This window comes from Stenotrophomonas sp. YJH_SMC_101-4, assembly GCF_059370395.1.
On sequence record NZ_JCAFTP010000004.1, the window covers coordinates 284,296 to 340,403 of the forward strand.

General features: G+C 66.2%; 51 protein-coding genes, 1 pseudogene and 1 riboswitch (2 of these 53 only partly in view). Of the genes and pseudogenes, 27 read left to right on the plus strand and 25 right to left on the minus strand.

The window, feature by feature from the left end:
• A protein-coding gene (locus AC5P8D_RS15550; protein WP_109814764.1) for a chemotaxis protein CheB crosses the window boundary here: on the plus strand, window positions 1-94 show its 3' end. It extends 1,247 nt beyond the left edge of the window; the window shows 94 of its 1,341 coding nt (coding positions 1,248-1,341); its start codon lies off the left edge, out of view; its stop codon occupies window positions 92-94.
• The gene (locus tag AC5P8D_RS15555; protein WP_010482710.1) at window positions 91-555 is read left to right on the plus strand and encodes a chemotaxis protein CheW; all 465 of its coding nucleotides are present in this window, start codon (window positions 91-93) and stop codon (window positions 553-555) included. Before AC5P8D_RS15550 ends, AC5P8D_RS15555 begins: the two co-directional genes overlap by 4 nt.
• Window positions 556-659: 104 nt before the next feature.
• Here AC5P8D_RS15555 and AC5P8D_RS15560 read toward each other — a convergent pair whose 3' ends face one another.
• Entirely contained in the window at window positions 660-1,397 is a 738-nt protein-coding gene (locus AC5P8D_RS15560; protein WP_043399181.1) for a 16S rRNA (uracil(1498)-N(3))-methyltransferase, read from the minus strand.
• Complete coding sequence (bioA, locus tag AC5P8D_RS15565) at window positions 1,388-2,779, minus strand: adenosylmethionine--8-amino-7-oxononanoate transaminase (protein ID WP_221928382.1); 1,392 nt, start codon at window positions 2,777-2,779, stop codon at window positions 1,388-1,390. Before bioA ends, AC5P8D_RS15560 begins: the two co-directional genes overlap by 10 nt.
• 77 nt (window positions 2,780-2,856) lie before the next feature.
• On the opposite strand from bioA, the gene nudE reads away from it, so the two are divergent.
• The 9 genes and pseudogenes from nudE to gcvH all read left to right on the plus strand — a co-directional run bounded on the left by nudE (window position 2,857) and on the right by gcvH (window position 9,080).
• Window positions 2,857-3,420, plus strand: a complete 564-nt coding sequence (gene nudE, locus AC5P8D_RS15570; RefSeq protein ID WP_495203466.1) for an ADP compounds hydrolase NudE — start codon at window positions 2,857-2,859, stop codon at window positions 3,418-3,420.
• On the plus strand, window positions 3,417-4,220 hold the full coding sequence (cysQ, locus tag AC5P8D_RS15575) for a 3'(2'),5'-bisphosphate nucleotidase CysQ (RefSeq protein WP_495203467.1): 804 nt from the start codon (window positions 3,417-3,419) through the stop codon (window positions 4,218-4,220). Before nudE ends, cysQ begins: the two co-directional genes overlap by 4 nt.
• A gap of 13 nt (window positions 4,221-4,233) precedes the next feature.
• Window positions 4,234-5,073 carry a nucleoside triphosphate pyrophosphohydrolase gene (gene mazG, locus AC5P8D_RS15580; RefSeq protein WP_495203468.1) on the plus strand — a complete coding sequence of 280 codons (840 nt, stop codon included), beginning with the start codon at window positions 4,234-4,236 and terminating at the stop codon, window positions 5,071-5,073.
• Window positions 5,070-5,399: a YnfA family protein gene (locus tag AC5P8D_RS15585; RefSeq protein ID WP_010482716.1), complete on the plus strand. Its 330-nt coding sequence runs from the start codon at window positions 5,070-5,072 to the stop codon at window positions 5,397-5,399. Before mazG ends, AC5P8D_RS15585 begins: the two co-directional genes overlap by 4 nt.
• Before the next feature lie 160 nt (window positions 5,400-5,559).
• Window positions 5,560-5,862 carry an Mpo1-like protein gene (locus AC5P8D_RS15590; protein WP_010482717.1) on the plus strand — a complete coding sequence of 101 codons (303 nt, stop codon included), beginning with the start codon at window positions 5,560-5,562 and terminating at the stop codon, window positions 5,860-5,862.
• Between the two features lie 66 nt (window positions 5,863-5,928).
• Window positions 5,929-6,888: an SPFH domain-containing protein gene (locus AC5P8D_RS15595; protein ID WP_043399173.1), complete on the plus strand. Its 960-nt coding sequence runs from the start codon at window positions 5,929-5,931 to the stop codon at window positions 6,886-6,888.
• Window position 6,889: 1 nt separating this feature from the next.
• Window positions 6,890-7,334: pseudogene (locus AC5P8D_RS15600) on the plus strand (NfeD family protein).
• Window positions 7,335-7,478: 144 nt separating this feature from the next.
• On the plus strand, window positions 7,479-8,591 hold the full coding sequence (gcvT, locus tag AC5P8D_RS15605; RefSeq protein WP_010482722.1) for a glycine cleavage system aminomethyltransferase GcvT: 1,113 nt from the start codon (window positions 7,479-7,481) through the stop codon (window positions 8,589-8,591).
• Window positions 8,592-8,684: 93 nt separating this feature from the next.
• A complete protein-coding gene (gcvH, locus tag AC5P8D_RS15610) occupies window positions 8,685-9,080 on the plus strand; it encodes a glycine cleavage system protein GcvH (RefSeq protein ID WP_010482723.1) in 396 nt (131 codons plus the stop codon).
• 292 nt (window positions 9,081-9,372) lie between these two features.
• On the opposite strand, the gene AC5P8D_RS15615 is transcribed toward gcvH, so the two are convergent.
• Entirely contained in the window at window positions 9,373-9,672 is a 300-nt protein-coding gene (locus AC5P8D_RS15615; protein WP_125438507.1) for a hypothetical protein, read from the minus strand.
• Window positions 9,673-9,855: 183 nt separating this feature from the next.
• Between AC5P8D_RS15615 and AC5P8D_RS15620 the strand changes: the two genes are divergently transcribed.
• Window positions 9,856-10,374, plus strand: a complete 519-nt coding sequence (locus AC5P8D_RS15620; protein WP_019338693.1) for a hypothetical protein — start codon at window positions 9,856-9,858, stop codon at window positions 10,372-10,374.
• Between the two features lie 120 nt (window positions 10,375-10,494).
• Here AC5P8D_RS15620 and AC5P8D_RS15625 read toward each other — a convergent pair whose 3' ends face one another.
• A complete protein-coding gene (locus AC5P8D_RS15625) occupies window positions 10,495-11,388 on the minus strand; it encodes a LysR family transcriptional regulator (RefSeq protein ID WP_049481824.1) in 894 nt (297 codons plus the stop codon).
• 114 nt (window positions 11,389-11,502) lie between these two features.
• Between AC5P8D_RS15625 and AC5P8D_RS15630 the strand changes: the two genes are divergently transcribed.
• A complete protein-coding gene (locus AC5P8D_RS15630; RefSeq protein WP_159360480.1) occupies window positions 11,503-12,261 on the plus strand; it encodes an SDR family NAD(P)-dependent oxidoreductase in 759 nt (252 codons plus the stop codon).
• Between the two features lie 141 nt (window positions 12,262-12,402).
• Here the strand turns inward: AC5P8D_RS15630 and AC5P8D_RS15635 are convergent, their stop codons facing one another.
• On the minus strand, window positions 12,403-13,800 hold the full coding sequence (locus tag AC5P8D_RS15635) for a serine hydrolase domain-containing protein (protein WP_010482727.1): 1,398 nt from the start codon (window positions 13,798-13,800) through the stop codon (window positions 12,403-12,405).
• 286 nt (window positions 13,801-14,086) lie between these two features.
• On the opposite strand from AC5P8D_RS15635, the gene AC5P8D_RS15640 reads away from it, so the two are divergent.
• On the plus strand, window positions 14,087-15,415 hold the full coding sequence (locus tag AC5P8D_RS15640; RefSeq protein ID WP_159360479.1) for an NTP/NDP exchange transporter: 1,329 nt from the start codon (window positions 14,087-14,089) through the stop codon (window positions 15,413-15,415).
• A gap of 30 nt (window positions 15,416-15,445) precedes the next feature.
• Window positions 15,446-15,793 (plus strand): DUF1304 domain-containing protein, encoded by a 348-nt coding sequence (locus tag AC5P8D_RS15645; RefSeq protein ID WP_329759813.1) that lies wholly within the window; start codon window positions 15,446-15,448, stop codon window positions 15,791-15,793.
• A gap of 29 nt (window positions 15,794-15,822) precedes the next feature.
• Here AC5P8D_RS15645 and AC5P8D_RS15650 read toward each other — a convergent pair whose 3' ends face one another.
• The 4 genes from AC5P8D_RS15650 to AC5P8D_RS15665 form a co-directional block, all read right to left on the minus strand.
• A complete protein-coding gene (locus AC5P8D_RS15650; protein ID WP_414614655.1) occupies window positions 15,823-16,227 on the minus strand; it encodes a hypothetical protein in 405 nt (134 codons plus the stop codon).
• 6 nt (window positions 16,228-16,233) lie between these two features.
• The gene (locus tag AC5P8D_RS15655; RefSeq protein ID WP_329759816.1) at window positions 16,234-16,713 is read right to left on the minus strand and encodes a hotdog fold domain-containing protein; all 480 of its coding nucleotides are present in this window, start codon (window positions 16,711-16,713) and stop codon (window positions 16,234-16,236) included.
• Between the two features lie 74 nt (window positions 16,714-16,787).
• A complete protein-coding gene (locus AC5P8D_RS15660; protein WP_159360478.1) occupies window positions 16,788-19,265 on the minus strand; it encodes an acyl-CoA dehydrogenase in 2,478 nt (825 codons plus the stop codon).
• Window positions 19,262-20,179, minus strand: coding sequence for an alpha/beta fold hydrolase (locus AC5P8D_RS15665; protein ID WP_010482732.1), 918 nt, complete (start codon window positions 20,177-20,179; stop codon window positions 19,262-19,264). Before AC5P8D_RS15665 ends, AC5P8D_RS15660 begins: the two co-directional genes overlap by 4 nt.
• 141 nt (window positions 20,180-20,320) lie before the next feature.
• Here AC5P8D_RS15665 and AC5P8D_RS15670 point away from each other — a divergent pair, with 141 nt between their 5' ends.
• The 3 genes from AC5P8D_RS15670 to AC5P8D_RS15680 all read left to right on the plus strand — a co-directional run bounded on the left by AC5P8D_RS15670 (window position 20,321) and on the right by AC5P8D_RS15680 (window position 23,019).
• Entirely contained in the window at window positions 20,321-20,923 is a 603-nt protein-coding gene (locus AC5P8D_RS15670) for a TetR/AcrR family transcriptional regulator (protein ID WP_006464233.1), read from the plus strand.
• A gap of 103 nt (window positions 20,924-21,026) precedes the next feature.
• Window positions 21,027-22,346 carry a hypothetical protein gene (locus AC5P8D_RS15675; RefSeq protein ID WP_159360476.1) on the plus strand — a complete coding sequence of 440 codons (1,320 nt, stop codon included), beginning with the start codon at window positions 21,027-21,029 and terminating at the stop codon, window positions 22,344-22,346.
• 34 nt (window positions 22,347-22,380) lie between these two features.
• Entirely contained in the window at window positions 22,381-23,019 is a 639-nt protein-coding gene (locus AC5P8D_RS15680) for a 2OG-Fe(II) oxygenase family protein (RefSeq protein WP_049481843.1), read from the plus strand.
• Between the two features lie 37 nt (window positions 23,020-23,056).
• Here the strand turns inward: AC5P8D_RS15680 and AC5P8D_RS15685 are convergent, their stop codons facing one another.
• The 7 genes from AC5P8D_RS15685 to hslO form a co-directional block, all read right to left on the minus strand.
• Window positions 23,057-23,596 (minus strand): GNAT family N-acetyltransferase, encoded by a 540-nt coding sequence (locus tag AC5P8D_RS15685; RefSeq protein WP_053092030.1) that lies wholly within the window; start codon window positions 23,594-23,596, stop codon window positions 23,057-23,059.
• A 32-nt stretch (window positions 23,597-23,628) separates the two neighbouring features.
• Window positions 23,629-24,918 carry a putative 2OG-Fe(II) oxygenase gene (locus AC5P8D_RS15690; RefSeq protein WP_159360475.1) on the minus strand — a complete coding sequence of 430 codons (1,290 nt, stop codon included), beginning with the start codon at window positions 24,916-24,918 and terminating at the stop codon, window positions 23,629-23,631.
• 6 nt (window positions 24,919-24,924) lie between these two features.
• Complete coding sequence (locus tag AC5P8D_RS15695; protein ID WP_159360474.1) at window positions 24,925-26,826, minus strand: O-linked N-acetylglucosamine transferase, SPINDLY family protein; 1,902 nt, start codon at window positions 26,824-26,826, stop codon at window positions 24,925-24,927.
• Window positions 26,819-27,793, minus strand: a complete 975-nt coding sequence (locus AC5P8D_RS15700; protein WP_159360473.1) for a class I SAM-dependent methyltransferase — start codon at window positions 27,791-27,793, stop codon at window positions 26,819-26,821. The genes AC5P8D_RS15695 and AC5P8D_RS15700 overlap by 8 nt, the downstream gene beginning before the upstream one ends.
• 139 nt (window positions 27,794-27,932) lie before the next feature.
• Window positions 27,933-30,584, minus strand: coding sequence for a TonB-dependent receptor plug domain-containing protein (locus AC5P8D_RS15705; RefSeq protein WP_049481850.1), 2,652 nt, complete (start codon window positions 30,582-30,584; stop codon window positions 27,933-27,935).
• 282 nt (window positions 30,585-30,866) lie between these two features.
• Entirely contained in the window at window positions 30,867-31,715 is an 849-nt protein-coding gene (locus tag AC5P8D_RS15710; RefSeq protein WP_010482736.1) for an XOO1806 family protein, read from the minus strand.
• Between the two features lie 116 nt (window positions 31,716-31,831).
• Window positions 31,832-32,725: an Hsp33 family molecular chaperone HslO gene (gene hslO, locus AC5P8D_RS15715; protein WP_159360472.1), complete on the minus strand. Its 894-nt coding sequence runs from the start codon at window positions 32,723-32,725 to the stop codon at window positions 31,832-31,834.
• Between the two features lie 77 nt (window positions 32,726-32,802).
• On the opposite strand from hslO, the gene mtgA reads away from it, so the two are divergent.
• From mtgA to AC5P8D_RS15730, 3 genes are read left to right on the plus strand one after another with little or no spacing between them, the layout of a single operon-like run.
• A complete protein-coding gene (gene mtgA / locus AC5P8D_RS15720) occupies window positions 32,803-33,552 on the plus strand; it encodes a monofunctional biosynthetic peptidoglycan transglycosylase (RefSeq protein WP_159360471.1) in 750 nt (249 codons plus the stop codon).
• 57 nt (window positions 33,553-33,609) lie between these two features.
• On the plus strand, window positions 33,610-34,629 hold the full coding sequence (locus AC5P8D_RS15725) for a glycosyltransferase family 2 protein (RefSeq protein ID WP_495203469.1): 1,020 nt from the start codon (window positions 33,610-33,612) through the stop codon (window positions 34,627-34,629).
• Window positions 34,589-35,020, plus strand: coding sequence for a CBS domain-containing protein (locus AC5P8D_RS15730; RefSeq protein WP_019336409.1), 432 nt, complete (start codon window positions 34,589-34,591; stop codon window positions 35,018-35,020). Before AC5P8D_RS15725 ends, AC5P8D_RS15730 begins: the two co-directional genes overlap by 41 nt.
• Before the next feature lie 509 nt (window positions 35,021-35,529).
• Here AC5P8D_RS15730 and AC5P8D_RS15735 read toward each other — a convergent pair.
• From AC5P8D_RS15735 to AC5P8D_RS15750, 4 genes are all read right to left on the minus strand, one after another.
• Entirely contained in the window at window positions 35,530-37,503 is a 1,974-nt protein-coding gene (locus tag AC5P8D_RS15735; RefSeq protein ID WP_495203470.1) for an AsmA family protein, read from the minus strand.
• A 73-nt stretch (window positions 37,504-37,576) separates the two neighbouring features.
• Window positions 37,577-38,215 carry a PAQR family membrane homeostasis protein TrhA gene (trhA, locus tag AC5P8D_RS15740; RefSeq protein WP_049409061.1) on the minus strand — a complete coding sequence of 213 codons (639 nt, stop codon included), beginning with the start codon at window positions 38,213-38,215 and terminating at the stop codon, window positions 37,577-37,579.
• 204 nt (window positions 38,216-38,419) lie between these two features.
• A complete protein-coding gene (locus AC5P8D_RS15745; RefSeq protein WP_014038155.1) occupies window positions 38,420-40,024 on the minus strand; it encodes a peptide chain release factor 3 in 1,605 nt (534 codons plus the stop codon).
• A 66-nt stretch (window positions 40,025-40,090) separates the two neighbouring features.
• The gene (locus AC5P8D_RS15750) at window positions 40,091-40,975 is read right to left on the minus strand and encodes a M23 family metallopeptidase (protein ID WP_159360468.1); all 885 of its coding nucleotides are present in this window, start codon (window positions 40,973-40,975) and stop codon (window positions 40,091-40,093) included.
• Window positions 40,976-41,124: 149 nt separating this feature from the next.
• A riboswitch (SAM riboswitch) is annotated at window positions 41,125-41,243 on the plus strand.
• Window positions 41,244-41,320: 77 nt separating this feature from the next.
• Between AC5P8D_RS15750 and metX the strand changes: the two genes are divergently transcribed.
• Genes metX through AC5P8D_RS15765 form a run of 3 tightly spaced genes read left to right on the plus strand, consistent with a single transcriptional unit; the run spans window position 41,321 to window position 44,648 of the window.
• Window positions 41,321-42,352, plus strand: a complete 1,032-nt coding sequence (metX, locus tag AC5P8D_RS15755; protein ID WP_495203471.1) for a homoserine O-succinyltransferase MetX — start codon at window positions 41,321-41,323, stop codon at window positions 42,350-42,352.
• Entirely contained in the window at window positions 42,349-43,584 is a 1,236-nt protein-coding gene (locus AC5P8D_RS15760; RefSeq protein ID WP_108756919.1) for an O-succinylhomoserine (thiol)-lyase, read from the plus strand. The genes metX and AC5P8D_RS15760 overlap by 4 nt, the downstream gene beginning before the upstream one ends.
• On the plus strand, window positions 43,581-44,648 hold the full coding sequence (locus AC5P8D_RS15765; RefSeq protein WP_495203472.1) for a homoserine dehydrogenase family protein: 1,068 nt from the start codon (window positions 43,581-43,583) through the stop codon (window positions 44,646-44,648). The genes AC5P8D_RS15760 and AC5P8D_RS15765 overlap by 4 nt, the downstream gene beginning before the upstream one ends.
• 74 nt (window positions 44,649-44,722) lie before the next feature.
• Here AC5P8D_RS15765 and AC5P8D_RS15770 read toward each other — a convergent pair whose 3' ends face one another.
• Entirely contained in the window at window positions 44,723-45,724 is a 1,002-nt protein-coding gene (locus AC5P8D_RS15770; protein WP_495203473.1) for an alpha/beta fold hydrolase, read from the minus strand.
• Window positions 45,725-45,939: 215 nt separating this feature from the next.
• Window positions 45,940-47,322, minus strand: coding sequence for an L-serine ammonia-lyase (locus AC5P8D_RS15775; RefSeq protein ID WP_108750776.1), 1,383 nt, complete (start codon window positions 47,320-47,322; stop codon window positions 45,940-45,942).
• 100 nt (window positions 47,323-47,422) lie between these two features.
• Here AC5P8D_RS15775 and AC5P8D_RS15780 point away from each other — a divergent pair, with 100 nt between their 5' ends.
• Entirely contained in the window at window positions 47,423-47,656 is a 234-nt protein-coding gene (locus AC5P8D_RS15780) for a glutaredoxin family protein (protein ID WP_019338792.1), read from the plus strand.
• 102 nt (window positions 47,657-47,758) lie between these two features.
• Here the strand turns inward: AC5P8D_RS15780 and AC5P8D_RS15785 are convergent, their stop codons facing one another.
• From AC5P8D_RS15785 to AC5P8D_RS15795, 3 genes are read right to left on the minus strand one after another with little or no spacing between them, the layout of a single operon-like run.
• Window positions 47,759-48,331 carry a YceI family protein gene (locus AC5P8D_RS15785; protein WP_019336389.1) on the minus strand — a complete coding sequence of 191 codons (573 nt, stop codon included), beginning with the start codon at window positions 48,329-48,331 and terminating at the stop codon, window positions 47,759-47,761.
• A 3-nt stretch (window positions 48,332-48,334) separates the two neighbouring features.
• Window positions 48,335-48,907, minus strand: coding sequence for a cytochrome b (locus tag AC5P8D_RS15790; protein WP_010482755.1), 573 nt, complete (start codon window positions 48,905-48,907; stop codon window positions 48,335-48,337).
• A gap of 10 nt (window positions 48,908-48,917) precedes the next feature.
• Complete coding sequence (locus AC5P8D_RS15795) at window positions 48,918-49,550, minus strand: YceI family protein (protein ID WP_010482756.1); 633 nt, start codon at window positions 49,548-49,550, stop codon at window positions 48,918-48,920.
• A 166-nt stretch (window positions 49,551-49,716) separates the two neighbouring features.
• On the opposite strand from AC5P8D_RS15795, the gene AC5P8D_RS15800 reads away from it, so the two are divergent.
• Together AC5P8D_RS15800 and AC5P8D_RS15805 are read left to right on the plus strand one after the other, a co-directional pair.
• Window positions 49,717-53,262 (plus strand): hybrid sensor histidine kinase/response regulator, encoded by a 3,546-nt coding sequence (locus AC5P8D_RS15800; protein ID WP_312393026.1) that lies wholly within the window; start codon window positions 49,717-49,719, stop codon window positions 53,260-53,262.
• Between the two features lie 96 nt (window positions 53,263-53,358).
• Window positions 53,359-56,108, plus strand: partial view of a hybrid sensor histidine kinase/response regulator gene (locus AC5P8D_RS15805; protein WP_010482758.1) — the 5' portion only. The gene runs 778 nt beyond the window's last position; the window shows 2,750 of its 3,528 coding nt (coding positions 1-2,750); it begins with the start codon at window positions 53,359-53,361; its stop codon lies beyond the right edge, outside the window.

The following is a 56,108-nucleotide window of genomic DNA, read 5'->3' on the forward strand; positions in this document are numbered from 1 at the left end:
CGCCGCTGGCATGGTGGCGGGTGAGCCACAGGAACTGGCGCAGGCCATCGCCTCGCGCTGGGGCTCGGAAGACGATAACGGAGAGGCACCATGAGCTATGCCAGCAATGACGAAATCCGCGGCGTCCTGATCCAGGCCGGCAACGAGCGCGTGCTGCTGCCCAATGCCACCGTGGCCGAAATGATGTCGCGCGTGCCGGTGCAGCCGGTCTCCGACGCCCCGCGCTGGCTGGTCGGCGAAATCGGCTGGCACGGCTGGCAGGTGCCGCTGGTGTCGTTCGCACGCCTTTCGGGGCTGGGCGAAGAGGCGGTGGCCGGTCACAACAAAGTGGTGGTGCTGAAGGCCCTGAGCGGCAACGCGCAGCGTCCCTACTATGCGCTGCTGACGCAGAATTTCCCGCAGCTGATCTCGGTGCCGCGCGATGGCCTGCTGGCCGATGCGTCCGAGGAAACCCTGCCGCAGATCGTGCACATGCGCGTGCTGCTGGGTGAGCAGAGCGCGCTGCTGCCAAACCTGGATGCACTGGAAGCCGCGCTGGATTCACTGGCGGCCTGATGGGGAATCCGCCGGGCATGGCCCGGCGCTACCACAGGTGACCCGGATTCCCGGGGTAGCGCCGGGCCATGCCCGGCGAGCGCCGCGGTCACCGGACCTGCTCCTTATCCCAGATCGCCCAACCGCGCTTGCAGTGCCGCGATCGCGGCCAGGCCGGCGGTTTCCGTGCGCAGGATGCGCGGGCCCAGCTGCAGGCCCTGGAAGCCTGCAGCCGCCAGCTGATCCCGGTCGCGCGGCGACCAGCCGCCTTCCGGGCCGATCGCGATCACGATGCCGCCTGCCGGAGCGGCCGCCAGCGTCGACAGGCGATGTGCGCCCTGCGGGTCCAGCGTCAACCGCAGCGTATCCACTGGCAGTGCCGCCGCGGCCTGCGCCAGCGACAGTGGCGAGCCCACCTGCGGAATGCGCGCGCGCCCGGATTGGCCGCAGGCCGAGGTCACCACGTTGTTCCAGTGCGCCACGCGCTTCTCCGCTCGAGCTGCATCAAGCTTCACCTCAGTGCGCTCGGCGTTGACCGGAATGATCGCCGCCACGCCCAGTTCGGTGGCCTTCTGCAGGATCAGGTCCATCTTCTCGCCGCGCGCGATGCCCTGCAGCAGGGTGATCGCCAGTGGCGATTCATTCTTGATGGCCTGCACGGCGTCGATGCGTACCTGCACCTCGCGTTTGCCGGCCACCGTCAGCGTCGCGCTGTAGTCGTGGCCATCGCCGTTGAACAGGACGCAGGTATCGCCTTCGCGCAGGCGCATCACCCGCACCAGGTGGTTGGCCGTCTCTTCCGGCAGGGTCACGGTCTGGCCGCTGTGCAGCGCCAGGTCGATGGGGCAGCGGGTCACGCGCATGCAATCGCCTCGTCAATCGCTGCCAGTGTGGTATGTGCCAGCAGCTCCAGTTGTTCGTCGTCCACGCAGTAGGGTGGCATCCAGTACAGCACGTCGCCCAGCGGGCGCAGCACCACGCCGCGCTTCAAGGCGGCCTTGTAGGCGTGCAGGCCCAGCCGCATGGCCGGGTCGAACGGCGTGCGCTTGTTACCGTCGCGCGACAGCTCGAAGGCCACCACCATGCCGGCCTGGCGCACGTCGGCCACGTGCGGATGGTCGTTGAACGGTGCCGCCAGCGTACCCATCACGGAAGCGATGCTGCGGTTGCGGGCGATCACATCGTCGTCGCGGAAGATGTCCAGCGTCGCCAGCGCGGCCGCGCAGGCCAGCGGGTTGCCGGTGTAGCTGTGCGAGTGCAGGAACGCGCGCTCGCGCGAGTCGTCAAGGAAGGCGTCGTACAGCGCCTGCGTGGCCAGCACCGCGGCCAGCGGCAGGAAGCCGCCGGTCAGGCCCTTGGACAGGCACATCAGGTCCGGCATCACCCCGGCCTGTTCGCATGCGAACAGGGTGCCGGTGCGGCCGAAGCCGGTGGCGATCTCGTCGGCGATCATGAACGCGCCATGCGCATCACACAGTTCGCGCACGCGCTGCAGGTACACCGGATCGTGCATGCGCATGCCGCCGGCACACTGCAGGCGCGGTTCCAGGATCACCGCGCAGATCTCGCCCGGATGCTGGTCGAACAGGGTGGCCAGGCCATCGGCGGCCTGGCGTGCGCGATCTGCTGCACTCTGGCCGGGCTCGGCCAGGTAAGCGTCGGGCGAGGGCGCGAACAGCCCTTCGGCCAGCAGCGGCGCGTAGACACGGCGATACAGCGGGATGTCACCCAGCGCCAGCGCGCCCAGGGTCTCGCCGTGGTAGCCGTTCTCCAGTGCGATGAAACGCGTGCGCCGCGATTCCCCACGGTTCTGGAAATACTGGAAGGCCATCTTCAGGGCCACTTCCACGCCGGCCGAGCCGTTGTCGGCGTAGAACACCTTGGCCAACGGCTCGCGGCCGGGCTGGCGTGGCGCCAGCGCCAGCAGGCGTTCGGCCAGGGTAATGGCCGGCTCATGGCCGAAGCCGGCCAGCATCACCTGTTCCAGCTGCGTCGCCTGGGCGGCGATGGCGCCACCGATGCGCGGTTCGGCATGGCCGAACAGGTTGGTCCACCAGCTGCTGACCGCATCCAGATAGCGATTGCCATCGTGGTCGATCAGCCAGGCACCTTCGCCACGGGCGATCGGCACCAGCGGCAGGGTGTCCGGATGCTCGCGCATCTGCGTGCAGGGGTGCCACAGCACCTGCAGGTCGCGCTGCCGCCAATGGTGGGCCAGCGGGGAGGGGGTTGGGTCTGCTAGCATTTCGGGCTCATGAACATGTTGCTGCCTGCACATTCTATCGGCCCCGGCGCAGGCGCCGGCCGCCGCGGAGATTCCGTATGAACGATGACCGTGCCGGCCGTCGCTTGCCGATCATCCATCGGATCACCGATGAGGAGAACGGTCCCTTCCAGCGCCAGCACCTGGACCTGGAGTTCTCCAACGGCGAACGCCGCCGCTTCGAGCGCCTGGTCAGCCGTGGCCATGGTGCGGTGGTGGTGGTGCCGATGCTCGACGACGAGACCGTGCTGCTGGTACGTGAATACGCCGCAGGCATGCACCGCTACGAACTGGGCCTGGTCAAGGGCCGGATCGATGCCGGCGAGACTCCCGAGCAGGCTGCGGACCGCGAACTGAAGGAAGAGGCCGGTTACGGTGCGTGCCGGGTCGACGTGCTGCGCGCAATGACCCTTGCCCCGACCTATATGAGCCACCAGTCGTGGCTGGTGGTGGCGCGCGACCTGTACCCGGAAAAGCTGGCCGGCGACGAGCCGGAAGAACTGGAAGTTGTCCCGTGGAAGCTGGCCGAGCTGGACCAGCTGATGCTGCGTGAGGACTTCTCCGAGGGACGCTCGCTGGCGGCGCTGTTCATCGCCCGCCAGTGGCTGCAGGGATTGCGATGATCAAACTGACCACGGACCTGCGCGAGACCGCCATCGCCATCGCCCAGGAAGCCGGACAGGCCATCATGCAGGTCTATGCCGATGGCTTCGAGGTGCAGATCAAGGACGACAACAGCCCGGTCACCAGTGCCGACCTGGCGGCCAACCAGGTCATTGAACAGGGCCTGCAGCAGCTGACCCCGGACCTGCCGATCCTGTCCGAGGAATCGGCGCAGGTGGGCTGGGAGCAGCGCCGCCACTGGGGGGCCTACTGGCTGGTCGACCCGCTCGACGGCACCCGCGAGTTCGTCAAGCGCAACGGCGAGTTCAGCGTCAACATCGCGTTGATCTACCAGGGCGCACCGGCTTTCGGCGTGGTGCTGGCCCCGGTCACCGGCATCGTCTGGCATGCCATGCGCGGCGAGTTGGCCTATCGCCGGCAGGGCCTGCACGACACCGTGCTGCGCACCCGTACACCGGCCATCGCACCGTTGCGCGTTGCCGCCAGCCGTTCGCACCGCTCAGCGGAGACCGAGGCGCTGCTGGCGAGGATGGGCCGCATCGAGACCATCGCGCAGGGCTCGTCGCTGAAATTCTGCCGGATCGCCGAAGGTGGCCTGGATGTCTATCCGCGGCTGGGCCCGACCTCCGAATGGGATACCGCTGCCGGCCAGTGCGTGCTGCACGCCGCCGGTGGTGCGGTACTGTCGGCCGCGACCGGCAAGCCGTTCCGTTACAACCGCCGCGAAACCCTGTTGAACGGCGATTTCATTGCCCTTGGTGATACCAGCCTGCCGTGGCGCGACTGGTTGTCCGATTGACCCTGGAGGCCGCATGAGCGCGGATGACACCCCCACCGCCGGCAGTGCAGCCAGCAACGAACTGGAGCGCCTGCTCGCGATCATGGCGCGCCTGCGCGACCCGCAGGGCGGCTGCCCGTGGGACCTGGAGCAGAACTTCGCGACCATCGCGCCGTACACCATCGAGGAAGCCTACGAGGTGGCCGATGCGATCGACCGCGGCGACCTCGACGACCTGTGCGACGAGCTGGGCGACCTGTTGCTGCAGGTGGTGTTCCATGCGCGCATGGCCGAAGAGCAGGGCAGCTTCGCCTTCGCAGACGTGGCCCGCGCGATCAGCGACAAGATGCAGCGCCGCCACCCGCACGTGTTCGCCGAGGTCAGCGTCGATGATGCCGATGGGGTGATGCGCAACTGGGAGGCGATCAAGCGGGCCGAGCGCGCCGCCAAGGGCGAACAGGACACCTCCGCGCTGGCCGGCATCTCGCGCGGCCTGCCGGAATGGCAGCGGGCAGTGAAGCTGCAGTCGCGCGCGGCCAAGGTCGGCTTCGACTGGCCGGGCCCGTTGCCGGTGCTGGACAAGGCGGCCGAGGAACTGCAGGAGCTGCGCGAGGAGTTCGAGCGCGGCGATATCGCCGGCAACAAGGCGCGCCTGCAGGAAGAACTGGGCGACCTGCTGTTCGTCTGCGCGAACCTGGCGCGCCACGCCGATATCGATCTGGGTGCGGCGCTGCGCGGGGCCAACCACAAGTTCGAACGTCGCTTCCGTGCGATGGAAGCGCAGGCCGATGCGCAGGGTGGGGCGCTGGCTGCGATGGACCTGGAGGCGCAGGAAGCCCTCTGGCAGCACGCCAAGGCGGCGGAGAAGGCGTGAAGACACTCGGCCTGTTTCTGCTGACCGCGCTGGCCGAGATCGTCGGCTGCTACCTGCCGTGGCTGTGGCTGCGCAAGGGCGGCAGCATCTGGCTGCTGCTGCCGGCGGCCGCCAGCCTGGCCCTGTTCGCCTGGCTGTTGACCCTGCATCCGACCGCCAGTGGTCGGGTCTATGCCGCCTACGGTGGCGTCTACATCGGCACCGCGCTGTTCTGGCTGTGGCTGGTCGATGGCATCCGTCCCAGCCGCTGGGACCTGTTCGGCGCCGCGCTGTGCCTGGCCGGCATGGCGGTGATCATGTTCGGGCCGCGCACCTCATCGGTGTAGGTCCGGGCAAGGCGGTTCTGTAGAGCCGAGCCCACGCTCGGCTGCTCTTCTTTCCGACCGCGCTGGCACGCGCAAGCCGAGCATGGTTCGGTGCTGCAAGGCAGCGCAGCGCCCCCCGAAAGGCGCATGATGGGCCTGACCATGGCCCCGGAGCATGCGCATGTCCCGCTTCGCCAGCTTCCGCGAGTTCTATCCGTTCTACCTCAGCGAGCACCGCCATCCGGTGTCGCGCCGGCTGCACTTCGTCGGCAGCTGCGGGGTGCTGCTGCTGGTTGCGGCGGCGATCCTGCGCGGCCAACCCATCCTTGTGCTGGCCGCCCTGTTCTGCGGTTACAGCTTCGCCTGGGTCGGCCATTTCTTTTTCGAGAAGAACCGCCCGGCCACCTTCCAGCACCCGCTGTACTCGTTCATGGGCGACTGGGTGATGTTCGCCGACATCCTGCGCGGGCGCGTGCCCTGGTAGCTCCGCTGTGAATGCGGCCTTCACGCGCTATGCTGGGGCCTGGACGTCATCGATAAGGAAAGCAAGATGTTCCCGACCATGTTCTTTACCGTGGTACTGGCCTTCGTGGCCGTGGTGATCCTGTTCAAGGCCGTACGGATGGTGCCCCAGGGCTACGAGTGGACCGTCGAGCGCTTCGGGCGCTACACGCACACCATGACCCCCGGCCTGCATTTCCTGATCCCGATCGTGTACGGGGTGGGGCGCAAGGTGAACATGATGGAGCAGGTGCTGGATGTGCCCAGCCAGGAAGTGATCACCAAGGACAACGCCGCCGTGCGCGTGGACGGCGTGGTGTTCTTCCAGGTACTGGATGCTGCCAAGGCCGCCTATGAGGTGGCCAACCTGGAAGTGGCGATGATCGCCCTGGTGCAGACCAACATCCGTACCGTGATCGGTTCGATGGACCTGGACGAATCGCTCAGCCAGCGCGAGGTGATCAATGCCCAGCTGCTGAGCGTGGTCGACCATGCCACCAATCCCTGGGGCGTGAAGGTCAACCGCATCGAGATCCGCGACATCCAGCCGCCGCGGGATCTGCTGGACGCGATGGCGCGGCAGATGAAGGCCGAGCGCGAAAAGCGCGCGCAGATTCTGGAAGCCGAAGGCTCGCGGCAGTCGGAGATCCTGCGTGCCGATGGCGAGAAGCAGGCCACCGTGCTCGAGGCCGAAGGCCGGCGCGAGGCTGCGTTCCGCGACGCCGAGGCGCGTGAGCGCCTGGCCGAGGCCGAAGCGAAGGCAACCCAGATGGTGTCGGCGGCGATTGCCGAAGGCGACGTGCAGGCGATCAACTACTTCGTTGCCCAGAAATACGTGGAAGCGTTCAAGGAGCTGGCCAGCTCGCCGAACCAGAAGCTGGTGCTGATGCCGATGGAGGCCAGCGGTGTGATCGGTTCGATCGCCGGCGTGGCCGAGCTGGCCAAGCAGGCACTGGGCGACCAGAACACCAAGGCCGCGGGCAAGCGGCCGCCGCCGATCGGAGGCTGACATGCGCTGGGAAGTCGTGGGCTGGGGCGCGTTGGCGTTGCTGCTGTTCGCGGCCGAAGCGCTGGCGCCGGGTGCGTTCATGCTGTGGATCGGCATTGGCGCGGCGGCGGTGTTCGTACTGGTTGCGGTGTTCAGTGACATTCCGCTGTTGTGGCAGGTGATCGCTTTCGTCCTGCTGAGTGTGGTCTCGATCCAGTGCTACCGGCGCTGGGGGCGGCCGCGGGCACGGCCCAGCGATGCGCCGTTGCTCAACCGCCGCGCCGAGCAGCTCGGTCGGCCGGGAGGTGGTACTGCAGCAGGGCATCGTCGGTGGCCAGGGACGGGTCAGCATTGACGATGCGTCCTGGCAGGTGAGCGGTCCGGAGCTGCCTGCGGGCACGTGGGTGCGGGTGCGCAGCGTGCAGGGCACGGTGCTGGTGGTCGAGGACGCAGGCCGCCCCCTGTAGAGCCGAGCCCACGCTCGGCTCCCACACGAAGAGCAGCCGGGCATGGGCTCGGCTCTACAGCTCCGGCGCTGCGCTGCGGCACGCCTGCGGGCGACCGATCTGGGATAATGGGGATTCTTGTTTCCTCTGCTGCCGGACCCGGTCATGACCCAGAAGACGCTGCTCAACGATACCCACCGCGCCCTTGGCGCCAAGATGGTCGATTTCGGGGGTTGGGACATGCCCATCCACTACGGCTCGCAGCTGGACGAGCACCACCAGGTGCGTCGCGAGTCCGGTGTGTTCGACGTCAGCCACATGACGGTGGTCGACCTGCGCGGTGAGCAGGTCAAGCCGTTCCTGCGCCGCCTGCTGGCCAACTCGGTCGACAAGCTGAAGGTGACCGGCAAGGCGCTGTACTCGTGCATGCTGAACCCGCGCGGCGGCGTCATCGACGACCTGATCGTCTACTACCTGGGCGACGATTTCTTCCGCATGGTGGTCAATGCCTCCACCCGCGAGAAGGACCTGGCCTGGCTGCGCGAGCAGGCTGCGCCGTTCGGCGTCACCGTCGAGCAGCGCCCGGACCTGGCCATCCTGGCCGTGCAGGGACCGCAGGCGCGCGACATCGTGATCGGCCTGGCGCGTGATGCGGACCGTCAGGCGCTGACCAAGCTGGGCCGTTTCGCCGCCCTGCAGGTGCAGTCCGATGACGGCGTCGAACTGTTCGTCGCCCGTACCGGTTACACCGGCGAAGACGGTTTCGAGATCCTGCTGCCGCAGGACGCCGTGGTCGCGTTCTGGAACCGCCTGCTGGCGGCGGGCGTGAAGCCGGCTGGCCTCGGCGCACGCGACACGCTGCGCCTGGAAGCCGGCATGAACCTGTACGGCCAGGACATGGACGAAGAGATCAGCCCGTACGAAGCGGCGCTGGCCTGGACCGTGTCGCTGGACGAAGGCCGCGACTTCATCGGCCGCGACGTGCTGGAAGCGCAGAAGGCCGCCGGCACCGCACGCCAGATGATCGGCCTGGTGATGGACGAGAAGGGCGTGCTGCGCCACGGCCAGGCGGTGACCACCGCGGGCGGCCAGGGCGAGATCCTGTCCGGCACCTTCTCGCCGACCCTGGCCAAGGGCATCGCCTTCGCCCGCGTACCGGCCGGTGAACTCGGCGAGGTCACCGTCGACATCCGCGGCCGGCAGGTACCGGTACGCGTGGTCAAGTTCCCGTTCGTGCGCGAAGGCCAGGCCCAGCCCGGCGTGCTCGCCGACGCCTGATCCGAAACTGCCGATCGTCACTGACAGCAGTGGCGGCCGGTTGGTTACACTAGCCCCGTTTTTTCCACCCCTGCATATCTCTGGAGCAGTCCCATGAGCGAGATCCCCGGCGACCTCAAGTTCCTCAAGTCCCATGAGTGGGCCCGTGTCGAAGGCAATGGCCGTGTCACCGTCGGTATTTCCGACCACGCCCAGGGCCTGCTGGGTGACCTGGTCTACGTCGAACTGCCGGAAGTCGGTGCCGACGCAAAGGCTGGCGAGCAGATCGCCGTTGTCGAGTCGGTGAAGGCCGCCTCGGACGTCTACAGCCCGATCAGCGGCAAGGTCGTCGAGGTCAACTCGGCGCTGTCCGACAAGCCGGAAACCATCAATGAAGATGCCTACGGCGAAGGCTGGATGTTCGTGGTCGAACTGACCAACGCCGAAGAGCTCAACGAACTGCTGGATCCGGACGCGTATGCCGAAGCCCTGGAAAACGACGACCACTGAGTCGTCACTTCCGGGTTCTGGAACGGCCACCTTCGGGTGGCCGTTTTTGTTTTGGCGAGTGCGTCGGACTCATGACGGCGGGTTCGCTCTGCACCCTCGGCGTGGCATCAGCCGACAGACGAACGGTGCCGATCGGCGTGCGCAGTTTTGCGCAAATCCGCGTTTCCGCCCTGCGCCGAAGCGATCAGATGTGAAAACTTTTCGCCCCCCGTTGCGGCCCCGTTGTGCTGGCGTTGGCGACGGTGCCGGTGACCATCGGCGATGCACGTGCGCTGTTGTCCAGAACATGTGCCTATCTGCGCAGAGTGCTTATTTCAAGTGTTTTTTGTTCAGAGAGCGCATCGACGTCGTCGCATGCGACGCGCGTGCGCGCCGCTTCAATGGTCGTTGCAGGGCGCGCACGGCGGTGGCGCGGGCGGCGTCCGGGCTGGCGCGGATGTGAAAATTTTTCGCGGGGGTTGTTGACAGTAAAAAAAACCGTGATTAGGTTTCGCCTCAGCAGACCTTGCCTGCCCAACCGAGTGCGCAGAATCAATCGTCCGATGCGAAGCAGCCCCTTCAAGACCACCGCGACCCTGATGACGGTGGACATGGCCCCGCTTCCCCCGGAGAAATGCAAGGCAACTCCCGTTCCGATGTCCGCTCCGCCGATCGAGGCGGGCATTGCCGCATCCGTAACGGCGCGCCTGACGCGCCGGCGGTCCCCGCACGCAGCATCCGCGGGTTTGATCCAACTGGGCGTTTCAACTCCCTATCACTGACGAGGAGCCATCCCATGGCAACCAAGAAAGCTGCGAAGAAGAAGCCCGCCGCCAAGAAAGCGGTGAAGAAGGTCGCGAAGAAGGCTGCTGCCAAGAAGGCAGTGAAGAAGGTCGCGAAGAAGGCGACCGCCAAGAAGGCAGTGAAGAAGGCTGCGAAGAAGGTCGCCAAGAAGGCCACTGCGAAGAAGGCAGTGAAGAAGGCGGCGAAGAAGGTAGCCAAGAAGTCCACTGCCAAGAAGGCCGTCAAGAAGACCGCCAAGAAGGCCGTCAAGAAGGTAGCCAAGAAGGCCACCAAGAAGACTGCCAAGAAGGCAACGGCCCGCAAGCCGGCCAAGAAGGTCGCGAAGAAGGCGACTGCCAAGAAGGCCGTCAAGAAGACCGCCAAGAAGGCAGTAAAGAAGACCGCGAAGAAGGCCACCAAGAAGGCTGCCCCGAAGAAGGCAGCGAAGAAGGTTGCCAAGCGCAAGCCGGCCGCCCGCAAGAAGAAGGCCGCTCCGGTCGCTCTGCCGGCAACCCCGGCGCCGCTGATCTAAGTACTTCCCGATAGCCGCATCCTGAAACCCCCTTCCCTGGCTGCCCAGCGGGGAGGGGGTTTTTTTATGGAGCGGTTTGTAGCGTCGGGCCATGCCCGACGGCTTTTCTGACGGTCGACGCTAGCGGTGCGGCGCCGGTGGAAAGCGCTCCACCAGGAAGTCCAGGAAGCTGCGCAGGCGGGTCGAGTGGTAGCGATCGTGGGCGTAGACCACGTGCATCGGCCGACCGGTCTGGCCATGCTCCGGGAACAGCTGCACCAGGCGTCCGGCGTCGACGTCGGCAGCCAGCAGCAGTGCCGACTGCAGCACGATGCCCAGCCCATGCAGCGCCGCCGTGCGCAGTGCTTCGCCGTTGTTGATCTGCAGCCGGCCGTCGGGCACACGCTCAAGCCCGCCAGCATCGACCTGCAGCCACTGCGCCAGTGCGCTGGGTTCGAAGGACAGGCATTGGTGCCGGGCAAGCGCCTGCAGGTCGGAGGGCGTACCGTGCCGGGCGAGGTATCCGGGCGATGCGCACATCATCAAGCGATACGGTGCCAGCGCACGCGCCACCAGCATGCTGCTGTCGGCCAGCGTGCCGATGCGCAGCGCCGCTTCGAAACCCTCCTCGGCGAGGTCGACCACACGGTCGGTCAGCGTGGCTTCGACCCGGACCTCCGGATGGCGCGCCATGTACTCGGCCAGTGCCGGTACCAGCGCATGCGTGCCGAAGATCACCGGCGCACTGATGCGCAGCGTACCCGCCGGTGCCAGCTGCTGGTGCTGCGCCTGCGCGTCGGTTTCTTCCACCAGCCGCAGGATCTCCCGGCAGCGGGTGTAGTAGTCCTCGCCGAAGGGCGTCATATGCTGGCGCCGGGTGGTACGGCTCAACAACTGCATGCCCAACCGTGCCTCCAATGCGCGCAGATGCTTGCCGGCCATCGTCGCGGAGATATCCATCGCCGCCGCCGCTGCGCTGAGGCTGCCCTTGTCCACGATCAGCACGTAGACCTGCATGCTTTCCAGCAGGTTCATCTGACACTCCGGGTGTTGAATGCTGAAACCTGCGCGGAGTTTATCAATCAGGGGTGATCAAACAGCATGTCGTGCAAGGGCTGGATTGGCCGGCCACGTGGACAGGAGAACACCATGGACTTGAATCTTGCAGGCCGTACCGCATTGGTGACGGGCGCGGCCAGCGGCATCGGTGCCGCCGTCGCCAGGCAGCTGGCAGCCCAGGGCGTGCGCGTCGCCATCACGTCGCGGCAGCGCGACCCCCTGCAGGCGCTGGCAGCGCGGATCGAAACCGAAGGCGGCGCGGCACCGGTCATCGTGGTCGGCGATGTCACCGTCGCCGGCGACGTCCGGTCCATCGCGGAAGCATCCCGGGAGGCATTGCAGCACGTGGACATCCTGGTCAATGCCGCAGGGGGCTCCCGGCCGACCACGGTGGATGCCGATGACGAGGTCTGGGAGGAAGCGATCGCCCTGAACTTCTCCGCCGCACGACGGCTGACCCAGGCGCTGTTGCCCGGCATGCAGGCGCAGGCATGGGGGCGGGTGATCAATTTCAGCGGTTCGATGGAGCCACGTTCGGTGAATGCCGCCACCGCGGCGAAGGCGGCGCTGCATCTGTGGAGCAAGGGGTTGTCGTCGGAGGTGGCCGGGCAGGGCATTACGGTCAATGCGATTGCACCGGGGCGCATCAACAGCCCGCAGGTTCTTGATCGCCTGCATCCCACCGAGGAAAGCCGGCGCGCGTTCATTGCACGCAACATTCCGATCGGGCGCTTCGGCGAGCCGGACGAAGTGGCGCCGCTGGTGGCCTTCCTGGCTTCGCCGCTGGCCGGCTACATCACCGGCGCGGTGATTCCGGTGGATGGCGGCATGCACTACTTCGCGCATTAGCGCTGCGGAGCTGTAGAGCCGAGCCCATGCTCGGCTGCCTCGCGCCAGAATTCCGCTCAGCCGAACACGGCTCGGCGCTACACAACAACAAAAAGGGCAGCCCTCAGGCCGCCCTTCATGTTTACGGTCGAGCCCGCCTGATCAGCGCGGGGACGCCACCGCGCGGTTGCTCGAGGCACCCTTGCCCTTGCGCTTGTCCTGCTGCGCCGGGCTTGCGCCCTCGGCCATCAGGTTGTCGCTGCCGAAGTCGGTGTCCACATCCAGCCAGCGCTGCGCAGGCAGGCCGAGCGCGGAATCGAGCACGGTCGGCAGCAGGCCGCTGGGCAGGCTGCTTTCGCCATTCCACATGATGGCGATGCCCAGATCGCGTTCCGGCACCAGCGCGACCAGGCCGCGATAGCCCTGCACGGCACCGGCATGGAACACCACGTCGTGGCCGGCGTAGTCGAAGGTGCGCCAGCCCAGGGCGTAGCCGGCCGAGTGCAGGCGCTCGCGGCGCCAGCCCGAACGCATCTCGCCGGGGGTGCTGATCAGGCTCGAATGCAGGGTGGCCAGCAGCGGTGCCGGCAGCACGTCCGGGCGGTGGCCGGTGTGGGCGAGCAGCCACTGCGCCATGTCGCTGGCGCTGGCATTGACGCCGGCCGCCGGGGCGACGCGGTAGTAGGTCGGCTTCGGAGTCAGCGACACCCAGCCATTGCGGCTGCGCACGTGCGGACGCGCCCAGCGCGAGCTGGCCTGGATGCCGGCCAGGCCAAGGCTGGCATCGTTCATGCCCAGCGGCTTGAAGATGCGGCGCTCGACCGACTGCTCGTAGAAGCTGCCGGAGGCCGCGTAGACGACGTCGCCGATCAGGCTGAAGGCCACGTTCTGGTAGGCGTAGCAGTCGCCCGGCAGGCACTTCAGGCTGGTGTTGGCCAGCTTCTGGGTCAGCGAGTAGTACTCGGCGTTGCCTTCGATGTCGCGGTCGTAGGCGTTGTAGGGCAGGCCGACGCGATGACTGAGCACGTCGGCCACGGTCAGGCGATCGGTCGCTTCCGGCGAGTTCAGGCGGAAGCCCGGCACATAGTCGGTGACCTTGCTGTCCCAGCGCAGCGTGCCGTCGTTGACCAGCAGGCCGGCCATGGTGCCGGCGAAGGCCTTGGACAGCGAGGCCAGGCGGAACACGGTGTGGGCGTCGACCGGCAGCGGGTTGTTGACGTCGGTGACGCCATAGCCACGCGCGCTGAGCACACGGCCACCCTGCACGATCGCCACCGCCATGCCGGGCACGCGCTCGCCATAGGTGAGCTGCTGCGCCATCGACTCGATGTTGGCCACGTTGAAGCCGGCCGCCGGCAGCTGCACCTGCGGCACCAGGCCGGTGCGGTAGGCGGCGGGCTGGGTGTGGGCGACGGCGGTGGCGGCGGATTCGATGTTGGCCGGCATCGGCGGCAATGGCGGCGGGGTCTGCGCGGTGGTGGACAAGGCAACGGGCATCAACATGCCCAGCAAACCGGTGGCCGCCGAACGGATCGGACGACGCAGGCTGTTCTTTTTCATCGTGGAGACCCGTGCGCGACTGCTGATGGCGATTCTAGCGCCGCTTTTCCCTTGTGCACAAACAAAGCGAAGATGAATGCGCATCTCGTTGAAAAAGTTGGAATTTTGACGCCCCGAAAGCATGTATCGGAACGTGTCGTACGGGTGGGGCCGTGACACTGCGTTGCAGGTTTCTGCGTGGCTGCTGCTGGCGATGTTGCAGTGCATTGGCTAACGTACGCGCTTCACCGCCCCCGGAGCCTGCCATGCCGCTGTCCAACCGCCGTCTTCTGGCGAGGGACGCCGCGTGAGCGCGGTGAAGGGCAAGGGGCCGCTGCGCGGGCTGACGGCGGCACTGCGTGAGTCACCGGCGCTGTGGTGGTCGTTCCTGTACTTCTTCTGCCTGCTCAGTGGCTACTACGTGCTGCGCCCGGTGCGTGAGGCGATGGCTGCCTCGGCCGACCTGGAGACCGTGTTTCCGCCGATGCTGATCGCCTGGTTCGCCAGCCATGGCATCGCGCTGAAGGACTTCGTCCTGCAGTTCCTGTTCTCCTGTGTGTTCGTGATCATGCTGGTACTGCAGCCGGTGTACGGCTGGCTGGTCAGCCGCTTCCCGCGGCGGGTGTTCCTGCCGGCGGTGTATGGGTTCTTCATCGTCACTCTGCTGGGCTTCTACGTACTGTTCGATAGCGGTGTGCCGGGCCGCGGCATGGCGTTCTTTTTCTGGATCACCGTCTTCAACCTGTTCGCGGTGGCGGTGTTCTGGAGCTTCATGGCCGATGTGTTTTCCAACGCGCAGGCACGTGCTTTCTACGGTTACATCGGCGCGGCTGGCACCATCGGTGCCTTCCTCGGTCCGATCATCACCAGTGCGCTGGTGCAGCGCGTGGGTATCGCCAACCTGATGCTTGTCTCGGCTGGTTTTCTCGTCATCTGCCTGTTGAGCATCTGGCGGCTGCGGCACTGGGCGGTTCTGCGCGAGCGCGAACAGCAACTGGTCGACGGTGAACAGCCGATGGGCGGCAGCGTGCTGGACGGCCTGAAACTGATCGTGCGTGAGCCGTTGCTGCGCTGGCTGGCGATCATGGTGGTGTTCGGTGTGGGCGTGGGCACCCTGCTGTACAACCAGCAGGCCAGCATCGTGCGTGCGGCGTTCAACGATGCAGGCGCTGCCACGGCCTTCTTCTCGCGCATCGACCTGGCGGTGAACGCACTGGCGCTGCTGATGCAGCTGGGCCTGACCCGCTGGCTGCTGTCGCGCCACGGCATCGCGCCGGCCCTGTTGATCCCTGGCTTTGCGATCCTGATCGGCTTCTCGGTGCTTGCCGCTTCACCCATGCCGTTGATGGTGGCCGTGGTGCAGGTGATGACCCGCGCCAGCGAGTTCGCATTGGCCAAGCCGGCACGTGAAACCATCTATACCCGCGTGGACCGGCAGTGGCGTTACAAGGCCGGCGCGGCCATCGATACGGTGGTGTACCGCGGCGCGGACCTGAGCTTTGCGTGGGTGCACAAGGGCTTGTCGCTGTTTGGTTCACATGTGGTGTTCATCGGTGGCGTGGTGGTTGCCGCGTGCATGACCGCCGCCGCGTTTGGTGTACTGCGCGAAGAAAAAAAGCTGCCACGCGACCGCTGATCCCGGCCAGTCATTTCGAGGAGAGAAACCATGTCGCTGATCGCGCTGCTGCTGACCGTGCTGGTCGCGGTACTGCACCTGTACTTCCTGGTGCTGGAGATGTTCCTGTGGACCCGTCCGCTGGGCTTGAAGACGTTCCGCAACACGCCGGAGAAGGCGGAGACCACGCGCGTGCTGGCGGCCAACCAGGGCCTGTACAACGGCTTCCTGGCGGCAGGCATCCTGGTGGGGCTGGTGATGGCGCAACCGGTGCTGGTGACGTTCTCGTTGGGCTGCGTGGTGGTGGCGGGGGCCTATGGCGCATGGAGCGTAAGCCCGCGCATATTCATGATCCAGGCCGTACCGGCGATCCTGGCACTGGTGTTGCGAGTGCTCTGAAGTGGGCGCGTGCTGGCAAGCGCCATCGCTCAGCGGCTGATGGCGCGCATGAAGCCCAGCCACATTGGCACGGCATGCAGCGCCGCACCCAGCACGAACAGGCCGGTCAGCAGGTGTACGCGCCAGTCGTTGATACGCAGGAAGACGAATTGTTCAAGCGTGCGGCCTACCCAGAACACCGCCATGAAGCCCAGCAGGACCACCCCCAGACGAGTGTCGACCAGGTCCGGGGCAAAGATCAGCGCGATCAGCCCCATTCCCAGGAACACATAGATCACGCGCAGATTCAGGATCTGCATGATCGCGCGATTGGCCGTGCCGAGCCGGGCGAGCTCGCGTTTCCAGCCGAACAGCCGCCAGAACGCCAGATGGAAGGTGGCAAACCCCAAGCTGTGAATGCCTGCCAGGCGCACCAGCAGTTCAGGGGTCGTCATGGTTGATCAGCCTGTGCGCGGAGGGCGTGGCGATACCCACATCGCGATGGTCGCATGGAACACCTCGGTCCCTGCCGCATCGGTCACGCTGACCTTCACCGGCAGGTCGTAGCCGTCCGCAGCACTGACGATGGACAACACTGGCGTCGCCAAGGCCTTCAACGTGCCCAAGGCCTTGGCCTTGTATTTCACGTCCATGCCCTTGGGGATCCAGCGCATGTCTGCCGGCAGGCTGGCGTCGACCATCAGCCCGGCGGTCAGCTCCGCCAGGTTGCACATCGCGATCGCATGCACCGTGCCGATGTGGTTGCGCACCTTGCGGCGATCGGCCAGCGTGCCTTCGCAGCGGCCGTGTTCCAGGCGGGTGATGCGCGGTGCGATGCTGGCGAAGTATGGCGCCTTGAAGCAGACCGCGCGCGAGAACAGCCAGGTGCCGGCGGGCCAGCGCTGCAGGCGGTGGTAGAGCGAAAGCAGGGGCGTGGACATGAGCGGTTTCCGGTCGGCGGATAGAACGACGGCGGGCCGAGGCCCGCCGTCGAGGCAACGCGTGTCGCGGGCGATCAGGCCGCCTGCGAATGCGGATCCTTCTGCTGGCGGTCGTAGTAGCTGGCCGCGCGCAGTTCGTGGGTGTCGAAGTCGTCCACGGTGATGGTGTCCAGGGTCAGCGTACGCAGTTCTTCCAGCAGGCTGCGCTCGTCCTGGGTGATCACGCCTTCGGCCACGGCCTCGTCCAGCTGGCTCTTGAAGTCCAGCGCTTCGATGCCCTTGCTCTTCAGCGCCTTGAGGAACTTGCGCTCCACCGGCTCGGCCATGATCGCCTTGCTCAGGTAGCTGTTGATGCGGCCGCCCGGGTTGTTCTCGCACGGGGTCAGGAACACGCCGCTGGCGAGGCGGTCACGGGCTTCGTTCGGGGCCATCAGCAGGGCGGCGACGCGACGGCTCAGGCGGTCGCCCGGGGCCTCGGCACGACGGCCCAGCGGGAAGATCAGCGCCCACATCAGCCAGCCGATCGGACGGATCGGGAAGTTGCGCAGCGCGGCCGACAGCGATTCCTCGATCTTGTGCACGCTGTCATGGAAGGCCCAGGCCAGCAGCGGCTGGTCGGCCTGCGGTGCGCCTTCGTCGTGGTAGCGCTTGAGCATGGCGCTGGTCATGTAGACGTGGCTCAGCACATCGCCCAGGCGGCCTGACAGCGATTCCTTGAACTTCAGCTTGCCGCCGAGGGTCATCATCGAGATGTCGGCCATCAGCGCCAGGTTGGCCGAGTAACGGTCCAGCTTGCGGAAGTAGCGGCGGGTATAGGCGTCGCCCGGGGCGGCACCGAAGCGCGCGCCGGTCAGGCCGAACCAGAACGAACGCACGGCATTGGAGAGGCCGAAGCGGATGTGGCCGAACAGGCTGCGGTCGAAGTCCTGCAGGCCGGCGCGGGTATCCGGATCCTGCGCGGCCTTCATTTCCTTCAGCACCCACGGATGGCAGAGGATCGCACCCTGGCCGAAGATCAGCAGGCTGCGGGTCATGATGTTGGCGCCTTCCACGGTGATCGCGATCGGTGCGGCCTGCCAGCTGCGGCCGGCGAAGTTGCGCGGCCCCAGGATGATGCCCTTGCCGCCGATCACGTCCATCATGTCCGAGATCACTTCGCGGCTCATGTTGGTGCAGTGGTACTTGGCGATCGCCGACGGCACCGACGGCACGTCGCCACGGTCGACCGCAGCCGCAGTGGCCTGCGACAGCGCGCTGATCTTGTAGGCCTTGCCGCCGATGCGGGCCAGCGCTTCTTCCACGCCCTCGAAGCGGCCGACCGACAGGCCGAACTGCTTGCGGATGCGTGCATAGGCACCGGTCACCGCAGCACCGGCCTTGGCGCCGCCGCTGGCGGTGGACGGCAGCGTGATCGAGCGGCCCACGGCCAGGCACTCGTTGAGCATGTTCCAACCCTTGCCGGCCATGGCTGCGCCACCGATCAGCTGGGTCAGCGGAATGAACACGTCCTTGCCGCGGATCGGACCGTTCTGGAAGGTCGAGTTCAGCGGGAAGTGGCGACGGCCGATTTCAACACCGGCGGTGTCGCGCGGCAGCAGGCCCAGGGTGATGCCGATGTCGCGGGTATCGCCGATCAGGCCATCCGGGTCGTACATGCGGAAGGCCAGGCCGATCAGCGATGCGACCGGCGCCAGGGTGATGTAGCGCTTGTCGAAGGTCAGCTTGACGCCGAGCACCTGCTCGCCGTTCCACTCGCCCTTGCAGACGATGCCGTAGTCCGGAATGGAGGTGGCGTCGGAACCGGCGAACGGACCGGTCAGGCCGAAGCAGGGCACCTCGCGACCATCGGCCAGGCGCGGCAGGTACTGGTCCTTCTGTTCCTGGGTGCCGTAATGCACCAGCAGTTCACCCGGGCCCAGCGAGTTCGGCACGCCGACGGTGGAGCTGACCACCGAAGACACCGAGGCCAGCTTCTGGATCACCTTGTGGTGGGCCAGTGCGGAGAAGCCCAGGCCGCCGTATTCCTTCGGGATGATCATGCCGAAGAACTTGTTCTTCTTGATGAAGGCCCACAGCTCCGGCGGCAGATCGGCATGGACGTGGGTGATTTCCCAGTCGTTGACCATGGTGCACAGCTCTTCCACCGGGCCATCGAGGAAGGCCTGTTCTTCGGCGGTCAGCTGCGGCTTGGGATAGTTGAGCAGGATGTTCCAGTCCGGATCACCGGTGAACAGTTCGCCCTCGAAGCCGACCGAGCCGGTTTCCAGCGCGATGCGCTCGGTCTGCGACAGCGGCGGCAGCACCTTGCGGAACACCTTCATCATCGGGCCGGTCAGCAGCGGCTTGCGGATGAACGGCAGCAGCAGCGGCACGGCGATGACGGCAAGCACGGCGGCCGCGACGATCGTGGCGGTCTGGTTGACGTAGGGAATGAACCAGCAGGCGGCCAGCAGGGCCACGCTGATCAGCGTCCAGGTAACCAGCCGCATGCGGTGGTAGGCGACGAACGCGCCTGCCAGCAGCAGGGCGAGGAAGGGAAGAACGATGCTCATGAGCGTGCTCCGGTGACGTGCTCGTTTGTGGCGGACGAAGCCGCAGCGTCTGCTGCGGGCAACACGTCCAGATAGTCCAACACAGTAGCGGTAAAGGCGTCGTTGTCATCGCCGGCGACCATGTGCGTGGCCTGCGGCAGCTGTACATGGCGCGCGTGCGGCGCCAACGCCAGGAATTCGGCCACGGTCTGCGGCGTGACCAGGTCGCTGCGGCCGCCGCTGACCAGCAGCAGCGGGCACTTCACCTGCCGCGCGGCCTCGGCCAGTGCATCCTGGTGCTGCTCGCTGTCGCGGGCCAGTTCGGCCACCAGTCGCGGATCCCAGTGCCAGCGCCAGCGGCCGGGGCCGTCCTCGCGCAGCAGGGCGCGCAGCGACTGCTCGGATTTGCGCGGGCGGTGCGGCATGTAGGCCGAGATCACGTCGGCGGCCTGGGTGAGCGAGGCGAAGCCGTCGGGATGGGCGGTCATGAAGGCCAGGATGCGTTCAACACCGGCGGTATCCCAACGCGGGGTGATGTCGACCAGCACCATCGCCGAGAACAGGCCCGGCCAGCGCGATTCGGCCAGCAGGCCGAACAGGCCGCCCATCGAGGCTGCGACCAGCACCGGCGGGCGGGGCTGCTCGCCGGCCAGCACGATCAGGTCATCGGCGAACTGTTCGCCGTGGTAGGGCAGGTCGGCGGCATTCCAGTCCGAATCGCCGTGGCCGCGTGCGTCATAAGCCAGGGTCTGCAGGCCGGCTGCAGACAGGGCACGCGCGGTGGCATTCCAGGCATGACGGGTCTGGCCGAAGCCGTGCGCGAACAGCACCCGGCCACGACGACCGTGGTCGCTGGCAGTGGCGGCGAGGCGGGCGCCATGGGCCGCCTCCAGGCGCAGGTCATGGAACGCAGCGGGAGTAGGGGACGTAACCATACTTGCTAGTATGGATCGCCTGTGAGGGAAGTCAATACTGCATCGTATGGTGCAGTGCGACAGGCCTGCAGGAGAGGCCTTTGACGGTTTCGCCCGCAACGGCGTACTGCAACGAACCCCGGCGTATGGTTAAATCAGTCCATGAATCAACCTGACGCTTCCGCCGGCGAACCGCGCGCCGGCCGCAACAGCCGCCTGAGTGCCGAAGACTGGGCCCAGGCGGCCCTCGACCTGATTGCTGAACAAGGCGTAGGCGCCGTTGCGGTGGAACCGCTGGCGCGGCGACTCGGCGTGACCAAGGGCAGTTTCTATTGGCATTTCCCCTCGCGTGACGCCTTGTTGCAGGCCGCGCTGGAACGCTGGGAACTGTTCGAACAGGAACAGGTGTTCGGCAGCCTGGAAGACGTACCGGACCCGCGCGTGCGCCTGCGCCAGCTGTTCCAGATGGTGGCGCATGAAGTGCAGCCGCACATCATCTACAGCGAGCTGCTGAAGGCATTGGACCATCCGATGGTGCGGCCGGTGATCGACCGCGTGTCGCAGCGCCGCCTCGACTATCTGATCGCCTCGTTCCGCCAGGCAGGGCTCAGCTCGACCGATGCACGCCATCGCGCACGCCTGGCCTACGCCGCCTATGTCGGCTTCCTGCAGCTGTCCCTGCAGCTGCAGCAGCCCAAGCAGGCGCGCGAGGATTTCGAAGCCTATGTCGAGCATCTCATCGAGACGCTGATTCCGAACGGTTGAAGTTGAAAGCCTGCGGCCGATAGCCGGCTGCCCGTCGCTTGACAGCAAGTGCTGGATGATTGAATGTTCAGGATGCCTTCACGGATCTCGGGCGAGGACAGGGATGTTCCACGGAATCAATCAGCAGGCATTGCCGGCCTTCCAATCGTTGCCCGGCACCATGGCATACGCAGAGATACAGCGACGCCTCGAGGCCTTCCGGATCGCCTTGAACGCACCTCGGATGCGCTTTTCCGCGCATCCGTTGTTGTTTGATCGCAACGACTACGAGCAACTGGTTGACGGCTTGCAGCTGGTTGCATCCGGCCTGCAGCGCGTGGTCGACGAAGCATTGCGCCGGCATACGCGTAGTGACCTTCTTCAGCTAATGGGGGTCGACCCTGCATGGGCACCCTTGGTGGACTGGGAGCAGCTTCGCAGCGGCCAACATCGCGTGATGCGTGCCGATCTGTTGCCTTGCGCCGATGGCATGCGGATATGCGAGCTCAATTTCTCCGCAGCGGTGGGTGGCTTCGAATTGTTCGAACACTATCGAGCGTTCGCCGACGTGCTTGGCTGGGACGCAGAGGGTAGTCAGGCGGTACCGGTAAACAATCTTGCCAGCATGTACGCGCGAAGCATCGTGCGTGAGGGCTACCTTAGCCTCCATCTGCTCGACTGGAGCACGCACTCGGCAATGGGTTATCCCAGTGGCGATCTCAGCCAGCAGTGGTTGCGGCGTTCTCTGCCTGGACTGGACATTTCGGTGCATGATGAACGTAGTTGGCGCCATGCGCGGCGCTCGGGCATGGATATGAGCAGGACACTGGTCCATCGTCGCTTTACCTATGACGACGTGCTTTCTGATCACGATGTGTACCTGGACATCCTCGACAGCGGTGCGAGGTTCTCCAATGGCCTTGAAGCCGAACTGCTGATGAGCAAGGCATGGCTGGCATTGCTGTGGGATGAGGGCTACCGGCAGGTACTGACGCCGATGGAATGGGGGGCAGTACAGCGCTGGGTGGTGCCCACGCATTTCGTCACTGTCGACGATGTAGCCGCTTTGAACGAATCCGACAGCAACATCGTGTTCAAGAAAAAGTACGGCTACGGCGGGCAGGATGTCGTTCCCTCCGGTAGCGCCGCCGCGGCCCTGTTGGCGCGCCGGTTGAGCACATCTGGAGCTGGCGACTGGGTCCAACAGCCGATGCTCGATGTTCCGGAACTGGTCCATCTGGACGATCGCGACCTTGGCTTGGCGCCTCACCGTACAGTGGTGGGCGTGTACTTGCATGAGGGCGCGGCCAGCGGTTGCGTCGTGCGATCAGCGGTTGGCAATCGGGTTGTCAATGCCAGCAGTGGCGCCAGCATCGGCTGGGCACCGGTACTGAACCCCGATGAGCGCGGCGCATTCCTGGAGAAATTTTCTGCCCTGGCTTGATTGATTGCTTTCCCAAACGAAAGGAGGACGCTGCATGAGTATGGTATTGGAAGCCTCGCAACTTTCCCGCTACGCGGATGAGTTGAAAACGACCGGCAGTACGTTGATCCCGATGGGCGTTGTGTTTGACGCCTCGACATTGAAAGAGCTTGAAAGGCTCCAGTCGTTGCTGCCTGAAGAGGCCGTCACGCAGGGCGACGCAGGCGACACGCACGACATCTACGTGCGTCGCATCATGGTTGATCGGCAAGGCGAGGTTCCGCAGGTGGTCAATCGCCCGCACGCAGACCAGATCCTGGGGATCCTCAACCGGGAGGAGTGCCGGAACGCGATTGCAGAACTGTTCCAGTCACAGGATGCCTTCCATATCCGTCGGGCACAGATGAACCGCATGACGGCGGGTTCCTTCATCGGCCTGCATCTGGATGCTGCCAGCAATCCGGACTATGACTACTCGATGATCATCCAGTTGGGGCACGATTTCGCAGGCGGTGATTTTGTCGTCCACGACGATGCCGGTGCGCGCCATGCCTATGCGGCGACCTACGGCACGGTGCTGCTTACGACCTGCAAGTTGCGGCACGAGGTGGCACGGGTGACGGCCGGCGAGCGCAATGCGCTGGTCTATTTCTATTCGCGGCACGATGGCGCCAATCGTCGCCACGACGCCTGACGTTGCCCGTCATCCGGCGTCTGTTGCCGGAACTACATCATGAAGTGAGCGTCGTGAGGCTGGAGGTGCGTGTGAGCACTGCGAATGGATTGCCTTCAAAATCCATTTCCTCGACGATGCTATAGCCGACGGCGTTGGCCAACGCCAGCGCCGATCGGTTGCGGAGATCGGTAATCGCTGAAGTGGCTTCGATCCGAGCAACGCGATCCATCCATTCCAGCACGCCGGCAGTGGCCTCCTGGGCGATGCCGCGTCCCCAGCCACGACGCGACAACGTGCAGCCGAATTCAGGCAGGCCAGCGGCCTCTCCAGGCAGGTCACGCAGGGTAAGGGCGAAGCCGAGCTCTCCGTAGAATCTTCCATCGTTGCGATGGCGGATGGTCCAGTAGCCGTATCCAAGCATTGCCCAATGGCCTGCATATCGCAGTATGCGAAGCCAGGTCTCGTGCCGGCTGAAAGGGTGGTCGCGGATCATGCGCAGGACCGCCGGGTCTGACCACATGCTGGTGCAGTCATCGAGGTCATCCCGGCAGTGGGGCTGCAGAATGAGGCGTTCCGTAACTATTCGACGTTCCATGTGAAATGCCTCAGCGGATGAAAGGGACTTGTTCACAGCGACGCTGGCAGCAGGTCGAATGCCAGACTGATGCGCGGTCGCGTTCCGTGGTACGGCGTTGTGTGATGGAGGAACCAGGAGGGGAAGAGAAGCATGTCGCCGCTGCGGGCCACATGACGATGCGCGTGCGGTTCGCCCGCTGTGTCGATGTCCCTCGGGGCATGCCCAAACACGAGATCCCCGTCTCCCCTGGCAGAGTTGCCGGCATCGAGGTAAAGCACCCCACTGATGCGGCCGGCGGGATGCAGGTGTGGATCCTGATGTCCTCCATCGCCATGCAGCACCGTTGCCCAGGCCTGCAGCGTCCATCGTGAAGGCAGGCTCAGTCGCCAGGCGTCGAGAGGGGCGCCGAGCAGGCTTCCGCGCAGTTGCAGCAGATAATCGTGGAGTGCGTTGCTCACCTGCTGGCCGAATTCGTGGAATGGGCTTGCTGGCGCCAGGTCGAGCATCGCACTTTGAAGGCCGCCAAGAGTGGTTTTGCCCGCAGGCTCCCAGCGTAATGACGGCAACTGCAGCACCGCATCGATCAACGCTGTGATGTCCAGATCAGTCCTGATCTGCCGCAGCAGGAGCGGGTAGTCCATCAACCCGAGGGCATCCTGCAGTTTCAGAGCGCATGCGGACAGATAGCGCCCGGCCCAGCAGCGCTGGTCGTGGGGATGTTCTGAAAGAAGGGTCAGGAAACGTGCATGAGCCGACGCCGCATCACCGCCGCGCAGCAGGGCCATGGCCCAGTCTGCGGCCAGATCGGTGTTTCCGGGAGAGCCCTGTGCAAGCCGGTGGAACAGATCCAGTGCCAGAGCATGTTGACCCGCTCCGCTGAGAGCGTTGGCCAGGCTGTGCTGGATGCGAGCGTCAGCAGGCGACTGCGTTGCAGCTCGTTGCAGCCAAGGCAATGCGGCCGCGTGATTGCCACGCCGCAACAGGACAACACCGATGTTGGCGACAGCCGACGTTTCATCTGGCGCGATCTTCACGATGCGCTGGAAGTCTTCCTCTGCGGCGGTCAGGTCGTCATCATGGGCCAGCAGCGCTGCGCGACGTCGCAAGGCTGGCAGAAAGCGCGGCTCAAGGCTGAGTACCCGATCAAGCTGCTGCTTCGCGTGTTTCCAGTCGCCAATTTCGATCAGAAGCAGCGCCAATTGGAATGCCAGCCTGGGATGGGTTTGCGCAAGCTGCTCATCCTGCAGGCGAAGCAGCGCCCGGTCCTTCTCGCCGGCTAGAAACAACATGGCGATCTCGCGCTCCAGTTCCACATCAGGGATATGGTCCAGTGTTTCCATGGGTGTTCACTCCCCCAGCAGGTCTTGATAAAGCGCTTGAAGATCGGTAGCCGCACGTGCTGCCGAATGCAACGCACTGTCCTTGTTGCGGACGGTGACCCGCTGGCGGAGTTCTGAAAGCGCAGCCGGGTTACGGAGCAGTGTCACTGCGCGCTGCACATAATCATGGTGTCCGTTGCAGATCAGTTCGGGCATTCCCAGTTGCCTGTTCACACTGCTCCCCAGTCGCGAAAGCGGCAGCTCTCCGGGGCAGGTCAGTAGTGGCAACCCTGCCGATGCTGCATCAATCGCAGTCGCACCGGCCTGGTAATTGAATGCATCAAGGAACAGATCGCATGACGCCATGCATTCCAGGTATTGCTCGGCCGGCATCGGCGACAGCAGGCGAAGCCGGTCGCGGTCTCCCCCGAGCAGGTCCCACGATTGCAGGAATCCGCGGTGTGCCTGTGGTGCCAGGCAGACCAGCAAGAGTGCATCAGGCGCCTCGCGCAGGATCTGCGTCCAGCACTCCAGCAGCGATCTGCTCAGTTTATGGCTGCTATTGAAGCTGGCTGCTACCGGTGATGCATGGGGTAGCTTCCAGCGCGCACGGTCTCGTCCAGGCGGAGAGTGGGGCTCTGCTGCTGGAAACACGCTGCCAGCCAGGCGAAGTACCCGGTCGGAAAACGGCCATGAGGTGTCTGCCGGTGCCAGGCTGTGGTCGAGGATGATGCCATCAAGCCATGGCGATTGTTGTCCGGAGAGGTAGCCCAGCCATCCCAGTTGCATGCGCGCTGGTCGATATGCCAGAGCTCCAGGCCGACCTCCATACGTTGGGCCGTTGAGATCGATGAGAATATCCAGATCCGCTTCGTGCAGTCGCTTTGCCAGCTCAGCGTCGCTCAGCGCGCCAACGTGCTCGATGTGTTCTGCGCCGTTGATGGACGCCGGCTGCCGGCCGGAATCGTACACATGCACTTCGAACCGGCTCCGATCATGCGCTGCGAAGAATCCGTGCAACAGGGTGCCCACGGTGTGGTGGTGCAGGTCACTGGAAAGGTAGCCGATTCTTGGGCGGCCGTGCCGACGGGCAGCCGCCCGTGGCAACGGTTGCCGGCCGGCCTGGATCGATGCGGCCGCATGATCCAGCAGCTGCCTGTGCAGGTCGTTGCCCAATGGCAGCGTCGCGAAGGTGAATGGTTGCGGTACGTCGTTGGCTGCGGGCGTGGTCACGCGCAACTGTGCAATGAGCCGCGCCACGATCCGGTCCGTGGCATCGAACTCGCACAGCTGTGCATGGACATGCGCGAGCCAGCACATTACGTCCATACGTGCGGGCTGCAGCGTGTGAAGTTGCGCCAGTACGTCACGTGCGGATTCCCACCGGCCGAGGTGCTGAAGGCACTGAGCGATGTTGATGAGCTCCATGGGAAGTTGGGCGGCTACAACTTCATAGCTCTTGATCGCCTCCTCGTACCTGCCCGTTTCCTGCAGGGCGAGACCCAGCAGGTGGTGGGCCTCAAGAAGGGTGGGATCCAGCGCGAGCGCGCGTTGCAGGCTGTCGACAGCAGCCATTTGTTGGCCCGTGCGTTGCTGGAGGTCACCAAGCAGCATCCATTGCCATGCTTGCGGTTCTGCCGTCGTGATTGCCTGGCGTGCGGGTTCAAGCGCCTCTCCCGCACGATGGCTGTCACGCAGGCAGATCGCAAGAGGGGCGCGTGCCGGTTGCCAGGCGGTGGACGCGGGATGGATCTGCTGGAACAGTACTGCGGCTTCTTGTGCGTGGCCGAGTTGCATCATGCAAAGGGCTGCGTCGTAGCGAAGAACATCGTCAGACGGATCCAGCAGCAGTGCTCGCCTGTAGTGCGGGAGGGCGTCATCCAGCCGAGCTGCATGGTGATAACGGCGAGCCTCAGCGGCCTCATTCACGTACTGCCTCCAACGCCCAGCCCATGTTTACCCCGCGATACATCAGAGGTTCAAATCCTGAATTCATGCCTTGGGCACCCAATGCGTACGCCAGGCGCTTCATCTCGTCCTCGCTTCGGGTCGCCCGCATGAGCTCCTGCAGGCGAGCGGCTTCCTCTGCAAGCAGGGCACGACCACTCTGAAGTCGCCGCAGGGCGGTCGATGGATCCTGCGCTGCGGGGCCCAGCGCGTCCTGCAGAATGCCGACGCTCCGGCCCAGGACCGGCAGATCCCGCTCCGCCAGGGCACGGTCGACAAGCGCGCCTGCCGCCTCGTTGAAAGCCAGGCGGGATTGCTCCGCAGTTCTGCTCCCCGAAAGAAAGGAGGGGCCACTGGCCTTGGCCGCGTACAGTTCCTTGATCACTTGTTCAGCCCGATCAAAGATGCCGTCGCTCCGCAGTACATCGGCGATGGCTTGGGCTTGGCGCGATGAGATGCGCGAGATTTCGCTGTTCGTGCTGTGCAGGATCCACGCGATTCGCCCTCCAGGCCCGATCAGCCGGGAAAACTCCTGAAGTGCTGGGCCCTGAGCTGCATACTCGAATGCATACTGCGATGCCAGAAGGTCCACACTACCGTCTGCCAGCGGAATGGCGTGCATCGGCGTACGAGGCAGGAAGGTGATTCCGGAGAAAAGCTCTCTGCCATTGGCGACATTCGAGCGGGGGTCGACATCGGCCAGGTCGGTGCCCACCACTTGAAGATCGGGGCGGAACCGATGGATCAAGAGGGCGATGGCGCCGTTGCCGGTGCCAACGTCAAGCACACGCGCGCCTTGTGGCAGAACCGCGGCGTTGCGCTCCCAGAAGAGACGCAGTTCGCCATCGTAGTTTCCTTCGATGCCGTGACTGCACGAATGAAGCACGCCGGTGCGCCAGAGCTGGGTCCAGTGCGCTGCCTGCGGGAAGGAGTGGGGATCTGCGCTCATTGCGGCGCTTCCGTCATGCATTGTGGCGGGGCCCGGTGCACAGGTTATGCACATCATGGGAAGTTGACGCAGCTGCAAGACTGCCCAAAAGCAGCGACCCGCACAAGCGGGTCGCTGCACTACTGCTGACAGGCGTGGATCAGAAGTTCTGTTCGTAACGCATGTACGGGGTACGGCCCCAGATGTTGTACAGGCTGTTGTCGTAGTACGGGAAGGAGTTCAGTGAATCGTTGAACGGCGGCAGCTTGTTGCCGACATTGCGGACGCCCAGAGTCACCTTGCCCTTCCACGGCGCATTCCAGGTCAACTGCAGATCATTGGTGATCCAGCTCGGCAGGCGCGTGTCTTCCGAACCGCTCTTGCCGATGTAGTTGGTGATCGCCGCAATGCTGACGTCGCCGTAGCTCCAGCCCAGGGTGAACTGCGCGCGATCCTTCGGATAGCCGCCGGTGCCCAGCAGTTCAACCTTGTCGTTGATGATCGAGGTTTCGGTGAATTCGATCTGGTGGGCCCAATTCAGCCTTGCCATCAGGTCCCCGTAGGTGCCCAGGCTCTGGCGGAAGTTCAACTCGGCGTCGATACCACGGACCTTCTTCGAAGCACCGTTGTCGATCGGCAGCTTGATCTGGAACGGGATACCCGGCAGTACTGCGCCATTCGGTGCAGTGATGTCCGGACCACGATCAACGCCATAGCCGGGCTGGCCTGCGTCACCGTAGCGCCATGCCAGCGGACGCGGCACCGAAGTGATCACGTTGTCGATCTGCACATCGTAGTAGTCGACTGCCATCGACAGTGCTTCGGTCGGGCTGAACACGAAGCCGACGTTCCAGTTCTTCGATTCCTCCGGCTTCAGATTGCGGTTCGAGGAAACCAGCCACTGGTACTGGCTGCTGGTGCTGCAGGGATCAACCGGGTACGGCTGGTAACCGGTATTGCCGGTCGAAGCGCGGACGGCGGACAAGGCCTTGCATGCGAGTTCGTCGCCGCCGTTGTGGCCGATCGCACTCAGCACCGGGCTGTTCAGGTTGGTCGTGGAGTTGGAGCCGTACATGTCATCCAGGGTCGGAGCACGGAAGCCCTTGCCCCAGGAGCCACGAACCAGCAGCGAGTCGATCGGACGGAACTCCAGCGATACGCGCGGCGAGAACTTGCTGCCCAGATCGTTGTAGCTGTCATAGCGGCCGGCCACAGTGGCGGTCAGGCTGCTGAACAGCGGGATCAGGGTTTCGAAGTAGCCTGCGTAGTAGGAGCGCTCACCACCCGTACCTGCACCTGCCGAGCCGAACACGTTGCCTGCGGCGCTCTGTGCGTCGTAGGCCATGGACAGGCGGTCATCGCGGTACTCGAAGCCGGTCACGAAGCTGACGGCGCCGGCGGGCATCTGGAACAGGTCGAAGGAGATGTTGCCGTCGGCCGAGACCGTGCGCTGTTCCGATTCCACGTACACGGTGTGTGCGATCTTCGGAGCCGCAGCGGCCACGCTCGGATGGGTGGGATCGAACGGGTTGTACTCGCCCGAATCAACCATGTCCTGCAGGATGCTGCCGATGCCGTAGTTGTAGTTCACCGAGCTCTGGCGGACACGTCCATGGCCAACACCGACTTCCCAGTCGGCGCCGCCGAACAGGTCCAGCGTACCGCGCAGGCCGAAGTTGAAATCGCGATAGGTATCGCGACGGACGGCATCACGCGTACCCAGCGGGGTGAACCGGTAGGACAGCACGCCGTCCTCGCCAAACGGATTGAATGGATTGTTGGCTGCGATGGTCAGCGGACGGCCGCCGCCGGCGTTGTCGACCGGGGCCGACGCATAAACGCCGACGCTCTTGGTATCCGACGCAATTGCACGGAAGAAGAAGGAGGTGTTGTCGGTCAGCTGGTAGTTGCCGTTCAGCAGCAGCGAGTCACGCGACATCGAGGCTTCGTTGGCCGAGGTCGCGCCGTGGTCGAAGCCGCAGCGGGTCGGGCTGATGCGGACGCTGTTCTCGAAGGTGTCGCAGTTGGCGACGCTGGCGCTGCCGGTGCGGGCGCCGGAGAAGGTCGCGCTCGAGTTGTACGGGCTGAGGCCCCAGGTCAGCCCTGCATCAGTGACGTATTTCTTGATGTCACGGTTGTACATCAACTCGCGTTCCTGATGGTCGATCACGAACGTCAGGTTGCCACGGTCGGAGCTGATGCCACCGGACAGGCTGCCGGTGCGACCGGCCGGGCCGATTTCAGGATTTTCATAGCCGACGCTGAAGCCCAGGCCTTCATAATCCTTACGCAGGATCACGTTGACCACGCCGCCGATGGCATCCGAACCGTACACTGCACCTGCGCCTTCGCGCAGGATTTCAATGCGCTCGACGGCGGCCGTCGGAATCAGGTTGATGTTCTGCGCACCGCCACCGAGGGTCGGCGAGGACGTCATGCGACGGCCGTCCAGCAGGACCAGCGTGTACTCAGAGCCGAGGCCGCGCAGGCTGATGGTGGCTGCGGAACCGGTTGCCGAGCCCGACGACTCACGGGTGGAACCGAACGAGTTGTAGATGTTGTTGCGGAGGAAGTCCGCGACCGAGATTTCGCCGGAGGTTTCGATGTCCTGGCGGGAAATCACGCTGACCGGGCTGGGGCCTTCAACATCCGTGCGCTTGATGCGCGAACCGGTTACTTCAATACGGTCGAGCTGGGTCGTACCCGCCTGCCCTGACTTCCCTTCCTGGGCACTGGCGGTAGCCGCCGTACCGGCACTTGCGATCAGCGCGAGGACAACTGCATCGCGCAGCTTGCTGGTCTTGCTGTTCATTGGCTCTCTCTCCAAGGATTCTTGGTGGTGCTGCTGAGTGCTTCACGCGGGAGGCGAAAGGCGCCACCAAAACACGTGAAGCTGAGCCGATACTAACTGCCCTTTTCCAATAATTAAAGGGCTGTTAATGACTTGTGTGAAATAGATGAAGGCAGGCCTCGGACTGGCCTCGTGCCGCAGCCGCAATGCCTGGTGTGACGGGCGTTCAGCGCGTTGACCCAACGACTCGCAGTCGTTGGGCCTGGCGACCATGCGGGGCCGTATGCTGCGCCGCAGCTGGAGTTACAGGTCCTGTTCGTAACGCACGTACGGCACGGTGCCGTCGTCGTTGCTTTCATTGCGTGGGGAGAACGGATTCTTGCCGCGGCTGATCACGTTCTCGGCGCCCACGGTAAGCTGGCCGGACCACGGGGTACGCCAGGTCAGGCCGATGCCCAGGCCTTCCCACTTGCCGGGCTTGCCCGGTACGTCGATGACGCGGCCGATGATGCTGCCGGTGAAGTTGCCGTAGCCGGCGCCGATGCTCAGGCTCTTGCTGTCCCAGCGGTCGACGATGGACGGCGCGGCGTCGGCCAGCGGTACCAGGCGGGCCTTGGCGTAGGTACCGGCAATCGAGACAAAACCCTCGCGGCCGATGTTCTTCTGCGCGAATACGGTCAGGTCGTTCTGCTCGGCGCGCAGCGAGGGTGTCTTGTTCGGGCCGGACAGCCACGCCGGCAGCGTTTCACGGCCGGTGCCCGCGGTGATGCCGAGGCGGCTGTTGCCGCGGTTCAGCGCGGCGGTGCCGGTGAAGCGGCGGCTGTTGAGGTCGTCGTCATCACCCAGGCTGGCCAGCATGCAGTGACTGGCCAGGCCGCTCATGCTGGTCCCGCTGCTGCTGTTGCAGAGCAGGCCCAGTGAATCGCCGGAGGACAGGCCGAAGGCCGCATCCAGCGAGTTGCGGCCGAAGTGCCAGCGGGCGCCGGCGGCCTGTTCACCCGTGGGCTCCAGGTACAGCAGGGCCTCGACCTTGCCGCTGCCCTTGTTCCACACCGGCAGCACGGTCCGGGTGTCCTTGCTCTGCGCGTGCACGCCCGTGATCGCGCCAAGGGCGATCAGCAGGGCCAGCGGTAGACGCAGGAAGGTACGCATCGGACCAGTTCAGACAGGGACGGACAACGGAAGTTCCCGCAGAGACGGGAACTTGATCCTAGGGTGTTTATGAATTCTTAACAAGCCTTGATCCCCCCAGATGCAAGACAAGCCGTTTACTGAAGCCGTTCGGGCGCCGGTACAGTCCCCTCGGCACCGTGGAACAGTATGCCGAACTCCGTCAAAGGAAAGTGATACTCCCGCCCGCAGAATTCGCAACGGACCTCGACGGTGCCGGTGTCCGCGGCTGCGGCACGGGCCTCGTCCTCGCCCAGCGACTGCAGCATCGATGCGACCCGCTCGCGGGAACAGGAGCAGGCGAAGGACAGCGGCTTGTCGCCCATCAGTTCCGGCTTCTCTTCGTGGAACAGGCGGTGCAGCAGCTGCTCGGCCGGGGTCGCCAGCAGCTCGGCCTTGCCCAGGGTCTCGAACAGGGCGCTGGCACGCGCCCAGCCGTCCTCGTCACCCTCGTCGCCCGGCAGCTTCTGCAGCAGCAGGCCGGCGGCGCCTTTGCGGTCGGCCGCCAGCAGAAGGCGGGTCGGCAGCTGTTCGGACTGGCGGAAGTAGTCCTCGAAGGCCTCGTCCAGCTCCGGCGCGGTCAGCGCGACCAGGCTCTGGTAGCGCTGCGGCTCGCGCGGGTCCAGGCCCGGGTTCTCGATGGTGATCGCGAGGAGGGCGTCATCACCCAGGCGGGACAGGTCGCGCGGCGCATCGGCGCCCTCGCTGAGCTGGGCGATGCCGCGCAGGGTACCGGCGGCGGTGCACTCGGCGAACAGGGTGCGCAGGGCGGTGCTGCTGCGCAGCTGGATCGAGAGGCGGCCATCGATCTTGGTGTGGCCGGTGAACAGCGCCGAGGCCACGCAGGCCTCGCCGAGCAGTTCGGCGGCGGTATCCGGGTACTCGGCGTGGGACAGGATCTCCTGCCAGGTGGCCTGCAGGCGCACGTGGACGCCACGGACGCCAGCGTCGGGAAGCAGGAAGCGGATCAGGGAATCGGGGTTGGCGGTCATCGGCTCACATCGCGCGTAAACGAGGGCGGTTGCCGGATAATGCGCCGACAACCAGATAGAAGAAGGATGCACCAGTAATGGGGGCAGGGGGAGAGCAGCACAAGGTGGAGGCCATCGCGGAAGTCCCGCGCCGCAGGCGCTGGCGCTGGAAACGGCTGCTCTGGCTGCCGCTGCTGCTGGCCGCTTTCAGCTGCCTGCAGGTGCTGGTGCTGCGGTTCATCGACCCGCCGGTATCCACGGTCATGCTGTGGCGCTATGGCGAGGCCTTGGGCGAGGCCGACTGGTCCTATCGCCTGCACTACCAGTGGCGCGACCTGGACCAGATGGCAGCGAGCCTGCCGATCTCGCTGGTGGCCGCAGAGGACCAGCGCTTTCCCGACCACAACGGCTTTGACCTGCAGGCCATCGAGAAGGCCCGCGACCACAACGCCAAGGGCGGGCGCCTGCGGGGGGCCAGCACGATCAGCCAGCAGGTCGCCAAGAACCTGTTCCTCTGGCAGGGCCGCAGCTGGGTGCGCAAGGGCCTGGAAGTCTGGTACACGGTGCTGATCGAAGCACTGTGGCCGAAGGAACGCATCCTGGAGATGTACGCCAACATCGCCGAGTTCGGCGATGGCGTATATGGCGCGCAGGCAGCGGCACAGACGTTCTGGGGCAAGGACGCGGCCCGGTTGAGTCCGGCCGAGAGTGCGCGGCTGGCGGCGGTGTTGCCGGCACCGCGACGCTACAACGCGGCCAAGCCAGGGCCGTACGTGCAGCGGCGCGCGGCATGGATCCAGCGCCAGGCACGACAGCTGGGCGGCGCGGCATACCTCTTGGAAGATTGAGGGCACATGCCAACGAGGCGGCAGGCCATGCGCCTGCAGGCAACGTACAATCCGGGCATGAATCGCGAACGCCTTACTTTCGTCATCGCCGCCTACAACGAGGAGCAGGCGCTGCCGTGCCTGCATCCCCGCCTGTGTGCCGTGCTGGACGGAATGCCCGACATCGATGGTCACATCCTGTATGTGGACGACGGCAGCCACGACGGGACCTGGCAGGTGATCGCAGGATTGTCGCAGGGCGACGCGCGCGTATCGGCGTTGAAGCTGTCGCGCAATTTCGGCAAGGAGGCTGCGCTGACTGCCGGCCTGGATCTGGTGCGCGAAGGCGCGGCGATGATCCTGGATGCCGATGGCCAGGACCCGCCGGAACTGGTGCCGCAGTTCGTTGCGCGCTGGCGCGAAGGCCATGACAACATCTATGGCACGCGCATGGCCCGCGATGGCGAGGCCTGGATCAAGCGCGCCACGGCGGCGGCGTTCTACCGGGTGATCGGTCGCCTGTCACGCACGCCGATCCCTGCCGATACCGGTGACTTCCGCCTGCTGTCGCCGCGCGCGCTGAGCGCGCTGCGCGAGATGCGTGAACGCCACCGCTTCATGAAGGGTCTTTTCAGCTGGGTCGGATTCAAGCGGATTGCCGTGCCCTACCACCGTCACGCGCGCGTGGCCGGCTCCAGCAAGTTCAGCCTTTGGCGGCTGTGGAACTTCGCGCTGGAAGGTATCACCGGGTTCTCGACCGTTCCCCTGCGGGCGGCGACCTACATGGGCCTGGCCACGGCGGCGGTTGCTTTCGTATTCGGTGTATGGGTGATCGCCAAGGCGGCCCTGTACGGTGACCGGGTGGCGGGTTGGCCGACGATGATGGCGGTGATCCTGTTCCTGGGCGGGGTGCAGTTGATCGCCCTGGGCCTGATTGGTGAGTACCTGGGACGGCTGTACGAGGAATCCAAGCAGCGCCCGTTGTACCTGGTTGACGCGTGGCTAGCATCCACCGTGGCAGACTCGGCCCTGCAACCCACCCTCGGAGGGCAGGCAGATGACCACGGTACGGCAACTGTTGGACGGCAAGTCTCCTGAAGTACATGCGGTCGCGCCGGATGCGGCGGTGATCGATGCGATCCGGTTGATGGCGGAAAAGGGCATTGGCGCGGTGCTGGTGATGGACGGGCCGCGGCTGGTCGGGATCCTTTCGGAGCGCGATTACGCGCGCAAGATCGTGCTGCGTGATCGTTCGTCGCGGGATACGGCGGTGGCCGAGATCATGACGGCGAAGGTGGTGACGGTCTCGCCGGGCGAACAGGTAGAGCACTGCCTGCAACTGGTGACCGATTACCGCATCCGCCACCTGCCGGTGGTGGAGGGGGCGCAGGTGCTGGGGGTGATTTCCATCGGCGACCTGGTGAAATCGGTGATCGATGCGCAGCGGCGCGAGCTGGATCAGCTGCAGCAGTACATCGTCGCCGGGTGAGGGTGTCGCTGGCGGGCCTGCGGCCCGCCGGCCCGCTTTTCGAAGCCAGAGCCGCAACCAAAGCCAAAGCCAAAGCCAAAGCCAAAGCAGCGCCTTCCTGATACGTTGGGAGGCGGAGGGTGCGGCTGGGCAGGACACGCCGCAAGTACGTCCCTGTAGGCTCGATGGCGCCATCCATGGCGCCAACGGTCCTGCCCAGCCGCACCCTCCGCCTCTGGACACATTTCTGCGAGCGCGGTGTTTACATGCGCGGTGCCTCGCCTTGGGTAGCTGCCAGCCTTGGTTGGCAACGGCTTTTGACTCTGCTTTTTTCTTTTGACTTTGAATTTCCGCTCTCGTTCCGCGCGCGCAGGAAACTGTCCGGAGCCGGAGCAAGGCGGCAGGCAGGACCGTGAGGCGCATGGATGCGCCGACCGAGCCTACAGGGACGTATTTACGGCGTGTCCTGCCTGTCGCCTTGCTCCGGCTCTACGCGCGGGAAAAGAGGCGCCGCGAACAACGCTGTAAACCTACTTCGCATACTGCCCCCCGCAGTCGGCATCCTTCCCCGGCCCCAGTTCGATCGTCGCCAGCAACGCCGCCGGCGGCGCGATGCTGCCCAGCGCCAGGGCCACGGCGCCACGAATACCCAGCGCCTTGAAGTCCGGGCGGAACGACGGGTCCTTGAACGTGCCACTGATGCGCAGCGGAGAGCGCAGCACCAGGATGCTCTTGTCCTTCGGGCGTGGCTTCAACAGCAGGTCCAGGCTCTCGTCGCGCAGGCTGACCGTGCCTTCGCCGATGAGGATCGTGTCGGTGGTATCCACCGCCAGTGCCTGGCTGGTCATCAGGCCGTCGCGCACGCCGAAGTCGGCGAAGGCGCAGCGCAGGGGGATCTGCTTGTCGCCGGTCACCAGGAATTTCAGCGATTCGGTAATGTCCAGCCCCGCCAGTTCCATTACCAGGTTACCGACATGGCCGCGGCCCATCGCCAGGCCGACCTTGCCATCGCTGCTGCCCAGCATCGCGGCGACCGAGTTGCCACGGCCGCTCAGGTCCACTTCGCCGCCTATGCCGCCCTTGGCCTGCTCGGCCAGCTTCGCGTCCGGGAGCAGCTGGCCCAGCTGCACGCCGCGCACGCTGGCCTTCAGCGCGGTGCGGATCTGCGGCTGACGTGCATCCATGCGGATCGTGCTGCGGATATCGCCGCCGGCCACGCCGAAGTTCAGCGGGTCCAGCCGTAGCACGCCGTCATCCAGCTGCAGGTGCGCATCCATGTCGTCCAGCGGCAACGAAGGGGCGTTGATGCGGTGGGCCTTCCAGCGCACGTCGGCATCCATCGCGCGCAGCTTGCCGAGGTTGTAGGGCGTGTCGGGCAGCACGCGTGCACGGGCAGCAACGCGTGCGGCCTCGGCCTTCTGTTCTGCGTTGGCGGTTTCGCCGCCGCCGGTCTTCGGTGGCGCGCCGACGAAGCCGGCCAGGTCATCGAAGTCCAGGCGCCTGGATTCCAGCGTCGCGGTCAGTCGTGGACGGTCGCGTCCCACCTCGAACTGCAGGTTGCCACCCAGGTCGCTGTCGCCGACCTTGCCGGTGAAGCCGTCGTAACGCCAGACGTTGTGGTCGCGCTTCAGGCGTCCGTCCAACGCATAGGGCGGTGAGGGCGGGATGGCGATGCCGAGCAGCGGGTAGAGGTCGGCCAGATCCTGGCCGCTGAGCGCGAACTGCAAGTCGAACACGCGCAGCTGGAAGGGGTTGGTGAGCGTGCCGCGGGCCACTGCGTGGGTGGCACCGGCGCGGCCGTCGAGGTGGATGCGGAACGGGTGGTCGCTGTCGGTCAGTTCCAGCGGTGATTCGGTACCGCCCTGCAGGGTGAACGGGTTGCCCTGCCAGCGGCCCTTGCCCCGCACCAGTAGCGGCGGCGAGGCATCGGCCTGTTTCGGTTGGCCGCTGCGCACGCCCACGCGGATGTCGGTGCGGCCCAGTGCGTCGAGGAACTGCAGCCGGCCGTCGTCGATGCGCAGGCGCTTGAGTTGCGGGCTTGTCCCGCCTCTGCTGTCACCCAGGAAATCCCAGTTGCCCGGCTCGCCCTTGCGCGGGGCGGTTTCCAGCAGCACGTCCGGTCGGGTCAGGCGCACTTCCGGCAGCTGCACGCTGCCGCGCAGCAGGGGCCATACTCGCACGTCGATCTCGACGCGGTCGGCCGTGGCCATGTTCGGCTGCTTCGCCCAGGCGGCATTGGCGAAGGTGATCGCATCGGCACGGATGGTGCTGGTTCGGCCGAGGTCGACATCCAGGTGGCCGATGTGCAGTGCACGACCGGTGCGTGCCTGCACCGCGCGCTCGACCGGACCCTTGAACCAGTTCCAGTCCCACAGCGCGATCACCACCAGGATCACTGCCAGCAGGAAGACCAGGACCGTGAGCCAGCGCCGGCCGCGCGGGCCAGGTCTGCGGAGGCGCCAGCGGCAAGCGCGCGTTGCGGCAGGGGAGGCGGCAGCATTCACGCTGCCATGGTTGCCCCTCCATCGTGGACGGGGCGCGAAGCGTCCATGTGCGTGGTGTGCACAACCCGCGCCGTTACAGCACCTGCATGGTCACCGCGACGAAGTGGCAGACGCTGCCGCCGATCACGAACAGGTGCCAGATCGCGTGCGAATAGGGGATCGATTCGCGGTGATAGAAATAGGTGCCCAGCGTGTACGACAGGCCGCCGGCCAGCAGCCAGCCCAGCGTCCAGCCGTCGATCGAGGCCAGCATCGGCTTGATCGCCACGATCACCAGCCAGCCCATGGCGATGTAGATGCCGGTGGAAAGCGCCTTGAAGCGGCCGGTGTAGAACAGCTTGAACACCACCCCGGCCAGGGCCAGGGTCCAGATCGCGGCGAACAGGCCCCAGCCCCACGGGCCACGCAGGCCGATCAGGGTGAACGGGGTATAGGTGCCGGCGATCAATACGTAGATTGCGCAGTGGTCGAACACCTTCAGGCGGCCCTTGGCGACCGGGTGCTGGATGGCGTGGTACAGCGTGGAGGCGGTGTACAGCAGCAGAAGCGCAATGCCGAATACGATCGCGCCGGCCAGCTGCCAGCCATCGCCGTAGATGGCGGCCAGCGTGATCAGTACCGCACCGGCGCCCAGGGCGAGCACGGCACCGAGGCCGTGGGTCAGGGCGCTGGCGATTTCTTCGCGGATCGAAGCAACGGAAGTCGTGGACATGGCGTAGGCATCGTTCGCGGGGAGGGAGACCCGCACCCCCCTATCATCGCCGCGATGGGCGGCGTCTGCACGCCCGTCACCGTATGGTCGATGAATTGCCGGCCTGCGCCGGGTCCATGGTAGATCCACGCCATGCGTGGATGAACGCCCGGCACTGCAGGAGTCAGAGCCCTTTCCTGCGGAAAGGGATCCGACCGCGTGGCATCAGCCCACCGAAACCGTATGCGCCGCTTCGCGGGTGGCCGAGAAGCGCACGTCCGGCGAGCGTTCCTGCGCCAGCTGAAGGTTGACCCGGGTCGGTGCCAGGTAGACCAGGTGGCCGGCCGCATCCAGTGCCAGGTTCAGTGCGTTCTTCTCGCGGAACTCTTCCAGCTTCTTTTCGTTGCTGCAGTGGACCCAACGCGCAGTGGTCACGCTGACCGGCTCGAATGTGGCTTCCACGCCGTACTCGTCCTTCAGGCGGTACGCGGCCACGTCGAACTGCAGCACACCGACCGCACCCAGGATCAGGTCGTTGCTGGTCAGCGGGCGGAAGAACTGGGTCGCACCTTCCTCGGACAGCTGGGCCAGGCCCTTCTGCAGCTGCTTGAGCTTGAGCGGATCACGCAGGCGTGCGCGACGGAACAGCTCCGGGGCGAAGTTCGGAATACCGGTGAAGGTGACCGCTTCGCCTTCGGTGAAGGTATCGCCGATGGAAATGGTGCCGTGGTTGTGGATGCCGATCACATCGCCCGGCCACGCTTCGGCGGCGATTTCACGATCGCTGGCCATGAAGGTCAGGGCGTTGGCCAGCTTCATTTCCTTGCCGGTGCGCACGTGGAAGGTCTTCATGCCGGCGCTGAAACGGCCCGAGCAGACGCGCATGAACGCCACGCGGTCACGGTGCTGCGGGTCCATGTTGGCCTGGATCTTGAACACGAAGCCGGTCAGCTTGTTCTCTTCCGGGGCAATCTCGCGGCCGGTGGTGGAGCGTGCCTGCGGCGACGGCGCATGCTCGACGAAGAAGTCCAGCAGCGGCTGCACGCCGAAGTTGTTCACGCCCGAGCCGAAGAACACCGGGGTCTGCTTGCCGGCGCGATAAGCGTCCAGGTCGAACGGGTGGCTGGCGCCCTGCACCAGTTCCAGTTCGTCGCGCAGGTCGGCCAGCATCTGTGCACCGATCTTCTCGGCCAGGCCGGGGGCATCGATGGACGGGAAGATGGTCGAGTCCTGGCGGGTGAAGTTGCGGCCCGGTTCGTACAGGTGCACTTCGCCGGTGAGCAGATGCACCACGCCCTTCAGGCGCTGGCCCATGCCGATCGGCCAGGTGACCGGGGCGCACTGGATGCCCAGCACGGTTTCCACTTCATCCAGCAGCTCGATCGGGTCCTTGCCCTCGCGGTCGAGCTTGTTGATGAAGGTCATGATCGGCGTATCGCGCAGGCGGCACACTTCCATCAGCTTGATGGTGCGTTCTTCCACGCCCTTGGCCACGTCGATCACCATCAGCGCCGAGTCCACCGCGGTCAGCACGCGGTAGGTGTCCTCGCCGAAGTCGGCGTGGCCGGGGGTGTCGAGCAGGTTGACGATCTTGCCTTCATACGGGAACTGCATCACCGAGGAGGTGACCGAGATGCCGCGCTCCTTTTCCAGTGCCATCCAGTCGGAGGTGGCGTGGCGGGCGGCCTTGCGGCCCTTGACCGAACCGGCCATCTGGATCGCGCCTCCGAACAGCAGCAGCTTTTCGGTCAGCGTGGTCTTGCCGGCGTCAGGGTGGGAAATGATGGCGAAGGTGCGGCGACGCGACGCTTCGTTGGCGACTTCGGACATGGCAGTGGCGCCCGCCCGGGGCGCTATTCAAAGAGATAAGCGCCCGATTATACCGGCCGGGGCCGGTCAGCGCCCGGTACCGCCGTCTGCTTCGCCCTGGCGGGCGAACTGCAGCTGTCCCTGCTCGGCGAAGATGCGCACCGGCACCGAGCGCAGGCCCATGCCGCGGTTGACCTGCACCACGAAGTGCAGGTGCGGCGCAGTGCTGTAGCCGCTGTTGCCGGACAGGCCGATCGGTTGCCCGGCTCCCACCGCCTGGCCGCGGCGCACGCGCATGCCGCCGTCCTGGAGGTGGCCGTACAGGGCCATGCTGCCGTCGCTGTGCAGCACGCGGATGAAATTGGCACGGGCACCATCGCGCACGCGGTCCTGGCCATTGCCACGGAAGCCATCCTGGATCTGCATCACCGTGCCCTCGCGCGCGGCCAGCACCAGGGTGCCCTCCGGCAGTGCGAAGTCGACCGCGTCGAGGTTCTCCTCGTCGTCATGGCTGAATCGCCCCTGCGGCGCTTGGTCCACACGCAGGCGGGCCGCATCGAACGGCAGGCGATAGGCGACATCTTCGGCCTGTGCGGCCGGGTTGCCCGGCACCGACTGCAGTCGCAGATCCAGCATGCGGCCATCGATCGGGGCGGGCAGGTGGCCGACCACCAGGCTGCTGTCGCCCTGGATGAGCGACTCGACCGGGAGGCCTTCGACCGGGTGTCCGGGGGCGGCGCGCAGCTGGATCTGCAGCGGCCCTGCCAGCCCGTTGTCGATCCGCGCCTGCCATTGCGTACCGACCGGTTGCAGGCGCAGCTGGGCCATCGGTGCGGCAGCCTCGGCATCGCCTGCGCGGGCGGCAGAAGCGGGAGGAGGCACCAGTCCCCAGCCCTGGCGCCAGTCGCCGGCGCTGGCCGTCGCACTCGCCAGCAGGGGCAGCAGCAGCCAGGTCAGGGGCAGGCGTGGCATCGGGGGGTTCCAGCGGCAGGGACCGCCGGGACTGTACCGGATCCTGAACGGGACAACCGCGACGCCCCTCGCATACCCGGGACGAAAATATTCATCGCTTTATCCGCATGAAGGGATTGACAGTGCGCGGAAGGGCTGGCATCGTGGCCTCACCATCGAGACCGGCAGAGGGACAGGCCCTTTGAAGCCGGGGCAGCCCGCAGGCGCGCAAGCGTCCGCGTAGGTGCCAAATCCTGCGGGGACCGTGGCGTCCACCGAAAGATGGTTCGAACCATGCACCACACGTGCATCTCGAACGCGGGCCCCGCGAAGGCTCGATGGCCGATTCCCCAACCGGATCCCGCCATGAGCTTCGCCACCAGTACCGCCGTTCGCCCCGAACCCTTTGTCCCCGTCAGCGTGCCGGTCGAAGACCGTGTGCATGCCGAGCGCGGTGAGTTCGCCGCGGTGCTGTCGATGCGTCATGCCGGCCCCAGCCCGGTGCGCCTGCGCTACGAGTGGGTCGGCCCGGCCAACGCGCCGGTGGTGGTACTGGCCGGCGGCATCTCCGCGCATCGCCATGTGGCCTCCAACGCACAGTTCAGCGAGAAGGGCTGGGCCGAAGAGCTGGTCGGCAGGGGGCGCACGCTGGATCCGCAGCAGCTGCGCGTATTGGCGTTCGATTTCATCGGCGCCGACGGTGCGCTGGACGTGCCGATCGATACCGCCGATCAGGCCGACGCATTGGCGCTGGTGCTGGATCATCTCGGCATCCGCGCGCTGAAAGCCTTCGTCGGCTATTCGTATGGCGCGCTGGTCGGCCAGCAGTTCGCGATCCGTCATCGTGCCCGCGTGCGCCAGCTGGTGCTGGCCAGCGGTGCGCATCGCCCGCACCCGTATGCCGCCGCCTGGCGCGCGTTGCAGCGCCGCGCCGTCGCGCTGGGCCAGCTGCAGTGCGGCGAAGATCATGGCCTGGCGCTGGCCCGGCAGTTCGCCATGCTCAGCTACCGCACCCCGGAAGAATTCGGCGAGCGCTTCGATGCCGCGCCGGAAGTGATCAACGGCCGCGTGCGCGTGGCCGCCGAAGACTATCTCGACGCCGCCGGCGCGCAGTACGTCGCGCGCACACCGGTGACCGCCTACCTGCGCCTGTCCGAATCGATCGACCTGCACCGCGTCGACCCCGCCGCGATCCTGCCGCCGACCGTGGTGGTGGCCGTGGAAGGCGACCGCCTGGTGCCGCTGGCCGACCTGGTCGGCCTGGTCGAGGGCCTGGGCCCGCGCGGCAGCCTGCGCGTGCTGCGCTCGCCCTACGGCCACGATGCCTTCCTGAAAGAAACCGATCGCATCGACGCGATCCTCGCTACCGCCTTCCGCACTTCTGGAGAGACCGCATGAGCCTGCACGCCACCGAGCCGTCCTGTAGCCGCACCACCGCCGCGGTCCGCGCCGGGATCGACCGCGACACCGCCCACGGTGCGGTCACCCCACCGATCGTGCTGTCCTCGAATTTCAGCTTCGAAGGCTTCGGCAACAAGCGCCAGTACGACTACACCCGCAGTGGCAACCCCACCCGCGATCTGCTGGGCGAAGCCCTAGCCGAACTGGAAGGCGGCGTAGGTGGCGTGGTCACCGCCACGGGCATGGGCGCCATCAATCTGGTGTTGAACGCGCTGCTGCAGCCCGGCGATACGCTGGTGGTGCCGCACGATGCCTACGGCGGCAGCTGGCGCCTGTTCAACGCGCTGGCCAAGAAGGGCCACTTCGAACTGGTCACCGCTGATCTGACCGATCCGCGCGCGCTGGCCCAGGCCCTGGCCACCCAGCCGAAGCTGGTGCTGGTGGAAACGCCGTCCAACCCGCTGCTGCGCATCACCGACCTGCGCTTCGTGATCGAAGCCGCACACAAGGCCGGCGCACTGGTGGTGGTGGACAACACCTTCCTGTCGCCGGCACTGCAGCAGCCGCTGGCCTTCGGCGCCGACCTGGTGCTGCATTCCACCACCAAGTACATCAATGGCCACAGCGATGTGGTGGGTGGCGCGGTGATCGCGCGCGATCCGGCCGTGCATGAACAGCTGGTGTGGTGGGGCAATGCGCTGGGCCTGACCGGTTCGCCGTTCGATGCCTTCCTGACCCTGCGCGGCCTGCGCACGCTGGATGCGCGCCTGCGCGTGCACCAGGAAAACACCGCGTCCATCGTCGCGCTGCTGGACGCACACCCGGCGGTGGCGCGGGTCTACTACCCGGGCCTGGCCGATCATCCCGGCCACGCCATCGCCGCGCGCCAGCAAAGTGGCTTCGGCGCGATGCTGTCCTTCGAACTGGCCGACTGCGAAGGCGACGATCCGCATGCGGCGGTGCGCGCCTTCGTTGATGGCCTGCGCTGTTTCACCCTGGCCGAATCGCTGGGCGGTGTTGAAAGCCTGGTCGCGCACCCGGCCACCATGACCCATGCGGCGATGACCGCCGAAGCCCGTGCCGCGGCTGGGATCAGCGAGGGCTTGCTGCGTCTGTCGGTCGGCATCGAGGCCGAACGGGACCTGCTGGCCGACCTGGACGCGGCGCTGCAGCGCGCCGAAGCGGCGATCGACCATGCCGCACGCCGCAAACAGGTGGTGGATGCATGAGCGCAGTGGCCGCTGAACTTCCCGCCGTTGCCACAGGCCGGTTGGCACTGCTGGGTACCGGCACGGTGGGCACGGCCTTCGTGCAGCGCTACCAGGCCCTGCAGGCACGTGGGCTGACACTGCCGGGCGTGCAGTGGCTGGCCAATTCGCGCACCGCACTGGCCATCGATCGCGATCTGGCGGTGCCGCTGGAACTGGCGCGGCGTGCCCCGCGCGACGGCCAGGGCGCGCCGCGCTGGGCCGGTACCGAAGGCCTGGAACGCGGTGACGTGGTGGTGGATGCAACGGCCAGCGAAGAGGTGGCCGCACGCCACGTGCAGTGGCTGGCGCGGGGCGTGCACGTGGTCACCGCCAACAAGCTGGGCCGTGGTGCACAGCTGGCGCGTGCGCAGGCCATCGCCCACAGCTGCGCCGACAGTGGTGCGCGCTACGGCGACAGCGCTACGGTCGGTGCCGGCCTGCCGCTGCTCAGCAGCCTGCGCGCGCTGGTGGCCGGCGGTGACCACATCCATGCCATCGAGGGCGTGCTGTCCGGGTCACTTGCCTGGCTGTTCCATCGCTACGACGGCCAAGCGCCGTTCTCGGCCGCGGTACGCGAAGCGCTGGCGGCGGGCTACACCGAGCCGGACCCGCGGGTGGATCTGTCCGGTGAAGATGTGCGGCGAAAGCTGCTGATCCTGGCGCGAAGCAGCGGTCTGGCGCTGGACGCCGCACAGGTGCAGGTGGAATCGCTGGTGCCTGAAGCGCTGGCCGCGTTGCCGCTGGAACAGGCGCTGGCTGCACTGGAACAGTTGGATGCGCCGCTGCAGGCGCGTTGGCAGCAGGCGCACGCGCAGGGCCGCGTGCTGCGCTTCGTCGGTCGCGTGGATGCGCAGGGCGCACAGGTGGGCCTGCGCGAGCTGGCCGCCGATCATCCGCTGGCACAGGGCGCTGGCACCGACAACCGCGTGGCCATCCACAGTGATCGTTACCGCCAGCAGCCGCTGCTGATCCAGGGGCCCGGGGCCGGTGCCGAAGTGACGGCGGCGGCCCTGCTGGATGATGTGCTGCGCATCGTGGGTTGAGGCATCGCCGGGCATGGCCCGGCGCTACCTGGATGGCGCACCGGTAGCGCCGGGCCATGCCCGGCGGACCGCCGTCAACGCGTCTTCAACGCCTTCAGCAACGCGGCATTGAACTGCTTCGGATCCTGCACCTGCGGCGAATGCCCCAGCGCAGCGAATTCCACCAGCGTTGCCCCGGGAATGGCGGCGGCCGCCGCCTTGCCCAGTGCAGGGTAATTGCCCAGCGTCGCCTTCAGTTCCGCCGGTGCCTGGTCGCGGCCGATGGCGGTACGGTCCTTCTGCCCGATGAACAGTGTGGTGGGCACCTGCAGGTTCTTCAGTTCGTAGACCACCGGCTGGTTGAACACCATGTCCGAGGTCAGCGCCTGGCTCCAGGCTACCGCCTGCTTGCCCGGGCCGGCGTACATGCCCGACTGCATGCGTGCCCAGGTTTCATAGGCCGGCTTCCATTTGCCGTCGTAGTAGACGTCCAGCTGGTAGCGGCGGATGCTGTCATAGCTGATGTTCATTTCACCGGCGTACCACGCATCCACGCTGCGCCACGGCACGCCCAGCGCCTTCCAGTCTTCCAGCCCGATCGGGTTGACCAGCGACAGGCTGCGCAGATCCTGCGGATAGGTAAGCGCGTAGCGCACGCCCAGCATGCCGCCCATCGAATGGCCGACCAGGTGGACCGGCAGTTCGCCCAGTTGCAGGTGCTGCAGCAGGGCGTGGGTGTTGGCTGCCAGCTGCCCGAACGAATACTGGTAGCGCTCGGGCTTGCTGGATTTGCAGAAGCCGACCTGGTCGGGGGCAATGACCCGGTAGCCGGCGGCCACCAGCGGCTTGATGGTTTCCTTCCAGGTGGCGGCGCAGAAATTCTTGCCATGCAGCAGCGCGACCACGCCGATGGGAGACTTCTTCGGCGCGATGTCCAGGTAGGCCATCTCCAGCGGTTGCTGCTGCGATTCCAGGCTGAAGGTCTTCACCGGATAGCCGTAGTCGAAGCCCTCCAGCCGCGCACCGTAGGTCGGGGGCGGCGCGGCCAGTGCGGACAGGGGCAGGCAGGAAAGCAGTGCGGCAGCGACCAGGCGCATGGGGTTCTCCGTGGCAGGGAACCCCGAGCCTAACCGCAAAACGTTACCGCCGCTGCCGCCGGTAGAGTCGAGCTTGCTCGACTATCGCGCGTAGCGCGGGTTCACGCAGCCTGCCTGTAGAGTCGACTGTCAGTCGACTATCGCGCGTAGCGCGGGATCTCGCGGCCTGCCGGTAGAGCAGTCGACTGACAGTCGACTCTACCCCACGCACGTGATCAGCATTCGATCACGTTCACCGCCAAACCACCGCGGCTGGTTTCCTTGTACTTGTCCTGCATGTCGCGGCCGGTATCGCGCATGGTCTTGATCACCTTGTCCAGCGATACCTTGTGCTTGCCGTCGCCACGCATGGCCATGCGCGAGGCATTGATCGCCTTCACCGCCCCCATGGCGTTGCGTTCAATGCACGGAATCTGCACCAGCCCGCCAATCGGGTCGCAGGTCAGGCCCAGGTTGTGTTCCATGCCGATTTCCGCAGCGTTCTCGATCTGGCTGGGGTTGCCGCCCAGCGCAGCGACCAGGCCGCCGGCAGCCATCGAACACGCAACGCCCACTTCGCCCTGGCAGCCCACTTCGGCGCCGGAAATCGAGGCGTTTTCCTTGTACAGAATGCCGATTGCCGCCGAGGTGAGCAGGAAGTCGAACACGCGCTGTTCGTTCGCGCCGGGGCAGAAGCGGTCGAAGTAATGCAGCACGGCGGGCAGGACGCCGGCGGCGCCGTTGGTCGGCGCGGTCACCACGCGGCCACCGGCAGCGTTCTCTTCGTTCACCGCCAGCGCGTACAGGTTCACCCAGTCCAGCGTGGTCAGCGGGTCGCGCATGGCGGCCTCGGGCTTGGAGGACAGCTCGCGGTACAGCGCCGGTGCGCGACGGCCTACCTTCAGCCCGCCGGGCAGCACGCCTTCCTCGCGGATGCCGCGTGCCACGCACGACTGCATCGCGCTCCAGATCTCGCGCAGCTTCTCGCGGATCTCCTCTTCGCTGCGCCAGCACTTCTCGTTCTCGAACATCAGCTGGGCAATGCTCAGGCCGCTGCGCGCGGTCTGCGCCAGCAGTTCGTCGCCGCTCTTGAACGGGTAGGGCAGCGGGGTCTCGTCGGGCACGATGCGGTCGTCGGCGGCATCGTCCTGGTTGACCACGAAGCCGCCGCCCACCGAGTAATAGTCGCGGGTGGCGATCACTTCATCGTCGGCGTTGTAGGCGGTGAAGCGCATGCCGTTGGTGTGGTAGGGCAGCTTCTGCCGCTTGTTCATGCCCAGGTCGCGCTTCTCGTCGAAGGCGATCTCGTGCTGGCCCATCAGCAGGATGCGCTTGCTGCTGCGGATGCGTTCCAGCGTGGCCGGAATGATGTCCGGGTCGATCAGGTTCGGGCGCTGGCCTTCCAGGCCCAGCAGGATGGCCTTGTCGGTGCCGTGGCCGCGCCCGGTCAGGGCCAGCGAGCCGTAGACATCGGCGCGGATGCGCGCCACCTCGTGCAGGCGGCCCGGGTCCAGCAGCCAGCGGTGGATGAAGCGTTCGGCGGCCTTCATTGGCCCGACGGTGTGGGAGGAGCTCGGGCCAATGCCGATCTTGAAAACGTCGAACGTGCTGACAGCCATGGTTGCCGTACTGCGGGTACCGGAAGAGGCCGCTATTCTAGCGGTTCATGCCGCACTTCCATGGCTGCGGCGCAGCATTTCCGCCAAGGGGTCCCATCCGGTGTTGACTCTGTTCCAGCGTGACGACTGCCACCTGTGCGACATGGCCCTGGCCGAGCTGGCCAAGGCCAGGGCGCCGGAGTTCGAATCGGTGTTCCTGGATGACCAGCCGGCGCTGGAGCCGCGCTACGGCGCGCGGGTGCCGGTGCTGCGCGACGAGCGCGGTGACCGTGAGCTGGACTGGCCGTTCGACGCGGCCACGGTTAAGGCTTGGCTGGCTGAAAGCTCATTGTAGAGCCGAGCCATGCTCGGCTGACGCGCGCAGCGCGACCTGGACGGCAGCCGAGCATGGCTCGGCTCTACAGGATGCGGCCGGGGCCGTGCCCCGGCCCATCGCTCATTTCGCGTCGAACTTCACGATCGTGCTGATCGCGGTTTCGTCCGGGATGGTCTTGGTGTCGGCCCAGTCACCGCTGCCGACGCCGAAGTCCAGGCGCTTGACGGTGGCCTTGCCGGTGAGCACCGGCTGGGTGCCCGGCTTCCAGGTGAAGGTCAGCGTGACTGGCTTGCTGACCCCGCGCAGTTCCAGGGTGCCGTCGGCGGCGAACTGGTCGTTGCCCACCGCTCGGAAGCCCTTGGCGGTGTAGCGCGCGGTGGCGAACTTGCCGACGTTGAAGAAGTCGGCGGTCTGCAGGGTCGAGTCGCGGTCGCTGTTGCCGCTCTTGGCGCCGGCCAGCGGGATCACCACGTCCAGCGAACCGGCGGCCGGGTTGGCCGGGTCGAAGCTGAGCTTGGTGGCAAAGCCCGGGAAGCTGCCGGTGAACACTTCGCCGTCGTACTTGGTCGCGAACACCAGGATCGAACCGGCACCGGGGGCCTGCGCGTAGTCGGCGGCGAGCACCGGGGCGGTGGCCAGCATGCCGGCCAGGGCGGCGGCCACGGCGGCCGGAGTGGTCAGTTTCAGGTTCATCGGTCAGTCCTTCTGAGGGGAGGTGAGCCAGCCACGCGGCAACATGCGGGACAAGGTCGCATCGCGCTGGAACAGGTGGTGGTAGAAGGCAGCGCCGGCATGGGCCAGCACCACCGCGATCAACAGCCAGAAGCCGTATTCGTGGATGGCATGGGACACCGCAACGACCTGCGGGTCCGGGCCGCTCAGCTTGGGCACGTCGACCAGGCCGAACCAGCGGAACGGGCGCAGGCCGCTGGCCGAGTCGTACAGCCAGCCCGATAGCGGGATGGCAAACATCAGCACATACAGCAGCACATGGGTGGCACTGGCGATGCGCTCCTGCCAGCTGGGCACGCCCGGCACCGGCTTGGGGGCACCGGCATACAGGCGCCAGCCGAGGCGGAAGAGTACGAGCGCCAGCACGGTGATGCCGATCGACTTGTGCGCGGTATAGACCCAGAAATACTTGGGGGTCTTGGGCAGTTCGCCCATGGTCAGGCCGACCACGCCGAGGGCGAGGATCAGCAATGCGATCAACCAATGCAGGATCTGGCTGACACTCCCCCAGGCGGCGGGGGTGTTCTTGGCGGTCATGAAGGGTCCTCTAGGGGGCCGTCTTGGGGTCGGAGTGTGGAACGGGAGCGGGAGTTCCCGGGGCGTCGCTGCGGTCGAGTGTGGCTTCAGCCTCGATCCTCAGCTGTACTGCATCACCGATGACGCCCGGCCAGGCGGTGATGCCGAACGCGCGCCGGCTCAGCGTGGTGCTGGCGGAAAAACCGGCGGTGCGTCGGAACGGGGGCAGGGGATAGCGCTTGATGGCGTTGAGCGTCACGTCCAGCGTGATCTCCTGGCTGACCCCGCGCAGGGTCAGGGTGCCGATCACGTGGGCGCGCCTGGCATCGATCGGTTCGACCCGGCTGGAGACGAAATGTGCCTTCGGGAAACGCTCGCCATCCAGAAGGCTGCGGGCCAGCGTGGCCTGGTTCCATTTGGCATCACCCAGGTCCAGTCGCGACACGGGGACCTCGACATCCAGTGTGGCCTCGCGCCAGTTGTCGGGATCGAACTGCAGGCGGCCCTCACTGCCGGAGACCGTGCCCATCGCCTGCGAGTAACCCGCGTGGTCGATGGTGAACAGCACACGCGTATGCACCGGATCGAGGCGATAGGTATCTGCATCCGCCCAGGCGGGGGCGGTGGCGAGCAGCATCGGCAGCAGGGCCAGGCAGGGACGCATCGATGGCGGGCTCCGGAAAGGGGGACGTTGCGATCATACGCACAGCCCCCTGCCAACGTTGCGTGCATGGCTGCAACAGTTCGTGGTGGGTCCACCGCTGGAAACAGGCTGTTGCAGCCATGAAGCCGGCCCTGTGTGACAATCGGGACAGGACAGGGGGTTCAGGATGACGAGCGGTTGGCGCCGGTGGTGCCGAGGCATCGCGGGAATGGGGCTGCTGCTGATGGCGTTCGCCACGGCGGCCACGGCCCTGGACATGGCGGAAACACCGCGCCTGCGCCGTTTCGGTGCCGCCGAAGGCATGCCCTCGCGCATGGTGCTGGCGTTGGCCGAGGACCGCCAGGGCCATATATGGGCTGCCACTGATGGTGGCCTGGTGCGCTATGACGGCGGCAGCCTGCGGGTCTGGGAACATGATCCGGAGCAGCCGGGATCGCTGCCCGGCAACGAGATCGAGACCCTGCTGGTCGATCCCCTGGATCGCGTCTGGGTCGGCATCAATGGCAAGGGCGTGGCCCGGCTGGATGCTGACCGCGAGCACTTCAAGACCTTCGATGCGGTCAACGGCCCCTGCATGAGCCAGTTCTGGACGTTGGCCTACGCCGAGGATGCACTGTGGATCGGCACCAGTGGCCATGGCGTCTGCCGTTTCGGTGAAGACGGCAGCCTGCGCTTCTTCGAGCATGATCCGGCCCGTCCTGGCGGGTTGCCCAGCAATACCATCTACAGCAGCCTGGTCGATGCGCAGGGGCGCCTGTGGATCGGCACCGAGGCGGGCATTGCGCGCTGGAACGGCACTGGATTCGAGGCTGTCGCGCCGCGCGAACTGGGGGCGCTGAGTGTGTTGCGCCTGAGCCGCGACCCCGATGGCTCGATCTGGGCCGGCAGCCAGAACGACGGCCTCTACCGTATCGACGCGCAGGACCGGGTCAGTCGTCCGCGCTGGACCGACAGTGCACGCCTGCGTTCGGCACTGGTGCTGGCCGATCGCCAGGGGGGTTACTGGGCGGGCACCTCCGATGGCCTGTTGCGCGGAGATGCCAGCATGCTGCGGCGGCTCGACGGCGACCGTGGCAGTGGTTTCCTCACTGCCCAGAGCGGTGTGCTTGATCTGATGCAGGACCATGAGGGCGGATTGTGGGTGGCGCTGCTGACCCAGGGCCTGGCCTACCTGCCGCCGGACTGGCGCCGGTTTTCGATCTGGAACCAGCTTGACGGCAAGCCGCTGGACAGCCAGTACCTGTTGAGTGCAGCCAGTGATGGCCGGAATTACTACGTCGGCTCAGCGCATGGCGTGTACCAGCTGGACGCGCAGGGAGTGCTGAAGTTGTTGGCCAGCGATCGCGAGATCGGCCGCGGGGCGGTGTGGTCGGTGCTGCCGCGGCCGGACGGGCGCCTGTGGCTGGGGCGTGCCGGCCGCATCAGCGTGTACGACCCGGCCACCCGCGCGCTGCACGATTGGCATATCGATGGAGGGGCCGACCTGCGCCAGCGCATCGATCTGATGCGGCAGGCCCCCGATGGCACGGTCTGGCTGTCGGTGATGAACCTGGGCCTGCAGCAGCGCAGCGCCGATGGCCGCGTGCTGCGTAGTTTCCCGCTGGAGGATCTCCGCAAGACGGCCGATTCACCGGTTGAGCAGATCCGCTTTGATGCCCAGGGCAAGGCCTGGGTGATGGGCGACATGGGGATCTGGCGTGAACAGGCCGGGCGTTTCGAAGCGGTGCCGGGCGTTTCGCGTGGGCTGATCTACGATCTGGTGTGGGTGGATCCACAGCAGCTGTGGCTGGCCCGCCAGGGCGCGCTCGAGCGCTACCAGTGGGATGGCATGAGCCTGCGCCTGATCCAGCGCATCGATGGCAGTGCTGGCGTGCCGTCGGTGAGCATGGGGGGACTGGCGTTGGCCGAAGATGGCCGCCTGTGGGCGACCACGCCACGTGGCCTGCTGCGGTGGGACCCGAAGGCGCGCCGCCTGCAGCAGTTCAACGAACGCGATGGCCTGCCCGATGCCGAGTTCACCAGCCGGCCGCCAGCGGTGAATGCCGATGGTCGCGTGCTTGCGGTGGCCCAGACCGGCCTGGTGGTGTTCGATGTGAATGCTGCCGATGCCGTGTTGCCGCCGTCGTCGCTGGTGATCGCCGAGGTCCGCGTGCGGCGCGATGATGCCCGTGGTTGGCAACCACTGCCGACCACCGGCACGCTGTTGCTGGGGCCGGATGATCGTGATCTGCAGATCGATGCACGACTGCTTTCCTATGCCAATCCGCAGGGCAATCGTTACCGCTTCCGGGTGCAGGGCTACGACCAGAACTGGGTGGAGCAGGGCGGTGACGGCCAGCGCACGTTGTCGCGGCTGCCGACCGGCAGCTACGTCATTGAAGTCCAGGCAGCCACGGCCAGTGGCGCGTGGACGCCTTCGCAGCAGTTGCAGGTGAAGGTGCTGCCACCCTGGTGGCGCAGCGGCATGGCGATCTTCGGCTACCTGCTGATCGGCTCGCTGCTGCTGCTTATCCTGGTGTGGTCGATCCGTGCGCGCCTGCGCCGCCGCCAGCAATGGCAGTTGACCGTGCACAAGCAGCAGCTGGCAGAGCAGGCCTCACAGGCCAAGAGCCGGTTCCTGGCCACGCTGGGCCATGAGGTGCGCACGCCGATGACCGGTGTGCTCGGCATGAGCGAACTGCTGCTGGCCACCCCGCTGGATGCGGTGCAGCGCAGCTATGCAGGCTCGATCCAGCAGGCTGGCAGCCACCTGCTGCGGCTGGTCAACGACGCGCTGGATCTGGCCCGCATCGAGGCCGGCCGGCTGGAGCTGGACCTGCGCCCGTTCGATCTGGCCGGCCTGCTCGACCAGGTGCAGGCGTTGATGCAGCCGATGGCGAAGCAGCGCAACCTGGAGTTCCAGCGTGGGAGCGATCCGCCGGGGCCGGTCAGCGTCAGCGGCGACGAGATGCGCGTGCGGCAGATCCTGCTGAATCTTCTGGGCAATGCAATCAAGTTCACCGAGCGTGGGCACGTCGGCCTGGCCGTGCGACTGGAGGAGAACGGCGGCGGCCTCTGCTTCGAAGTGCATGACACCGGCCCGGGCATCAACGCCGAGCAGCAGGACCGCCTGTTCCATCGCTTTGAACAGGCGGACGGCCCGCGCACTGCGTCGCGCTATGGCGGCAGCGGGCTGGGCCTGGCGATCTGCCAGGAGCTGGCTGTGGCCATGAACGGACGCATCGAAGTAGACAGCCAGCTGGGCAAGGGCGCGCGTTTCCGGGTGTGGCTGCCGCTGCCCTGGATCCGGCAGGCCGCCAATGCGCCGGGCGAATCGCCGGTGCTGCCGATGCTGCCGCCACTGCGCATCCTGCTGGTGGAGGATGACGCGACCGTGGCGGAGGTCATCGCCGGCCTGCTGCGTGGCCGTGGGCACGACGTGGTGCACGTGCTGCATGGCCTGGGCGCGCTTTCGGAGATCGCCACCGATGGCTTTGACGTGGGCCTGCTCGATCTTGATCTGCCGGCGCTGGACGGCACCGCCATCGCCCGCCAGCTGCGCACCATGGGCTATGAACTACCCCTGGTGGCGGTCACCGCACGTTCCGATGCCTACGCTGAGACCCAGGTCCTGGCGGCTGGGTTCGATGGCTTCCTGCGCAAGCCGGTGACCGGTGACATGCTGGTGACTGCCATTGCCCAGGCGCGCGCAAAACGACAGACCGCCCTTTGAATGCGCCAGCGCCGGGCGTGAACGGCGCGACTTTCGGTTTACCATGCCGACGCCCGTAGTGCGGGAATCATCAGAAGCAGCGTGAGGAGGCAATCGGTGGTGTATCTGCGGGCGGCGATGCTTCTGCTGGTCCTCCTGTGCTGCCTGTCGCCCGCTGCGGCGCAGCCGGTGCCACCGAGCCCGCGCCAGGTGACGGTGTTCGACGGCTTGCCGTCCAATACCGTGAACCGCATGGCCGAGGATCGTTACGGTTACCTCTGGATCGCCACCAACGACGGCCTGGCCCGCTATGACGGGCGCAACTACCGGATCTGGCGTTCGGAAGACGGCCTGCGCGACAACCGCATCTGGACGGTGCTGGTCGATGCCCGCAACCAGCTCTGGATCGGCACCGAGAACGCCGGTCTTGTACGGATGTCGGCCGATCGCCGCCAGCTGCATTTCTACGACCGCAGCAGCCAGCCGTTGATGGGCACCAACACGGTCTGGAGCCTGGCCACCACGCCGGATGGTTCGGTCTGGTTCGGCACCCACGAAGGTGGTCTGTACCGCCTGGACAACCAGGACCGGCTGCAGCGCTTCCTGCCCGAAGCGAACAACCCACGCAGCCTGCCGGCCGCATCGGTGCCGTACCTGGCAACCCTGGCCGATGGCAGCCTGTGGATCGGCACCAAGCATGGCGTCGCGCGCTGGACCGGCACGGACTTTGAACGGGTCGGTGCCGGCATCGTTCCCAGCCAGCTGATCAATGGCCTGACGGCCGAGCCCGATGGCAGCCTCTGGATCAGCACGATGGCCGGTGCCGTCGTGCGTCGCCCCGACGGTCGTTTCGAGGCGCCGTCCTGGAAGCTGCCCGAAGGCGAGCAGGTGCTGGGCATGATGCTGCGCGACGAGCAGGGTGGGCACTGGCTGGACACCCGCACCGGCCTTGGCCGGGCGGTCGATGGCCAGTACCAGGCCGTGCCTCTGTACAGCGCCGTGGCACGTGGTCCGGTGCGCCCGAACTGGACCGGCGCCTACGAGGATCGCGAGGGTGGTATCTGGCTGGCCAGCACCAACGCCGGCCTCTGGCACCTGCTGCCGCGTTGGTGGCAGTTCTCGGTGCTGTCGCGGCTGGAGGACGACCCCCGCTCGCTGCGCAACGCTTTCGTGCTGGGTACCAGCCCGTCCAGCAACGGCGGCATCTGGACGGTCGGCAGCCACGGCGCGCTGGACCGCTTCGATCCGAAGACCGGCAGCATCGAACAGCATCGCACCTGGGTCAACGGCATGCACTGGCTGACCTCGGTGCGCGAGGATCGCCGCGGCCAGGTCTGGATCGGTTCCAACGACGCACTGCTGCGCTATGACCCGAAGCGGCGTGATCTGCGCCGCTGGGGCCGGGATGCCGGCGCCGACGCGACCATGGAAGGGGTCATCGAATCGATGATGACCTGTGATGGTGACAGTCTCTGGCTGATGCTGTCGGCGGGTCTTCAGCAGCGCGATCTGGATGGGCGCCTGCGGCGCCAGCTGGACAATGGCCAGCGCGGATTGCAGCAGGGCCAGCTCAATCTCGACGTGGAATGCGGGCCTCAGGACCATATCTGGCTGGCCAGCAGCCGTGGCCTGCTGCAGTGGCTGCCGGAAAGCGAGCGTTTCCAGCCGGTGCCGGGTGCACCGGCGACCGCGATCCATGCTCTGCACGTGGGAAGCGATGGCCAGGTCTGGCTGTCCGAGGATGGCCGCCTGTCGCGCTACCGCTGGAGCCAGGGCCGGCTGGAGCGGCAGGCCGTGATTGGTGCCGAGCAGGGCTACCCGGCGATCTCCGCCTCGGGACTGGTGGTCGATGCCCAGGGGGTAGCGTGGGCAACCAGTGCGCGTGGCCTGGTGCGCATCGGTGCCGATGGCCAGAGCGTGCGCCTGTATGGCGTGCACGACGGCCTGCCGAGCCAGGAATTCCGTGAGCACACGCTGGTGATGTCGGGAGACGGCCATCTGGTGGCGGGTACGCCGGCCGGTGTGGTGGTGTTCGACCCGGAGCAGGTGCGGCCCTCGATGCGGCGTGCGCCGCTGGTGATCGAGCGGGTGGAGGTGCGCCGCAACGAGCAGGTGCTGGACCTCACCCACGACACGCCGTTGCAGATCGCCGATGGCGACCGCGATCTGCGCATCGTCGCGCGCCTGCTGTCATTCGCCGATTCGGCGTCCAATACCTATCGTTACCGGTTGGCCGGCTACGACCCGGACTGGGTGGAAGTGGGACCGGCCGGTGAGCGCCTGTTCTCGCGGCTGGCACCGGGCAGCTATCGGCTGGAAGTGCAGGCGCGGTCGGCCGACCATGTCTGGTCACGGGTGCAGAGCCTGGAATTCCGCGTGCAGCCACCGTGGTGGCGCAGCTTGTCCGGCCTGCTGGTGCTGGCCTCGTTCGCGCTGCTGCTGACCAGCTGGTTCGCTTGGCTATACCGTCGTCGCCTGCAGCGCCGCCACGCCTATCAGCTGGCGCTGCACAAGCAGGAGCTGGCCGAACAGGCATCGGCCGCCAAGACCCGCTTCCTGGCCAACCTTGGCCATGAGATCCGCACTCCGATGACCGGTGTGCTGGGCATGAGCGAGCTGCTGCTGTCCTCGCCTCTGGATCCGCAGCAGCGCGGCTATACGCAATCGATCCGCCATGCCGGCGAGCACCTGCTGCACCTGGTCAACGATGCGCTGGACCTTGCGCGGATCGAATCGGGTCGTCTGGAATTGCAGCACAAGCCGTTCGCACTGAGCAGCCTGCTGCAGGACCTGGCCGCGCTGATGGGGCCGTTGGCGGCGCAGAAGGGCCTGCGTTTCACCCTCGACAACCAGCTGCCCCCCGGCCT

Coding starts and splice junctions, on each gene's coding strand:
- AC5P8D_RS15555 (WP_010482710.1), top strand. CDS start 91: ATGAGCTATGCCAGCAATGACGAAATCCGCGGCGTCCTGATCCAGGCC.
- AC5P8D_RS15560 (WP_043399181.1), bottom strand. CDS start 1,397: ATGCGCGTGACCCGCTGCCCCATCGACCTGGCGCTGCACAGCGGCCAG.
- bioA (WP_221928382.1), bottom strand. CDS start 2,779: ATGCTAGCAGACCCAACCCCCTCCCCGCTGGCCCACCATTGGCGGCAG.
- nudE (WP_495203466.1), top strand. CDS start 2,857: ATGAACGATGACCGTGCCGGCCGTCGCTTGCCGATCATCCATCGGATC.
- cysQ (WP_495203467.1), top strand. CDS start 3,417: ATGATCAAACTGACCACGGACCTGCGCGAGACCGCCATCGCCATCGCC.
- mazG (WP_495203468.1), top strand. CDS start 4,234: ATGAGCGCGGATGACACCCCCACCGCCGGCAGTGCAGCCAGCAACGAA.
- AC5P8D_RS15590 (WP_010482717.1), top strand. CDS start 5,560: ATGTCCCGCTTCGCCAGCTTCCGCGAGTTCTATCCGTTCTACCTCAGC.
- AC5P8D_RS15595 (WP_043399173.1), top strand. CDS start 5,929: ATGTTCCCGACCATGTTCTTTACCGTGGTACTGGCCTTCGTGGCCGTG.
- gcvT (WP_010482722.1), top strand. CDS start 7,479: ATGACCCAGAAGACGCTGCTCAACGATACCCACCGCGCCCTTGGCGCC.
- gcvH (WP_010482723.1), top strand. CDS start 8,685: ATGAGCGAGATCCCCGGCGACCTCAAGTTCCTCAAGTCCCATGAGTGG.
- AC5P8D_RS15615 (WP_125438507.1), bottom strand. CDS start 9,672: ATGTCCACCGTCATCAGGGTCGCGGTGGTCTTGAAGGGGCTGCTTCGC.
- AC5P8D_RS15620 (WP_019338693.1), top strand. CDS start 9,856: ATGGCAACCAAGAAAGCTGCGAAGAAGAAGCCCGCCGCCAAGAAAGCG.
- AC5P8D_RS15625 (WP_049481824.1), bottom strand. CDS start 11,388: ATGAACCTGCTGGAAAGCATGCAGGTCTACGTGCTGATCGTGGACAAG.
- AC5P8D_RS15630 (WP_159360480.1), top strand. CDS start 11,503: ATGGACTTGAATCTTGCAGGCCGTACCGCATTGGTGACGGGCGCGGCC.
- AC5P8D_RS15635 (WP_010482727.1), bottom strand. CDS start 13,800: ATGAAAAAGAACAGCCTGCGTCGTCCGATCCGTTCGGCGGCCACCGGT.
- AC5P8D_RS15645 (WP_329759813.1), top strand. CDS start 15,446: ATGTCGCTGATCGCGCTGCTGCTGACCGTGCTGGTCGCGGTACTGCAC.
- AC5P8D_RS15650 (WP_414614655.1), bottom strand. CDS start 16,227: ATGACGACCCCTGAACTGCTGGTGCGCCTGGCAGGCATTCACAGCTTG.
- AC5P8D_RS15655 (WP_329759816.1), bottom strand. CDS start 16,713: ATGTCCACGCCCCTGCTTTCGCTCTACCACCGCCTGCAGCGCTGGCCC.
- AC5P8D_RS15660 (WP_159360478.1), bottom strand. CDS start 19,265: ATGAGCATCGTTCTTCCCTTCCTCGCCCTGCTGCTGGCAGGCGCGTTC.
- AC5P8D_RS15665 (WP_010482732.1), bottom strand. CDS start 20,179: ATGGTTACGTCCCCTACTCCCGCTGCGTTCCATGACCTGCGCCTGGAG.
- AC5P8D_RS15670 (WP_006464233.1), top strand. CDS start 20,321: ATGAATCAACCTGACGCTTCCGCCGGCGAACCGCGCGCCGGCCGCAAC.
- AC5P8D_RS15675 (WP_159360476.1), top strand. CDS start 21,027: ATGTTCCACGGAATCAATCAGCAGGCATTGCCGGCCTTCCAATCGTTG.
- AC5P8D_RS15680 (WP_049481843.1), top strand. CDS start 22,381: ATGAGTATGGTATTGGAAGCCTCGCAACTTTCCCGCTACGCGGATGAG.
- AC5P8D_RS15685 (WP_053092030.1), bottom strand. CDS start 23,596: ATGGAACGTCGAATAGTTACGGAACGCCTCATTCTGCAGCCCCACTGC.
- AC5P8D_RS15690 (WP_159360475.1), bottom strand. CDS start 24,918: ATGGAAACACTGGACCATATCCCTGATGTGGAACTGGAGCGCGAGATC.
- AC5P8D_RS15700 (WP_159360473.1), bottom strand. CDS start 27,793: ATGAGCGCAGATCCCCACTCCTTCCCGCAGGCAGCGCACTGGACCCAG.
- AC5P8D_RS15705 (WP_049481850.1), bottom strand. CDS start 30,584: ATGAACAGCAAGACCAGCAAGCTGCGCGATGCAGTTGTCCTCGCGCTG.
- AC5P8D_RS15710 (WP_010482736.1), bottom strand. CDS start 31,715: ATGCGTACCTTCCTGCGTCTACCGCTGGCCCTGCTGATCGCCCTTGGC.
- hslO (WP_159360472.1), bottom strand. CDS start 32,725: ATGACCGCCAACCCCGATTCCCTGATCCGCTTCCTGCTTCCCGACGCT.
- mtgA (WP_159360471.1), top strand. CDS start 32,803: ATGGGGGCAGGGGGAGAGCAGCACAAGGTGGAGGCCATCGCGGAAGTC.
- AC5P8D_RS15725 (WP_495203469.1), top strand. CDS start 33,610: ATGAATCGCGAACGCCTTACTTTCGTCATCGCCGCCTACAACGAGGAG.
- AC5P8D_RS15730 (WP_019336409.1), top strand. CDS start 34,589: ATGACCACGGTACGGCAACTGTTGGACGGCAAGTCTCCTGAAGTACAT.
- trhA (WP_049409061.1), bottom strand. CDS start 38,215: ATGTCCACGACTTCCGTTGCTTCGATCCGCGAAGAAATCGCCAGCGCC.
- AC5P8D_RS15745 (WP_014038155.1), bottom strand. CDS start 40,024: ATGTCCGAAGTCGCCAACGAAGCGTCGCGTCGCCGCACCTTCGCCATC.
- AC5P8D_RS15750 (WP_159360468.1), bottom strand. CDS start 40,975: ATGCCACGCCTGCCCCTGACCTGGCTGCTGCTGCCCCTGCTGGCGAGT.
- metX (WP_495203471.1), top strand. CDS start 41,321: ATGAGCTTCGCCACCAGTACCGCCGTTCGCCCCGAACCCTTTGTCCCC.
- AC5P8D_RS15760 (WP_108756919.1), top strand. CDS start 42,349: ATGAGCCTGCACGCCACCGAGCCGTCCTGTAGCCGCACCACCGCCGCG.
- AC5P8D_RS15765 (WP_495203472.1), top strand. CDS start 43,581: ATGAGCGCAGTGGCCGCTGAACTTCCCGCCGTTGCCACAGGCCGGTTG.
- AC5P8D_RS15770 (WP_495203473.1), bottom strand. CDS start 45,724: ATGCGCCTGGTCGCTGCCGCACTGCTTTCCTGCCTGCCCCTGTCCGCA.
- AC5P8D_RS15775 (WP_108750776.1), bottom strand. CDS start 47,322: ATGGCTGTCAGCACGTTCGACGTTTTCAAGATCGGCATTGGCCCGAGC.
- AC5P8D_RS15785 (WP_019336389.1), bottom strand. CDS start 48,331: ATGAACCTGAAACTGACCACTCCGGCCGCCGTGGCCGCCGCCCTGGCC.
- AC5P8D_RS15790 (WP_010482755.1), bottom strand. CDS start 48,907: ATGACCGCCAAGAACACCCCCGCCGCCTGGGGGAGTGTCAGCCAGATC.
- AC5P8D_RS15795 (WP_010482756.1), bottom strand. CDS start 49,550: ATGCGTCCCTGCCTGGCCCTGCTGCCGATGCTGCTCGCCACCGCCCCC.
- AC5P8D_RS15800 (WP_312393026.1), top strand. CDS start 49,717: ATGACGAGCGGTTGGCGCCGGTGGTGCCGAGGCATCGCGGGAATGGGG.